Annotated in this window: 33 protein-coding genes (1 of these 33 running past the window's edge); 21 read left to right on the top strand and 12 right to left on the bottom strand. The window is 44.1% G+C overall.

Translation table 11 applies throughout. The annotated features are described in order from the left end of the window. The 3 genes from AB6735_RS25585 to AB6735_RS25575 form a co-directional block, all read right to left on the bottom strand. Positions 1–275, bottom strand: partial view of a hypothetical protein gene (locus AB6735_RS25585; protein ID WP_370999037.1) — the 5' portion only. The gene continues 37 nt to the left of window position 1, outside the view; only the first 275 of its 312 coding nucleotides appear in the window; its start codon is at positions 273–275; its stop codon lies beyond the left edge, outside the window. Between the two features lie 117 nt (positions 276–392). Further along, positions 393–1,109, bottom strand: a complete 717-nt coding sequence (locus tag AB6735_RS25580) for a pirin family protein (protein WP_370999036.1) — start codon at positions 1,107–1,109, stop codon at positions 393–395. Between the two features lie 177 nt (positions 1,110–1,286). Next, positions 1,287–1,862 (bottom strand): Crp/Fnr family transcriptional regulator, encoded by a 576-nt coding sequence (locus AB6735_RS25575; protein ID WP_370999035.1) that lies wholly within the window; start codon positions 1,860–1,862, stop codon positions 1,287–1,289. 239 nt (positions 1,863–2,101) lie between these two features. Between AB6735_RS25575 and AB6735_RS25570 the strand changes: the two genes are divergently transcribed. The 5 genes from AB6735_RS25570 to AB6735_RS25550 are packed head-to-tail and all read left to right on the top strand — an operon-like array spanning position 2,102 to position 7,516. Then, positions 2,102–3,274 carry a glycoside hydrolase family 172 protein gene (locus AB6735_RS25570; protein WP_370999034.1) on the top strand — a complete coding sequence of 391 codons (1,173 nt, stop codon included), beginning with the start codon at positions 2,102–2,104 and terminating at the stop codon, positions 3,272–3,274. A 22-nt stretch (positions 3,275–3,296) separates the two neighbouring features. Beyond that, on the top strand, positions 3,297–4,154 hold the full coding sequence (locus AB6735_RS25565; RefSeq protein WP_370999033.1) for a fumarylacetoacetate hydrolase family protein: 858 nt from the start codon (positions 3,297–3,299) through the stop codon (positions 4,152–4,154). A gap of 7 nt (positions 4,155–4,161) precedes the next feature. Beyond that, on the top strand, positions 4,162–5,373 hold the full coding sequence (locus tag AB6735_RS25560) for a DUF6786 family protein (protein WP_370999032.1): 1,212 nt from the start codon (positions 4,162–4,164) through the stop codon (positions 5,371–5,373). A 44-nt stretch (positions 5,374–5,417) separates the two neighbouring features. Beyond that, on the top strand, positions 5,418–6,695 hold the full coding sequence (gene fucP, locus AB6735_RS25555; RefSeq protein ID WP_370999031.1) for an L-fucose:H+ symporter permease: 1,278 nt from the start codon (positions 5,418–5,420) through the stop codon (positions 6,693–6,695). A gap of 29 nt (positions 6,696–6,724) precedes the next feature. After that, complete coding sequence (locus AB6735_RS25550; RefSeq protein ID WP_370999030.1) at positions 6,725–7,516, top strand: SDR family oxidoreductase; 792 nt, start codon at positions 6,725–6,727, stop codon at positions 7,514–7,516. Positions 7,517–7,636: 120 nt separating this feature from the next. Here AB6735_RS25550 and AB6735_RS25545 read toward each other — a convergent pair whose 3' ends face one another. Together AB6735_RS25545 and AB6735_RS25540 are read right to left on the bottom strand one after the other, a co-directional pair. Further along, on the bottom strand, positions 7,637–8,413 hold the full coding sequence (locus AB6735_RS25545) for a GLPGLI family protein (protein WP_370999029.1): 777 nt from the start codon (positions 8,411–8,413) through the stop codon (positions 7,637–7,639). A gap of 4 nt (positions 8,414–8,417) precedes the next feature. Beyond that, on the bottom strand, positions 8,418–11,243 hold the full coding sequence (locus AB6735_RS25540; RefSeq protein ID WP_370999028.1) for an outer membrane beta-barrel family protein: 2,826 nt from the start codon (positions 11,241–11,243) through the stop codon (positions 8,418–8,420). A gap of 434 nt (positions 11,244–11,677) precedes the next feature. Between AB6735_RS25540 and AB6735_RS25535 the strand changes: the two genes are divergently transcribed. From AB6735_RS25535 to AB6735_RS25505, 7 genes are all read left to right on the top strand, one after another. Next, positions 11,678–14,263: a kelch repeat-containing protein gene (locus tag AB6735_RS25535; protein WP_370999027.1), complete on the top strand. Its 2,586-nt coding sequence runs from the start codon at positions 11,678–11,680 to the stop codon at positions 14,261–14,263. Positions 14,264–15,194: 931 nt separating this feature from the next. Beyond that, a complete protein-coding gene (locus AB6735_RS25530; RefSeq protein WP_370999026.1) occupies positions 15,195–18,365 on the top strand; it encodes a SusC/RagA family TonB-linked outer membrane protein in 3,171 nt (1,056 codons plus the stop codon). Between the two features lie 12 nt (positions 18,366–18,377). Continuing rightward, positions 18,378–20,285: a RagB/SusD family nutrient uptake outer membrane protein gene (locus AB6735_RS25525; RefSeq protein WP_370999025.1), complete on the top strand. Its 1,908-nt coding sequence runs from the start codon at positions 18,378–18,380 to the stop codon at positions 20,283–20,285. A 10-nt stretch (positions 20,286–20,295) separates the two neighbouring features. Continuing rightward, positions 20,296–21,045 carry a DUF3823 domain-containing protein gene (locus tag AB6735_RS25520; protein WP_370999024.1) on the top strand — a complete coding sequence of 250 codons (750 nt, stop codon included), beginning with the start codon at positions 20,296–20,298 and terminating at the stop codon, positions 21,043–21,045. Positions 21,046–21,154: 109 nt separating this feature from the next. Beyond that, on the top strand, positions 21,155–23,320 hold the full coding sequence (locus AB6735_RS25515) for a hypothetical protein (RefSeq protein WP_370999023.1): 2,166 nt from the start codon (positions 21,155–21,157) through the stop codon (positions 23,318–23,320). Between the two features lie 43 nt (positions 23,321–23,363). Beyond that, the gene (locus tag AB6735_RS25510; RefSeq protein ID WP_370999022.1) at positions 23,364–24,386 is read left to right on the top strand and encodes a hypothetical protein; all 1,023 of its coding nucleotides are present in this window, start codon (positions 23,364–23,366) and stop codon (positions 24,384–24,386) included. A 232-nt stretch (positions 24,387–24,618) separates the two neighbouring features. Continuing rightward, complete coding sequence (locus AB6735_RS25505; protein ID WP_370999021.1) at positions 24,619–26,898, top strand: GH92 family glycosyl hydrolase; 2,280 nt, start codon at positions 24,619–24,621, stop codon at positions 26,896–26,898. Positions 26,899–27,062: 164 nt separating this feature from the next. On the opposite strand, the gene AB6735_RS25500 is transcribed toward AB6735_RS25505, so the two are convergent. Continuing rightward, positions 27,063–28,379 carry an amino acid permease gene (locus AB6735_RS25500; protein ID WP_370999020.1) on the bottom strand — a complete coding sequence of 439 codons (1,317 nt, stop codon included), beginning with the start codon at positions 28,377–28,379 and terminating at the stop codon, positions 27,063–27,065. 201 nt (positions 28,380–28,580) lie between these two features. On the opposite strand from AB6735_RS25500, the gene AB6735_RS25495 reads away from it, so the two are divergent. After that, a complete protein-coding gene (locus tag AB6735_RS25495; RefSeq protein WP_370999019.1) occupies positions 28,581–30,329 on the top strand; it encodes a c-type cytochrome in 1,749 nt (582 codons plus the stop codon). A gap of 20 nt (positions 30,330–30,349) precedes the next feature. On the opposite strand, the gene AB6735_RS25490 is transcribed toward AB6735_RS25495, so the two are convergent. Further along, the gene (locus AB6735_RS25490) at positions 30,350–32,884 is read right to left on the bottom strand and encodes a hypothetical protein (RefSeq protein WP_370999018.1); all 2,535 of its coding nucleotides are present in this window, start codon (positions 32,882–32,884) and stop codon (positions 30,350–30,352) included. Positions 32,885–33,274: 390 nt separating this feature from the next. Between AB6735_RS25490 and AB6735_RS25485 the strand changes: the two genes are divergently transcribed. The 4 genes from AB6735_RS25485 to AB6735_RS25470 all read left to right on the top strand — a co-directional run bounded on the left by AB6735_RS25485 (position 33,275) and on the right by AB6735_RS25470 (position 48,763). After that, a complete protein-coding gene (locus tag AB6735_RS25485; protein WP_370999017.1) occupies positions 33,275–45,268 on the top strand; it encodes a gliding motility-associated C-terminal domain-containing protein in 11,994 nt (3,997 codons plus the stop codon). A gap of 77 nt (positions 45,269–45,345) precedes the next feature. Continuing rightward, on the top strand, positions 45,346–46,347 hold the full coding sequence (locus AB6735_RS25480; protein WP_370999016.1) for a PorP/SprF family type IX secretion system membrane protein: 1,002 nt from the start codon (positions 45,346–45,348) through the stop codon (positions 46,345–46,347). An 11-nt stretch (positions 46,348–46,358) separates the two neighbouring features. Continuing rightward, a complete protein-coding gene (locus tag AB6735_RS25475; RefSeq protein WP_370999015.1) occupies positions 46,359–48,359 on the top strand; it encodes an OmpA family protein in 2,001 nt (666 codons plus the stop codon). A 71-nt stretch (positions 48,360–48,430) separates the two neighbouring features. Further along, positions 48,431–48,763, top strand: a complete 333-nt coding sequence (locus AB6735_RS25470) for a hypothetical protein (protein WP_370999014.1) — start codon at positions 48,431–48,433, stop codon at positions 48,761–48,763. Between the two features lie 91 nt (positions 48,764–48,854). On the opposite strand, the gene AB6735_RS25465 is transcribed toward AB6735_RS25470, so the two are convergent. Next, complete coding sequence (locus AB6735_RS25465) at positions 48,855–49,718, bottom strand: NAD(P)H-binding protein (protein WP_370999013.1); 864 nt, start codon at positions 49,716–49,718, stop codon at positions 48,855–48,857. A 138-nt stretch (positions 49,719–49,856) separates the two neighbouring features. On the opposite strand from AB6735_RS25465, the gene AB6735_RS25460 reads away from it, so the two are divergent. Further along, positions 49,857–50,429 carry a Crp/Fnr family transcriptional regulator gene (locus AB6735_RS25460; protein ID WP_370999012.1) on the top strand — a complete coding sequence of 191 codons (573 nt, stop codon included), beginning with the start codon at positions 49,857–49,859 and terminating at the stop codon, positions 50,427–50,429. A 15-nt stretch (positions 50,430–50,444) separates the two neighbouring features. Here AB6735_RS25460 and AB6735_RS25455 read toward each other — a convergent pair whose 3' ends face one another. Together AB6735_RS25455 and AB6735_RS25450 are read right to left on the bottom strand one after the other, a co-directional pair. Further along, on the bottom strand, positions 50,445–50,930 hold the full coding sequence (locus tag AB6735_RS25455) for an N-acetyltransferase family protein (RefSeq protein WP_370999011.1): 486 nt from the start codon (positions 50,928–50,930) through the stop codon (positions 50,445–50,447). A gap of 141 nt (positions 50,931–51,071) precedes the next feature. Further along, positions 51,072–51,812, bottom strand: coding sequence for an SDR family oxidoreductase (locus AB6735_RS25450; RefSeq protein ID WP_370999010.1), 741 nt, complete (start codon positions 51,810–51,812; stop codon positions 51,072–51,074). A gap of 164 nt (positions 51,813–51,976) precedes the next feature. Between AB6735_RS25450 and fabF the strand changes: the two genes are divergently transcribed. The 3 genes from fabF to chrA all read left to right on the top strand — a co-directional run bounded on the left by fabF (position 51,977) and on the right by chrA (position 55,519). Beyond that, positions 51,977–53,221: a beta-ketoacyl-ACP synthase II gene (gene fabF, locus AB6735_RS25445; protein WP_370999009.1), complete on the top strand. Its 1,245-nt coding sequence runs from the start codon at positions 51,977–51,979 to the stop codon at positions 53,219–53,221. 447 nt (positions 53,222–53,668) lie between these two features. Next, a complete protein-coding gene (locus AB6735_RS25440) occupies positions 53,669–54,124 on the top strand; it encodes a DoxX family protein (RefSeq protein ID WP_370999008.1) in 456 nt (151 codons plus the stop codon). 66 nt (positions 54,125–54,190) lie between these two features. Next, positions 54,191–55,519 carry a chromate efflux transporter gene (chrA, locus tag AB6735_RS25435; RefSeq protein ID WP_370999007.1) on the top strand — a complete coding sequence of 443 codons (1,329 nt, stop codon included), beginning with the start codon at positions 54,191–54,193 and terminating at the stop codon, positions 55,517–55,519. A 195-nt stretch (positions 55,520–55,714) separates the two neighbouring features. Here the strand turns inward: chrA and AB6735_RS25430 are convergent, their stop codons facing one another. Together AB6735_RS25430 and AB6735_RS25425 are read right to left on the bottom strand one after the other, a co-directional pair. Then, positions 55,715–56,569 carry an NAD(P)-dependent oxidoreductase gene (locus AB6735_RS25430; protein WP_370999006.1) on the bottom strand — a complete coding sequence of 285 codons (855 nt, stop codon included), beginning with the start codon at positions 56,567–56,569 and terminating at the stop codon, positions 55,715–55,717. A gap of 109 nt (positions 56,570–56,678) precedes the next feature. Then, positions 56,679–57,455, bottom strand: coding sequence for an SDR family NAD(P)-dependent oxidoreductase (locus tag AB6735_RS25425; protein WP_370999005.1), 777 nt, complete (start codon positions 57,453–57,455; stop codon positions 56,679–56,681). Positions 57,456–57,671: the final 216 nt, after the last annotated feature.

Here is a 57,671-nt window from a genome sequence, read left to right as displayed (position 1 = left end):
GCACTCAATAACCCACTTCCACCACCATAATGCTGCGTTATCTTAATATCAGGTTTATTGGCCCTAAAGTAGGCGCAAAGGTCTTGCTCAGATTGTTCTTCGATACCACCACCCAGTAATACCAGGGCAAAGTCCTGCGTTTTAAAAGCACTGATAGCTTCCTGGTCAGTTATGCAGCCTGTAGCATTCCATGCCGGGTTATTGTTTACCAGGCGTATCACCGTTTGCAAGATCTCCGGGTGTCTTCCTATTACTAATATTTCTACTTGATCCATTGTTTTAACTCTTATCAATAGTGAAATGATTAGTGATCACCTTGCCCGGCACCCCTCTTTCCGCCAAAGGCAAAAAAGAGGGAGCGAACAACGCTCTATCAATCATCATTCAAAAACTCAAAATGTCATAGGAACGTCTATCAGCAAAAATTCGGCATCTGTAAGTGCTGTTATTTTAAACTGATCAGTGTCCCAAATGCCTAAGGCATCTCGGGTATTCAATAGCTGTCCGTCTATTTCAACTTGCCCGCTCAATACAAAAGCATAAACGCCGTTGCCTTGTTTTTTGATAGCATAATCAGTATCGATGCCTTTATCAAATTTGCCCAAATGAAACCAGGCATCCTGGTGTATCCATACACCGGCATCATCGGGGTTGGGTGATAATACCTGTTGTAGCTTGTTGTGCCTGTCGGCCAGGTTTAAGGTAAGCTGATCATACCGGGGCTCTACATTTCTTTTATTGGGATATATCCAGATCTGTAAAAACTTTACCTGGCTTGCCCTGTCGTTATTGTATTCGCTGTGATAAATACCTGTACCGGCACTCATGGCCTGTATATCGCCATTTTTGATTACCGCCACATTGTTCATGCTATCTTTGTGTTCCAGGTCGCCTTCCAGCGGTATAGAAATAATCTCCATATTATCATGCGGATGCTTGCCAAAGCCCATACCTGCATCTACGGTATCGTCATTCAATACGCGTAACGCGCCAAACTGCATCCGGTCGGGATTATAATAACCCGCAAAACTAAATGATTGATAGCTGCTTAACCAACCGTGGTTAGCGTGACCGCGGGTTTCTGCTTTATGTAAAATGGTTTGTGCCATGATGTTTACCTTTTTGTTTATATAACAAATTTAAGGCAATGGCAACGATGCACACTTGATGTAGATTAAGAAAAACAGGCACGAATTACACGAATTATTTCGAATTACACGAATTAGCCTAAATCATAACTTTAATTAGTGCTTATTCATTCGTATAATTCGTTCCCATTCGTGTAATTAGTGTCTTTTATTTCGCATGCGGCTAAAAAATTCGGGGGTAACACCAATGTACGATGCTATCTGTTTTAGCGGCAAATGATCTATCAATGTTGGATAGCGTTTGCAAAAATTATTGTAACGTTCTTCGGCGGTCAGGCTTAGGCCATCAATCAGCCTTTGCTGACTGGCGACTAAGGAGTTTTCGGTCAGTATCCTGAAAAAATGCTCAAACTTGGGTATTTGCTGATAGAGTTTCTCCTGATTAGCTTTGGATAGTAGCAGTACTTCCGTGTCTTCCAGTGCTTCGATATTCAGGATGCCGGGCTTTTGCGAAAGCAGGCTGTACATATCGGCTATCCACCAATCTGGCGGGGCAAAGCTCAGTACGTGTTCAATGCCTCCCTTGTCAACGGTATAGCCTCGTAGGCAGCCCGAAATAACAAAGGTTGAATATTTACATATATCGCCGTCGGTAAGCAAAAATTGTTTCCGCTTTATTTTTTTGGTTTGTAAATAGGCAATAAAAATATCCTGTTCATCGGGTGTTAGATGAATATGTTTGGCAAGATTATCCAGTATAAGCTGAAATGACATACGCAAAAATGAATTTAATTTTTATAAAATGTAAATTAGCTTTCATTAATCAATGATTTAGCCCGGTCCCTCATGCCAAAATAAAGGTATGTTATGCTGATAAGCCGCATTTATAAATTGAAAATTATTGATAAGATTGTGAATACCTTGAGATATTATGCCCCGAGGTAAATTGCAAGCAATGTAAACCGATGTGCATTTCCAATTAGTGCATGCAGCAATTGTTAATAAATAGCCTTATGATGAAGAATTATGCTTTAGTAGTCTGGATGTTTGTTCTTGTTACATCATCTGCATTTGGTCAGCAAAAATTTAATGGCCTAGATGTAAACCTCGGAAACATTTACCGTTTGTCTGATGCCAAAACCCGGTCGATAAGTCCGGAGAATTTTAATGGTGAAAAAGGTAAAGGCGGAATGGCCACTACGGGAACAGGCGCCAATGCTTCCCGGGATCTGGGGCAAACCTGGAAAGTGAGCCCAAGCGTTATTATCAAAAAAGGAACTACCTATACCATTGCCAATATTGATGGCCCGGGCGCTATCCAGCATATCTGGATGACACCCACCGGGAACTGGCGCTATTCTATACTCCGTTTTTATTGGGATGATGAAACTACGCCTTCTGTGGAAGTACCGGTTGGTGATTTTTTTTGTATGGGCTGGGGTAAATACGCGCCATTGCAATCACTGGCTGTAGCTGTTAATCCGGGCAGTGCTCTTAACTGCTACTGGCCAATGCCTTTCCGTAAAAAATGCCGTATCACTATGGAAAATATTGACGACCGCGATATGGTGCTCTATTATCAGGTAGATTACACATTGACACAAGTACCCGAAGATGCCGCCTACTTTCATGCGCAGTTTCGGAGGGTAAATCCATTACCATATAAAAAAGATTATGTTTTAGTTGATAGCATCCAAGGCAAAGGCCAATATGTGGGCACTTACCTGGCCTATGGCTCCAACAAGAATGGGTGGTGGGGCGAAGGTGAGATCAAGTTTTTTATGGATGGCGATACCAAATTCCCTACGATAAACGGTACCGGAACCGAAGATTATTTCTGTGGATCATATGATTTTGATACCCATCATAAAGATGCTAAGGGCAAAGAAGAAGATAAAACTGAATACACCGAATTTTGCAGCCCGTACAGCGGCCTGCACCAGGTGATCCGGGGTGATGGTCATTATAATATAGCGCAGCGCTTTGGCCTGTATCGCTGGCACATTGCTGATCCAATACGGTTTGAGAAAAGCTTAAAAGTTACCATACAGGCACTGGGCTGGCGGCACGATGGGCGATACATGCCTTTACAAGATGATATCGCTTCTACCGTTTTCTGGTATCAGAGCGGGCCGCATGGCCCTTTCCCCAAGTTCCCCTCACGGGATGAATTAGAAGTTAATTAATGTTGATGTATAGATTTACCTCATGAAATTATATAAAATAACAAAAGGCATCCTACTGGAACATAACAACTCCGCTTACATTATTGATGATGAATGGGACAGCCTTATCAATCGTGATGACCTGGCCGGATACCTTCAACTGATATCAACTGATACCACTCCCATCAATGCCGAAGTAAAGAACGAACACTTAAATGGGAAAATATTACCCCCCATTGGCAGTCAGGAAGTTTGGGCCGCAGGTGTTACCTATCTTAAAAGCAGGGACGCCCGCATGGAAGAATCGGAAAGCTCTGGCGGAGCGAGTTTATATGATAAGGTTTATGATGCCCCACGCCCCGAATTGTTTTTTAAAGCCATTGCGCAACGGGTTTCGGGAACCGGTGCCGAGGTTTATATCCGTAAGGACTCCGAATGGAATGTGCCTGAGCCAGAACTCACCTTATTTATCAACTCCAAAGGAAACATACAAGGTTATACCATTGGTAATGATATGAGCTCACGAAGTATTGAAGGCGAAAACGCTTTGTATCTGCCGCAGGCAAAAATATATGAAAAGAGTGCTGCGCTTGGCCCATGTTTACTGGTAGCAACAGAACCCATTGCCGGGGAATCGGCTATTAAGATGCTTATTAAACGTAATGGAGAGATAGCTTACCAGGATGCCACCACCGTATCCCGGATGAAACGATCGTTGACCGAATTAACCAGCTATTTATACAGCGAATGTGATTTCCCCGTAGGTGCATTTTTAATGACAGGAACCTGTCTGGTGCCACCACCTACTTTTACCCTGCAACCGGGTGATGTGGTTGAAATTACCATCGACAGCATAGGTACACTCGTGAATACCATCGCATTAAATCCAAAACATAAATGATCATCGTATGAGAGTCGTTAAAATTGTATTCTTTGCTTTATGTATAGCTGGTTTAAGCGCATGCACTATGCAAGTGCCCCAACATGCAAAAGGCACTTTTGGTTACGATCTGGAGTTTTTAAAAGCAAAGGATAATGTTGTTGTTTTGAATAGTGATGATGGCAGGGGACGGGTTATTATTTCGCCCAAATACCAGGGAAAGATATTTACTTCAACGGCCGATGGATCAGATGGTAAAAGCTTTGGCTGGATAAAATACGAAACTTTTAATGCCAAACAATTGGATGCCCATATGAATGCCTATGGCGGTGAAGACCGCTTGTGGCTTGGCCCCGAAGGCGGTCGGTTTTCCCTGTTTTTTAAGCCGGGCACCAAAATGGAGTTCGATAACTGGCATACCCCACCGGCTATCGATAATGAAAGCTGGGACCTGGTTTCATCAACCGGTAAAAAAGCCAGCCTTACAAAAAACACCAGCATACAAAATTACACGGGCACAACATTATCCATTAAGCTACAGCGTGATGTTGAAATATTAGAGCCTGCGGCTATTAAGCAAATGCTGGGGATCGATGATTTGGATAGTACGGTAAAATCAGTGGGCTTTACTACGGTAAACACCATTACCAACAGCGGTACTACCACCTGGAATAAAACTGCTGGTGCGCCCTGTTTGTGGAGCCTGGATATGTTTACCCCTTCGCCACAAACAGTAATTATTGTGCCTTACAAAGAAGATGTTACAGGTAAAGTTGCCACCACTAACTATTTTGGTGAGATCCCTAAAGACAGGATTGTGTACAACAATGGAACCTTGTTGTTTAAGGCTGATGGCAAATCACGCGGTAAATTGGGTATCCCGCCCAATCGAGCTAAAAACATGATCGGCAGCTACGATGGCGCAAATGATATTTTAACTATTGTATTTTTTGATCTGGACGATAAAGGCGATTATTTAAACCAGGAATGGAAGCCAGACACCGCACCTTTTACCGGCGATGCCGTTAATGCTTATAACGACGGTCCCCTTGCAAATGGCAGCCAGATGGGGCCATTTTACGAATTGGAAAGCGTATCACCCGCGGCATTTTTAAAACCGGGCGAAAAATTATCACACAAGCATAGTGTATTTCATTTTATGGGCGATATAAATGCCCTGAATAAGATAGCTTGGAAAACGCTTGGTTTTTCGCTTCATGATAAAACCCACAACATTTAAATAAACATTCAAAACCTAATTATTAAACCCATTACAACCACCCAATGACCAAGAACAACAATCTGTTTGCCGTAGCCCTCATCACCTCTCTGTTTTTTATATGGGGCTTCGCGTTAAATCTTAATCCTATCCTTATTCCGCATTTGAAAAAGGCCTGCCAGTTGAGCGACCTGCAATCGTCATTGGTTGATTCTGCTTCTTATATTGCCTATTTCTTATTACCTATACCCGCTGCCCAATTCATGAAACGCTACGGTTATAAAGGCGGTATATTATTAGGGTTGATCTTGTTTTCGGTCGGGGCATTTTTATTCTATCCGGCTTCTATCGTTCGTAATTACGCGTTTTTCCTGGGCGCATTATTCATCATATTTTCGGGGGCAGCTTTTTTAGAGACAGCCGCGAATCCCTATATTACTGCCCTCGGCGACCCGGAAGGGGCTACACAGCGTATCAATTTTGCACAATCATTTAATGGTTTGGCGGCAGTTCTGGCTCCACTTGTTGGGGGGATGGTTATTTTATCGGGCAAAACTTTAACAGCCGCACAAGAAAAAGCCATGTCGGCGGGGCAGTTAAATGATTATTTAAATAAAGAAGCCTCATCTGTACAAACACCTTTTATCATCATTGGTGTAGGCGTACTCATTGTAGCTGTACTTTTATACAGAACGCATTTACCCCAGATAGTTGAAGAAGGCGAGGGAATGGAACACCACGAAAGCTTGTCGCTTTTTCAAAGGATGAGTTCGCTCTTTAAAGAAAAGAATTTACGGTTTGGCGTTATTGCACAATTCTTTTACGTCGGTGCGCAAGCCTGCGTGGGTAGTTTTTTCATCCGTTTTTCTGAACGGGTGGCAGGGATGGATGAAAAATCGGCAGCCTATTATTTAACAGCAGGAATGTTCGCGTTTTTGGCCGGCAGGGCTATCGGTACATTTTTAATGACGTTTATTAATCCGGTAAAACTATTGGCCATTTTTGGTATCACCAATGTAATACTGATTGTGGCATCTGTTTTTCTGCATGGCAAGTTCCCGGTGTTCGCCTTAATTGCCGTTGATTTTTTTATGTCGATTATGTTTCCTACCATTTTTTCTTTAAGCATCCGGGGATTGGGTGCCAAAACAAAGGAAGGCTCGTCGTTAGTGATCATGGCTATTGTGGGTGGAGCTGTTTTTCCTCCTATCATGGGGCGCTTGTCCGACTTAACCAACATACAAATAGCCTACCTGGTACCGGCAGCCTGCTTTTTGTTTGTGTTTTATTTTGCCATAAAAAACCTGAAAGTAAAAGAGGTGAAACTTTCTGTTTCCCATTGATCAATATTAGATAATTATAATATATAAAGATGAATTTAGAACTCACAGATAAGGTAATTATAGTAACCGGTGGTGCAAAGGGCATTGGCGAAGGGATTGTAAAAGTGTTGGCCAGCGAAGGCGCCATACCAGTCATAGTAGGCCGGGTAGAGGCGGATAATCTGAAAACTGTACAAGCGGTAGAGGCAGCAGGGGGGAGAGCTTTTCAGGTAGTTGCTGAATTGACGAATCCCGTAGCAAGCGAAAACGCCGTTAAAGCTGTGGTTGCGCAATTCGGCCGTATTGATGGCCTGGTGAATAATGCCGGTGTAAATGATGGTGTAGGTTTAGAGAGTGGTGATTACGAAGGCTTTATGGCTTCCTTGCATAAAAACGTGGTGCATTATTATTTGATGGCGCATTATGCTTTACCTGAACTGAAAAAATCAAAAGGAGCGATATTGAATATCACCTCCAAAACGGCAGATACCGGTCAGGGGCATACTTCCGGGTATGCGGCATCAAACGGCGGGCGCAATGCCTTAACCCGTGAATGGGCGGTTGAATTGTTGAAATACGGCATCCGCGTTAATGCTATAGTGGTAGCCGAATGCTGGACGCCGTTATATGCCAATTGGATAAAAACACTACCAGATCCGGATGGTAAATTGCGCGAGATCGAATCCAAAATACCACTGGGTAACCGCATGACCACCGCCGAAGAAATTGCCAGCACCACGGCGTTTTTATTATCACCACGCTCAAGCCATACCACCGGGCAACTTATTTATGTAGATGGCGGTTACGTACACCTGGATAGGGCCTTAGCCAACGCCGAATAGCATCAGGTTAAAGGTTTTAAAATTAAAAAGCCATACGTGATTTACGTATGGCTTTATTTGTTTACAGCAATTTGCGGTAAGCTATTGTATAATGTTTAGGTTGATTGCGTTTTAGTTATGCTACAGCATGAAAGCCTTTAAATAAATCTGAGCGTACTCGCCCCAGTTTTTCATTACTGACGACAGCGTGGTATACAATGATTTGTTATTAACCGCTTTACCTTTTTTTGGTGGTGCCAAAGCTTTCTCGTCAATCGGTACATCCGTTACCTTGGTGGCAAACCAGGTAACGTTTTCATGGGGCAGGGCCACACCTAATATCATCCCCGGTAGGCCGTTAAATAATTCGGGACCGCCCGATACGGGTATTTCATCCGTATAAAAAGCCACGGCATAAATAGAATCAAGCACCAGGGCATTAGCCCGGCGACAGGTATAACCGGCAATTTCGCGGGTTTCGCTGGTGATCTTCCAGTTTATTTTGCGGGTACTGTCTTTCACCAGGAAAGTTTCTTCGAATACTTTTTTTTGATTGATAACACTACCGGCAGAAAGATCAGTAAAAACAGTATTTACTTGACCGGCCATCGGGCTATCGCTAAAAAAGCCTCCGGTAACAGTTTCGGGTTCAATAGGCGTATATAGCGTTTTGTTATTGCCAAAAGTCATAGTGCTTTTGAGTACTTTGAATTGCTTTTGCGTTTTCTTATAGGAGTCAAATGCCGGTCGCAGAAAGCTTTCATTATCCTTGGTGATCTGTTTTTCGAAAATGGCATACATATTTATCGTTTTTTCGAATGTAATGGTGCCGTTTTCGGTAAAGTGTTTGTTTTGGGCAAACAGCCTGTTGCTGCCAAGCACAAACAATATGGTGATGGTTAGTATGATGTATTTCATATGATTATTTTTTAGGTGTGCCACCGCCCATGTGATTAAAATCCCAAACCAGCGAAAGCATAAAGTATCTTTTTATAGAGGTATACCGTTCCTGGGTAAGCAGATTGCCCGATCCCGTACGATTATAACCGACGTTCTGATTCAGAAGGTCATTACCGGATATGGATAGTTTAAGGCTTTCGTCCTTCATAAATGATTTGGTGATACTGGCATTCAGCGTAGTACGCCTGAAATCCTCCCTAACGGATTGTGTAGCCGCGTTATATTGATAATTAGCGTCGGTACCTATCTGGAACTTGGCTGGCAGATAAACGTTAAAGCCCGCGTAGCCATTAAACCCGCTTCCGTTGTTATTGATCAGCGGTTGTAAGGATTGGGAGTTTACCGTATAGGTTGGGCCAGCACCGGCCCAAAAATCATATTTCTTTTGCTTGTATTTTGACAGCCTGAAGCTGGCAGAGTAGGTGTATACTTTGGTTTCGTTGAGCTGATTTTTAGCCAATTGATTACTTGCAAGGTTAAAATAATTACTGCCGTTCATGTTTAAACCAATGCCCGCGTTAATTTCAACCTTGGGTATTTTTTGATCAAAGTAGGCATTAAAGTACATATTGGAGGTTTGATGCCCTTTAAGGTTTGATGATTGATACGTACTTACCCCGGTTGCATCGTCGGTTGTTACATTGCTTACAATAGGGTTAATGGTACGCGAGTAAGAACCGCTCAACCAGATGGATTGTCCGCTGATAACCTTGTAAGAGTTGTAACTGGCACTGATGCGGTTGGTAAACGATGGTTTAAGATCGGGATTGCCCAGTGTTACGTTTAGTGGATCAGTATTTACCCTTACCGGCTGTATCTGCTCAATAGAAGGTTGTGAAGTATTACCGTTATAATTTATCCGGAATGATTGCTGTTGCGAAAATTTGTACTGGAAACTGGCTTGCGGGTACCAGTTCACAAAGTTGCGGGTAAGCGTATTATTGGTAAACTCGTCTATTTGTTTAAAGTTTACTGTAGATACTTTGGAGCCGAAATTAATGATCACTTTTTTCTTTTTATAATTGAATATGGCCCCAAGCTGGTTTGATAGCTGATTTAGTTTAAAATTATTGCTTAGCGTGTCGTCCAGTATAGTATAATTTCCCGAGGCATCCTTGTCAAATGAGCGCCTGTCTGACCGCCCGTTGTTAATATTGATGCCATAGTTTAGTACCAGCGCGAGCGCTTTGGTAAAGGGTTCTGAATAGGTAAAATTGGTATTGATAATATTGCTTTCGCTCAGGCCGGTTTTATACTGATCTATTTTTTGAGTGCCAGCCTGTTTGCCAAAAAAATCTGTTTCTGATTTCAAAAAGCCATTTGTTTTATTTTGATTATACGCCTCGGTGATATTTACTGAAAAGCTGCGGCCTACTTTTTTGAATTTCTTATTATAAAATACATTGGCATTGAATATTTTTTGATCACCATTATTGATCACGTCCCTGGTATTCTTATTCAGCAAGGTGTCGTTACGAAAGCTTGTGCTATTGTAATGGTTATTGGTAATGGAGCTTTTGGTGGTACCATCAACGGATACTTTGAGGTTTGATGAAGTATCTATCTTTAATTGATAAGTAGCATCCAGTTTTTGCCTGAACATATGATTGTGGAAAGTTTGGTCACTATTGCTGTTCAAAGCAATTCCTGGTTGATCGTTAACTCCCGGCAAATTGTTTTGCGTTTGCGTATTACGGGTACCGTCAACGTTTAAGGATCCTATTTTATAATTGGTATTGATAGATTCTTTATCGCTATTCCATTTGGTATCATAATGAGCGCCACCTGAGCGTGCCAGTGGAATACCCTGACCGTTGTATTGCCCACTGAATGAATCCAATCCATCATCGCCACCGCCGCCATAAAAATATATTTCGCCGCCATCTCCAAATTCCAAGCCATTGCTTGAGTTGCCATATTTGGAGTTATCTTCCCAGCCCAGGCCTGTTTTACCGGTATTGCCAATAGTACCGTAAACCGAAAACTTTTGTTTGCCTTTAAAGCGGTTAAACATCAACTGTTCCTGGTAGTATTTATCGGTGCCCCCTTCGGCGTCTATCTTGCCAAAGTAGCCATTCTTCTTGTCCTCCTTGAGTTTGATGTTCAGGGTTTTGTTTTTTACGCCATCATCAATACCAGTAAATGTAGCCTGGTCGCTCTTTTTATCATACAATTGCACCTTATCAACCATATCGGCACGCAAGTTTTTGGTAACCAGTGTAGGGTCGTCACCAAAAAACTCTTCACCATCAACCAATACTTTGTTTACGGTTTGTCCCTGGGCTGTAATTTTACCGTCCTTATCTACCTGTATGCCGGGTAGCTCTTTGAGCAGATCCTCCACCTTGGCATTGGGCTGTACGGTAAACGCCGCGGCGTTAAATTCGGTGGTATCTCCTTTTATTTTAACTGCAGCTGCTTTAGCCTTAATGATCACTTCAGCAAGCAGCTGGGTTTTCAAGATCATTTTAATGCGACCAAAATCATGCGTGGTATGTGCCGAATCCAGGGTGAAGCGATCTACATAGTCGGCATAGCCAGGATAAGTTACCAGCAATATCAATTTCCCTTTTTTCAGATTATTGATCTCAAAGTTCCCATCCTTTACCCTGGTGAATTTTTGGAGAATGGAGTCCTTGGCATTTAATACGCTGACGGTGGCATTGGTTAATTTGGAACTGGTGGCGGTATCGGCAACTGACCCCTTAACAGAATAAGTATTTTGCGCGAATACAGAAACCGTACATAAACAAAGTATTATTATTAGTGCAGGTATTGTGATTTTCATAAGGTTCTTTATGAAAACCAAGGTATAACTAAAACCTTAGTATTCAAAAGATTTTAGTAAATTAACATGTGAATTTAACATTTATTAACATTTGGCTTATAAGTAGCTGATGGTTAGTAATGTTGAAAGCCAGAAGTCACCATATATAAATATACCAAACGTTAAAAATGTTTAAGGTAATACTCCCAATAAGCTCCGATCTTTGTAATAATTATATTGCTTTTGTCTTTAGTGAATTATTTTTTCCTGTAACGAAATTTATGAAAACGCCCTGTAATCAACAAAGAAGAGTGTAATTTTAATACTGAAGTTAATGTAAAAAAGGCAGGCAACACCACAGTCTTTTGGCCGTCTGTTACTTAAAAAAAGTATATTTTAGCATTGTTATTTAAGCTAACCACCCAGGTTGGTTTTTTGTAAACGGATTCCCTGCAATGATAAAAAAAGGTAAAGTTTTAATACTTGGTTTAAAGGTATATAAGATCATATTTCTTTTTATTTTACTCGCACCAACGCTTGAAAGCCAGGCTCAAGGGTTAATGTTTAATTCAAACGACAGCCTGATGGGCGAACGCACTTCTTACACAGTGTTCAGCTCGGATGTGCCGACTTTTTATAACCATCTGCGGATGGACTTCGATCTGTCGTTATGGGACAATGAACATTTGGGCTATGTTTTTAATATTATCGACGGTCATAAAAACTCTTATAGTCTAACTTACATTTTTAATCTTGATGGGTCACCCGCGCTTAATTTTAATATCGACAGCAAAAGCAACAAGATCAAGATCCCGCTTCGGTTGTCGCAATTGAATAAACGGACATGGATAAATGTTAAAGTGGATATCAACCTAAAAGCCAATACCGTTGGTTTCTATGTAAACGGGCAGTGGTACAGGGCCGCTGATTTTGGCTTTGATAATAAAATAATACCGATCATCACTTTTGGGAAAAACCCGCATTACTCGGATGTGCCCAAAATGGCCATTAAGAATTTAACTGTTAGCGATGATAGTAAAACTTATACTTTCCCCCTCAATGAGTGGTCAGGCAGTGACGTGCATGATAGTTCCGGCGAAATTCGCGGGCATGTTGATAATCCGGTTTGGCTCATTAACGGCTCTTATTTTTGGGAAAAAAGAGCGGCTTTTAGCTTTCGCGAAGTAGCGGGTGCCAATTTTAACCCGAAGGATCAATCCTTACTTATTTTTAAAAGCGATTCGCTGATCCGTTATGATATGAAAAACGGTAGCATATCAGTTCAGGCTTTTCAAAATAAAGTGCCTGTACCTTTATTCCTGGGTAAAAGTATTATCAATACACGTGAGAATAAGCTGTACGCTTACGAAGTGCTTCGGGCTCCTAAACCTGGCCCTTGCATAGCATCTCTTGATCTGGTCGCGCTGAAATGGGACGTAGTGGGTAATGCTAATATCAAAGAGCAAAGACACCACCACAATATTTTTTATGATAAAGATCAAAACGATCTTTATCTGTTTGGCGGTTATGGTTCATTTGCCTATCATAACGACTTTTTTAGACTTAATAAGCAAACCGATAGCTGGGATAAGATAGTATTCACCGGCGACAGGATCACCCCGCGCTTTTTTTCGGCTAGCAGCCAGGCCAATGAAAACAATGAGGTGTACATATTCGGAGGTTATGGTAACCAGTCGGGTAACCAGATAGTGGGCGGCAGGCATTTTTATGATCTGTACCGGGTCAATCTTACTAATCATACCATCAGAAAATGCTGGGAAATAAAACCCAACGAAGAGGATTTTGTACCCACCAATAACCTCATCATTTCTAAAGACGGCCGATACTTTTATGCTTTGTGTTATCCGCACGAACATCCAAAAACTCAGCTTCGCTTATATAAATTCTCTATCAAAGACGGTTCGTACCAGGTAGTAAGCGGAACCATCCCGGTTACGTCTGAACGGATCGAGAGTGATATCAACCTGTTTTTTAACTCCCTGCAAGATGAATTCTTTTGCGCCATACAGGAGTTTACAGATCCAAACCGATCAACCATACGCATCCTGGCGCTGGAATTTCCGCCTGTGAGCCGGCAGGATTATGAACGGTCTCAAAAAGCCATTGCACCAGCCAGCCCGGTTTTTAAGTATGTTCTATTTGGCGGAGCGGCTATCCTGATAATCGGTATAACACTTCTAATCATCAAAAAGCGGTGGGTAAAAGGAGGCTTGCAGGAACCTCTTGAAGAAGAAGATATTAGTATAACCGTTATCAATAAAAAGAACGATGAGAAGCGCGCCAATGCCATTTACCTGCTGGGTGAGTTTACCGTTTACGATAAGAACAGCCGGGATATTACCTATCTGTTCAGCCCTAAAATAAAGCAGCTGTTCATCCTGCTTCTGCTTAACAGCCGGAATGCTACCGGTGTGGTATCCAAAAAAATATCCACCATTTTATGGCCTGATAAGGACGTAGTAAAAACAAAGAACATTAAAGGTGTTACCATTAACCACTTACGTAACATTATTGCCGATATAACAGGTATCGAACTTACCTTTTTGAACGATACCTATTGCTTTAAGCTTGACGATAACCTTTTTTGCGACTACTTTACCGTAACCAGCGCCCTGGAGCATATAAACGGCCCCGAAAAGACCACTGAAGCCACTATCCTGCAGTACTTTGACCTTATTGCCCGTGGTGGACTGCTGCAACATATCCCCGAAACCTGGCTGGATGATATTAAGCTGGGTTATGAAGAAGCCCTGATGCCCGTAATATTACCCGAGGTAAAAAAAGTATATGAAAGCGGCGATTTCCGCAGGGCGCTGGATATTGCCCGGGTTGTTTTAAATATCGATCCGTTTAGTGATATCGCTTTGAAATACAAGCTCAAGGCACTCCGCCGTATTAAGGGAATCGAGTATGCCCGCAAGGTGTATGACGAGTTTATCGCCGAGTATGAAAAATCCCTGGGGATTAGTTACCAGGTTCCCTTTGATAAGATCTGTTCCAACAAAACGGAGCCGCGATAAATAATTCCAGGTATTGAAAATATCGCACCCCATCAATTTAACATTTCCCGCTCAGAAAACTTTTTAAACCTTGAATTTTAACATTTTTCTGCCCGCAAAGGGGTTAAAAACGCTCAAAAATTGACTCAAAACCATCGATTTTAACACTTTTTAACAAATTTTAACACGGTTTTGAGCAGTTTTTAAAACTTTAAAAAGTATTAATTTATTGATTATCAAATAACTATGTGAAAAACGGTCGATTTTTGGCCTTGTTTTGCCCTTAACAAACCAGCCCGGTTGTCTCCTGGAGAGACAAGCGGGCTGGTATTGATATAAATATACGAAAAATTAAGGGCAATAACAAACCGGCCGGAGGCCGGGTAATAGTGGTCACTCCGCTGGAGCCGAGCGACGGCGGAGGTATTAGTGTATTAATTTTTTCCCCGTCAGCAGATAAGCTTCGGGCGAAAGCGGGCAGAACAATGGTGGATTGTGCGGATGTAGGGCATAGCGAACCTTACCTGAAGCGGGGGATAATGAGCGAACGAAGTGGAGGTAAGGTTTAGCAGCCCAGGTTCTGTCTGGTTTGCAGGGCGAAGGCTATGTGCGGCAAAGAAGCATTTCTGGTGACAAGGCCTTTGGTTACTTTGTAGCTACAAAGTAACTGGCCCTCCCGCGGCCAAGAGCGGGTATGCGATATGCATATCGAAGAAGATCCTTCGCTTCGCTCAGGATGACAAGGCGCGCCCCTAATTAATCCGCCTAATTCCCTATGGTTAATGAAATTTTAGCCGTGTTAATCCATTTATTAACCCATCTTTTAATACCGCCGGGTCTATAATTGTTGCGTCAAATGGGTGTGTAGTGCCAATGTGCAGGTTTAACCAGCCTGCTTAATTATAACACTCATTTGGGCAAATTATTATAAACCATTTTAATCAACTTATTTATGAAGGAAATTTTTACCTATTATGGTGGGTGCCATGGTATCCATTATCCGGCAAAATTTAAAGGGCTGGTACGGCATGGTATCATGGCTCTTTTTCTTTTGCTTGTGTGCTCTGTGGCTATGGCCCAAAGCAACCGTACCGGTACAGTTGTTGACGAAACCGGGCAGGGGCTGCCCGGCGTAAGCGTCAAGATCAAGGGTACAACCATTGGTACGGTTACTAATGTAGAGGGCAAGTTCAGCATCAGCGCCTCAAACGAGCAAACTTTGGTATTTACGTTTGTTGGCTACACCACGCAGGAGATTCCTGTCGGCAGCCAAACCAGTATTAAAGTATCATTGGCATCCAACGCCACCAATGTGAACGAGGTAGTGGTGGTAGGTTACGGTACACAGAAAAAGGCCACCGTTACCGGGTCTATCGCATCGGTTACCAACAAAGAGATCGTGACCACTAAAAACGAGAACGTACTGAACATGCTTACCGGTAAAGTGGCCGGTGTGCGCATTGTACAAAACTCGGCCGAACCCGGATCATTTGATAACGCTTTTGATATTCGGGGCTTTGGTAACCCGCTGGTGGTTATTGACGGGATCCCCCGCGATAACATCACCCGTTTAGATCCCAATGATATTGAAAGCATATCGGTACTGAAGGATGCCTCGGCCGCCATTTATGGTGTGCGCGCGGCAAACGGTGTGGTTATCGTGACCACCAAAAAAGGCAAAAAGGGTACGGTGGATCTGAATTACTCGGGCACTTATGGCTGGCAGATACCGGCGTATATGCCAAAACCGGTGGGCGCTTTGGATTACATGACGCTGGTTAACGAGCAATTGCTGCATAACGTAAACGGCGGACAGGTAAAATATACCGATGCCGATTTTGCCGCTTACCGCAATGGTACCAAAACCAGCACCGACTGGTATGGTAATGTTTTTGCCAACAGTGCCCCTCAACAGCAGCATAACCTCAATGCCAGCGGCGGTACCGACAATAGCAGCTATTTTGTGAGTATGGGTATTACCGATCAGAATGGCTTTTTCAAGAGCGGCGATCTGAACTATAAAAGATATAACCTGCGCTCGAACCTCACCACCAGGATCAATAAAAACCTTACCGTCGATGTAAATCTGAGCGGAACGCTGGAGCAAAAGAACCAACCATACCAGGATGCCTGGTGGATCATCCGCTCGTTTTGGCGGCAGGTGCCCACACAAAGCATTTATGCCAACAATAACCCAAAATACCTGAACAACGGCGAGGTGGACGGATCAAACCCGGTTGCCATGTCTGATGCTGATATTGACGGTTATAAGCAGATCAATAACAAATGGCTGCAATCATCAGTTTCGGCAACCTATAATGTACCGTTTGTACCGGGGCTGAGCGCCAAAGGTTTGTATAACTATGATTATTACATGTCCAGCAATAAGTTATACCAAAAACCCTACAACCAGTATACTTATGATGCCAACTCCAATGTTTATACCCCGATAGCCAATCAAACGCCAGGCTCATTAACCCGGCAATTTTATGAGAAGCCAACCAGTTTAATGCAATTATCATTAAACTATAACCGCGCTATTAAAGGCGGGCACAATATTACAGCTTTAGCCCTTTATGAAGAGAGTGAGCGAAAAGGTGATAATTTTAACGCGCAGCGCCAGTTATCATTACCGGTAGACCAGTTAAAAGCGGGTAATGCCTTAAACCAAACGGCTACTGTAGATGATGATTATCCGTTTGATGTTGTAACCAAATCATTTGTTGGCAGAATAAATTATGATTACAAAGGGAAGTACCTGGCCGAGTTTAGTTTCAGGGACGATGCCAGTTCCCAAAACTCCCCGCTTAAAAGATGGGGCTTTTTTCCGGGCGCATCGGTAGGATGGCGGGTATCACAGGAAGGTTTCTTTAAAAACTCATCGTCGCTATCGTTTGTAGATGATCTCAAGATCCGCCTGTCATACGCTAAACTGGGTGATGATGCCAAGTTAAACGCCTATCAGTATCTGAGTGGGTATAACTATCCCTCAGATGGCGATAATAATCAAACGCCTCCGGGTTCGGTATTTGACGGCACCTTTGTAAACGGCGCGCAAAGCAGGGGCATCCCCAATCCCAATATCTTTTGGTTTGTGGCCCAAACCTATAACGCAGGTATCGATCTGCAGGCCTGGCATGGTTTGCTGGGTTTAACAGTTGATGCTTTCAGGCGCGACAGGAGTGGTTTGCTGGATACCCGTGCCGATAATTTACCAGGTGTGGTAGGCGCTGGCTTACCGCAGGAAAATCTGAACAGCGACCGCGCGCAGGGTTTTGATATTGAGGTAAATCACCGCAATCATATTGGCAGCTTTAACTATTTTGTAAAAGGAACTTTTGGCTATACCCGTACACAATGGATCAGCAAGGTGCATTCAGATTATGGCAATTCCCAGCTTAACTGGCATAATAATAATGATAACCGCTACGCCAATATCTTTTGGGGATATGGCTCAAACGGACAATTCCAAAATTACCAGCAAATCCTGAACAGCCCGCAGTTTGTATCACGTAACGCGGTAGTGGGCGATTATATTTTGCAGGACTGGAACGGCGACGGCGTGATCAATGACCAGGACGTACATCCTATAGCCCAAAACGTAAGTAACAACAACTACAGCGTGCCATCAACCACATTTGGGTTAACGCTGGGCGGTTCATACAAAGGGTTTGATATCAGCACCGTATGGCAGGGAGCTGCAGGCATTAATGTGTCTTACATCGAACAGCTTAACATACCGTTATGGGGCGGGGGCAGTGCGCTGGGCATGTTTCTGGACAGGTATCACCCAACAGATCCCAAGGCAGATCCTTATAACCCGAACACCGTATGGACGCCGGGCACTTTTGCTCTTACCGGTACCACAGCCGATGTGAACTCGCTATCCAATATCCACAGCGCGGCGTATATCAGGCTTAAATCTGCCGAGATAGGTTACAGCATTACCGACGCGGTTGCTAAAAAGATAGGTATTAAAGGCGCCAGGATATTTGTAAATGGTTATAACGTATTAACCATCACCAGTTTAAAATACCTTGATCCGGAACACCCATCGGCCACTTACGGATATTTATACCCATTAGATAAAATATTTTCAGTTGGTGTAAATGTTAAATTATAATCCATACAGATCATGAAAAAATACACATATATCATATTTGCCATTTTGCTTTGCTGGACATCGGCATGCAAAAAGCTCGATACGCTGCCACCAAGTATCGTTAAAGACGATGACGTTTTTACAAGCAGCGCCGGTATACAAGCCTATATGGCCCGCATGTACGCCGAGCTGCCTATCGAAGATTTCAGGTATTCGCCGACCCGGGGGCTGAATTTCTTCTGGATCATCAGTCCGTTCAGCTGTATCAGCGGCGAGGGTCTGAGCCGCGACCAGAACAGCGCCACACAGGAAACTTTTGGTTACTGGGGCGGGGCCTATACCCTGATCAGGGATGCCAACTATTTTGCAGAAACGCTGCCTAAGTATTCATCGAACTTTACCCCTGCGCAGATCAGTGCCTGGTTAGGCGAAGCCCGCTTTTTGCGCGCCGCTACCTATTTTGCCTTAGTAAAACGCTATGGCGGTGTACCCATTGTTGATAAAGTATTGCAGTATCCGCAACAAAGTATCGATGAATTAAAAATTCCGCGTTCGTCAGAAGAAAAGGTTTATGATTTTATAGCCACCGATCTGGATTATGCCTATGCTAATTTAGGTGAGAGCAGCCAGGTAGGCCGGGCCAACAAATATGTGGCGGCAGGTTTTAAATCGCGCGCCATGTTGTATGCAGGCTCCATCGCCAAATACAATAGTATTAACCTTACCGATGCCAGTGGCAACAGGCTTTGCGGCATCCCGGCTGCTAAAGCAGTTACCTATTTTAAAGCTGCTTATGATGCAGCCGTGTTACTCGACGGTAAATACAGTCTGTATAAAAAAGCATGGGCAGCCGGGGATAAAACGGCGCAGTATCAAAACTATGTAAACCTGTTTTTTGATGCCAGCAGTCCGGAGAATGTTTTTGTACGCCAATATCACTACCCCGAATCGGTACATGGATATGATGCCTATAACGTACCACGCCAGCTGATGGGGGCTAACGGATATTCTTCGGAAATTAATCCTACGCTGAATTTTGTAGAAATGTTTGATGGCATCCCTAAAAATGCCGATGGTACCATTAAAACAACAACCGGTGGTAAGTATGACCTGTATACCAATACCATGGATCTGTTTGCCAATGCCGAACCAAGGCTGCGGGCTACGGTTATTTTACCCGGCGATGTATTTAAAGGTGTGAGCATCGAGATCCGCCGTGGTATTTATACGGGCAGTTCAACGGGAGGTATCAGTCCGCTTTTACCAGCCGGTTCAACAGCGCATTATCCTACCGATCATATGGTGGAATCATCAAACGCGAGCCAAAAACCCTACACCCTGCCAAACGGAACAACCATGAACCCAGCCGGTTTAAGTGGTTATTTTACCGGCGATGGAACCTGCTCGGTATCTGGCTTTTCGATCCGCAAAAACCTGGTGCCAGATAAACCAACATCAGAAGTGCTGGAAAACCGGTCTGACCAAACCTGGATAGAGCTGCGTTACGCCGAGGTATTGTTAAATCGTGCCGAAGCTGCAGTGGAGCTGAATGCTTTAGGTCAGAATGATAAAAGCTATCTGCAGGACGCGTTTACCGCCATTAACCAGATCCGGGAAAGGGCCGGTGCCAACCTGTTGCTGAGCCCAACCGACCTGAGCAATATTAATGTAGTACGTACCGAACGGAAAAAAGAACTGGGCTTTGAAAACAAAACCTGGTGGGACCTACGCCGCTGGAGGGTGATAGATAAAGAACAAAACAGTACCATTTACCGTACGCTGATGCCATTTTACTCTGCTAATGACGGTAAGTACTTTTTTGATGCCCGTTTAGATGAGCGCAATAGCCGCTATACTTTTGATGTGCGCTGGTACTATGAGCAAATTCCGCAGGGCGAAATACAGAAGAGTCAGAATTTAATTCAAAACCCGGGTTATTAATTTAAGAGAGATGAAAACTATATTTTATAGCATAGCATTAAGTGTACTGGTTGCGGCAGGCAGCTCGTGCAAAAAGGTTGATAATTATGCCGCACCCGATGTAACTTTAAAAGGTGTGGTAACTGATGCCGTTACCGGTAAAAGTGTACAAACCGAGCAGGGCTCGGGCACCAGGATCAAACTGATGGAAATAAGCTGGAGCAGCAACCCTACGCCTTTTTATATATCCTCGTTTCAGGATGGAACCTATAATAATACCAAACTGTTCGCCGGTAAAAACGTGATCTCGGCCGAAGGTCCTTTTGTACCGTTAGTGCAGGTGGATAATAACGGCAAAACTATTGTAGATAAAAGCCAGACAGTTGATGTGAAGGACGTAACTACAGTAAACTTTTCGGTAGAACCATTTTTAAGGATTGATTGGGTTGGCGACCCGGTTGTTAACGCCGATGGCACCATAACCATCAGCTTTAAAATTACCCGCGGCACCACTGATCCAAACTTTCAGCAGGATATAAGTGATATAGCGGTATTTGTTAATTCAAACAAATACGTGGGCAACAATAACTATGATAATCGTTATACCCCAAAGCTCAGCAGCTCAGATGCCAGTACTTCGGTAGGGAAAACTTTAAGTGTTACTACTATTGGTGGTCCGCTACCGGGAAAACGCGAATACTTTATACGGGTAGGCGCAAGGATCTCATACGGGTTAAATTATTATAATTATACCGATGTTAAAACGGTTACTGTTCCTTAAATTAAACACATAATATAGGGAGACACATGTAATGTGTCTCTACAAAAAATGGCGTAGAGACGCATCACATGCGTCTCCTCCCTATATTACAAATGCAAATAATATACCAATGAAAAACATTCTACTTTCCTGTTGCCTGATGGCATTATCATTCACGGGCTATGCACAAAAACTGTCGGAGAAAACGGCTTTCCAGACGAGCAGTCCCTGGATCCCCGAGATCGATGTACGGTCGGATATTGCCATTGTTTATGGTGCTAATGACCGTCCAGGTTTAACCTTTGAGCAGCGCGTGCAATCATGGCGCGACCATGGCTACCAGGTAAATTTTATGACCGGCATAGCCTGGGGCGACTATAAAGATTATTTTTTAGGAAAGTGGGATGGAAAAAATCACCTCGGCGTAGGCCAGGTAACCATGAAAGGCGATACCATCTTCCATGGAAGGGACATGCCTTATGTAGTGCCCGACGCCTCATTCATTGAGTATATGAAAACCGCGGTGGTAAAAAAAGTGATCAACGCGGGTATCACCAATATCTTTTTAGAGGAGCCCGAGTTTTGGGCACGTGCGGGTTATAGCACGGGTTTTAAAGAACAATGGCAAAAATATTATGGCTTCCCCTGGAAACCGCAGGATGCTTCGGCCGAGAATACTTACCTGTCGAGCAAGTTGAAATACCACCTGTATTTTGAAACCATCAAAGAGGTATCCAACTATGCCAAGGCCTATGGTAAAAGCAAAGGGTTAAATATTAAAGTATTTATCGCTACCCACTCGCTGGTGAATTATTCATCATGGCAAATTGTAAGTCCGGAGGCCAGCCTGGCTTCGCTGCCGGGTATCGATGGTTATATCGCACAGGTATGGACAGGCACTGCCCGTGAACCAACTTTTTTTAATGGCCTGCGTAAAGAACGGGTGTTCGAGAACGCTTTCCTGGAATACGGTTCGGTGGTTTCCATGACCGCGCCAACCGGTCGCAAGGTATTTTTTCTGACAGACCCCATTGAAGACTGGCCTCGCGACTGGAGTGATTACAAACGCAATTATCAGGCTACCTTCACCGCCAAACTATTATACCCCATGGTAGCCGATTACGAGGTGATGCCATGGCCCGAGCGTATCTACACCCATCCGTACAAAGTTGCTGGTACCGACCAAAAGACATTGATCCCGCAGTTTTATTCTACCCAGATGCAGATCATGGTGAACGCTTTAAACAGTATGCCGGCATCTACCAACAAAGTATCGGGTGTAAATGGTATTGGTGTGCTGATGAGTAATACGTTAATGTTCCAGCGTTTCCCAACGCATAATGGTTTTGAAGATCCGCAGTTCTCTAACTTTTACGGGCAAACCCTGCCCTTATTAAAACGGGGCGTACCGGTACAAACCGTGCACATGGAAAACCTGGAATATCCGGCATCGCTAAAAGAGATCAAAGTGTTGGTGATGAGTTATTCCAACATGAAGCCGGTGTCGCCAGCGGTGCATACTTACCTGGCTAACTGGGTGAAGCAAGGTGGGGTTTTGATTTATTGCGGCAGAGATGATGATCCATACCAAACAGTAATGGAATGGTGGGATACCAAAGGGAACAAATTTACCGCTCCATCGCAGCATCTGTTTAAACTGTTGGGTGTTAATCCGACAAAGGATGAGCAAAAGTTTAAAGTAGGCAAAGGCGCGGTTTATGTGTTGAGGCAAAATCCTAAAGAGTACGTGCTGGAAGCCGGAAAAGATGATAACTACATCAGTACCGTAAAACAAGCCTATGAGCAAAAAGCCAAAGCCGGGGAGCTGACATTTAAGAACAGCCTGTACCTGGAACGTGGTCCGTATGATGTAGTATCGGTAATGGATGAAAATGCCGACGGCAAACCCTACACCATCAAAGGCCCGGTGATCGATCTGTTCGATCCGCAATTGCCGGTACTGGCTGAGAAGGTGGTGAACCCCGGCGAGCAGTCCTTATTATATGTGGTTGATCGTGTGCCTGATAAAAAATTGCCGCAGGTACTGGCTTCTGCATCAAGAATTTATAATGAGAACAGGCAGGGCAACATTTATTCGTTTGTAGCTAAAAGTCCGGCCAAAACATTAAACAGTGTACGTGTGCTGTTACCTGCACAACCCAAAGAAACCAAGGTAACCGATAGCACAGGCCAGAATATCAGCGATGTAAAAACATCATGGGATGCATCGTCAAATACCCTTTACCTTGGTTTTGGCAATAGTCCGGATGGTATTAAGGTTGATTTAAAATGGTAAGAAAATAATTAACCAATTATCTATAAACCTCAATTACACACCTATGAAGAAGAACGCCATGATGATCAAAAGCATGCTTATCCTGCTGGTATTTGCGTCTTGCCAAAAGAACAATAATACCTCGGCCGACAAACAACAAAAAGACAGCGTACAAAAAGTAGCTGCCGCCCCTCCATCGGATGCGCCGAGGGCCGCCCTGCGCAGTATTATCGAAAACGTAACTACAGCCGATGGTAAAATTTACGGCGCCAAGGATAATACAGGCAAAACCATGGATTGCCTCAAGATCATTGCCAACCCATCGGGTGGGTATATCGGTGTTTATCATACCATGATCAACGGTACATTCAAAACCAATGTGGCCTCATCAACCGATCTGCTGCACTGGACCTGGATCCGCGAACTTGCCGGTAGTAACACTGGCGGAGCGTCGCAGCCTGCCATTGCCGCTACCTCAACCGGTGGTTTTGTAATGGTATGGGAGCAGGAACCCAACAATCACTTAAAATTCAGCTATTTTAACAGCTGGGCCGACCTGCAGAACGGCGCTGTAGCCAAGTCATTTGAAGCGCCGCATACTTTATCAACCTGTGCAGAGGGTACACCTAATATTTACTCGGCCAGCAGTACTTCTGTTGATGTGGGTTTTCATTACTGGTCCAATTGCGATGTTGACCGCCAGGCACGTGGTACCACCACCTGGACATCGTGGAGCGCCAGTGCCCAACCACAAATTGATAATGCCATTTTGTACTGGGGTGTGCATGGTAATATCGGTGACCGCGACGGCTACCTGAAATTTCAGAACTTTAACTTTGGTTTGATCGAAGGACAAGGCACTAAAGGTGATTTTGGTACCTGGCGCTGTTACCTGTATGATTACCAAACCGGCAATGCCGATCAGCTGAACATCCATACGGATGGTGGCAGTCAGGCATTTGCCAATCCAACCATTACGGCCTTAACTGTTGGTGGGCAAGCCGCGTTGGTTATTACCCAGTTTATCCCGTCGGAGCTGTCTGCAAGCGGCGAAGCCGGGGAATTGATCTATTACAAGAAATTGTAAGCCGCTGATTTTTAATAGTTATGATATCATTTTTACACAGCGCCCAACTTAGCGGGCGTTGTGTATTCATATTTTACCCGCATAAATACATAGTATATTGTTACATATAATCCGCCCGGCTCTATCAAAAAATATCATCGTACAACTATAAAATATTGAATTCTGCCCGTATATTGCATGGCCCGATTAATCGATTTAGCGATGTTGATATAAGCCCATCTAAAAATTAATAATGAAAAAATTATTCTTATTGGCGTTTGCCTTTTTTCCAGTAGCAGCTATTGCGCAGCAAACTACCCCGCCTGTTACTCCTGTTGATTATATAAACCCTTTAATGGGGACCTCATCAAACCCGGCGCTTTCCAATGGGAATACCTACCCAGCAGTAGCGTTGCCTTGGGGTATGAATTTCTGGACCCCGCAAACCGGTAAAATGGGCGACGGCTGGCAGTATACCTATGATGCTACCAAAATACGGGGCTTTAAACAAACACACCAACCATCGCCATGGATGAACGATTATGGTATGTTTTCCATATTCCCGGAAACCGGCAAACTTAAACTAAGCGATATGCAGCGTGGCAGCTGGTTCTCGCACAAAGCCGAGATCACCAAGCCTTATTATTATAGCGTATACCTGGCCGACTATGATGTAACTACCGAACTTACACCCACAGAACGCGCGGCTAATTTCCGGTTCACTTTTCCAAAAAGCGACAGTTCGCATATCGTGATCGACGCTTTTGATAAAGGATCGTACGTGAAAATTATCCCCGGCGAACAAAAGATCATCGGTTACAGCACTAAAAACAGTGGTGCCGTGCCGGCGAATTTTAAAAACTACTTTGTTATTTATATAGATAAGCCTTTTGAAGGGGCATCAACCTGGCACGATAACCAAAAAGATGGCTCGTTGGAATACACCGGCGATCATGCCGGCGCGGTGATCAGCTTTAAAACAAAAAAAAGCGAACAGGTACACCTTCGCGTGGCATCATCTTATATCAGCACAGAACAGGCCGAACTTAACCTGAAGCGCGAAATAGGTACCGACAGCTTTGATATTACCTGCCAAAAAGGGAAAGATGTATGGAACAAAACCCTCAGCCGCTTAACGCCTGAAGGTGGCACTATCGACCAAACCCGTACTTTTTACTCCAGTCTTTATCGCATGCTTTTCTTTCCTAACCGGATGTATGAGGTTGACGCTAAAGGGCAAACAATTCATTACAGTCCTATCAATGGCAAAGTATTGCCGGGGTACTATTTCGCGGGTACCGGTTTCTGGGATACTTTCCGAGCACTTTATCCATTCCTCAACCTGGTTTATCCGTCGATGAATAAAGAAATGCAGGAAGGTTTGGTCAATTCCTACAAAGAAGGCGGCTGGCTGCCCGAGTGGTCGAGCCCGGGTTATGCCGATTGTATGATCGGTAACAACTCCGCATCGGTAGTAGCCGAAGCCTATTTAAAAGGTTTGCGCGGATATGATATCAATTCCCTGTACGAGGCATTAAAACATGGCGCCAATAATGAAGGCCCGAATGCTACCGGTCGTAGGGGAGTGGAGTATTACAACACCCTGGGTTATGTGCCTTATGATGTAAAGATCAATGAAAACGCTGCCCGTACACTGGAATATGCTTATGATGATTTTGCTATATACAAGCTGGGTAAAGCCCTGGGCAAACCCGCATCGGAAACCGATATTTACAAAAAACGCAGCCAAAACTATCGCAACCTGTTTGATCCATCCACCAAACTAATGCGCGGTAAAAATAAGGATGGTTCGTTCGAAACCCCTTTTAATCCTTTTAAATGGGGCGATGCCTTTACCGAAGGTAACAGCTGGCATTATACCTGGGGCGTGTTTCATGATATACAAGGGCTGATCAACCTGGTTGGTGGTAAACAACAATTTGTGGCCAAACTGGATTCTGTATTTACGCTGCCTCCTGTTTTTGATGATAGTTATTACGGTACCGTGATCCACGAGATCCGTGAAATGCAGATCGCCAATATGGGCCAGTATGCACATGGTAACCAGCCTATACAGCATATGATATACTTATATAACTATGCGGGCGAGCCCTGGAAAACCCAATACTGGGCACGTGAAACTATGAACAAATTGTACAAAGCTACGCCCGATGGTTATTGCGGCGATGAGGATAACGGACAAACATCGGCCTGGTATGTGTTTTCGGCTATGGGTTTTTACCCGGTAACCCCTGCCAGTGATCAGTATGTTTTAGGCGCACCATTGTTTAAAAAACTTACCGTAAAGCTGGAGAATGGCAAAACCATCACCATCAACGCCCCAAAAAACAATGCTGATAATAAATACGTGAACAGCTTAATCGTAAACGGCAAACCTTATGATTTAAACTGGCTAAGCCATAAAGCTCTGTTAGGCGGAGCCGAGCTGAACTTTGATATGTCGGCCACACCAAATAAACAACGAGGTATTAAAGCCGAAGATGTACCTTACTCTATGTCGAACGAGAAGTAGGGGAGGGGGTATAAGTAATAATCCAACGCGTCATTGCGAGGTACGAAGCAATCCCCGATTAGCAGAGCCACTCTGTATAGTATAGAGATTGCTTCGTACCTCGCAATGACGTGTGTTTTTTTATATATCAGAAGATTACCAACTGCCCACCGCAAACCGCCCACTCAATCACCACTATTCTTTTGATAAGCCAGCCACACATAAAACGGTATGCCGCCCATCAGCAATAAAAAACCATAATAAACGGCTTCTTTACCCGTGCCGGCGATGGTCCAAAGTGCGTAGCCAAAGGCTAAAATGGCCAGTATTATGGCACCTGTTAAGCCATCAACCTGTTTTTGCTTTACCCGGATAATTAAATATGAGGCTGCCGAAAGCAGGTAAGGGATCAGGATAGATAATAAAGACAACAGCAATAAAAAACGAAATTGCTCTACCAGTCCTTTGGTATAATTCATGCTCATAAAAAGTGATACCATTACACTGCTCACCAAAATGCCTACATAAGGCACTCCCTTTTTATTCTTACGGGCAAAAGCGGCGGGGAATAGTTTGTCGCTGGCAATGGCAAAGGGCATCTGGCCCTGTAATAATGTCCAGCCGTTCAATGAGCCAAAGGCGGCAATGGCTATACCGGCGCTCACCCAGTAACGGGCATTGCTGCCATATATCACTACTGCGGCATCGGCAAAGGGGGTAACCGAATGTTTTAAAGCTTCTGCGGGGATAATACCGATCACACTAAAACTGCTCAGCACATAAACCAATGTGGCGATCATTAAGCCCAGCAAAGTAGCCCGGGGAATGGTTTTCTCAGGGTTGGCCACGCTGCCGGCGGGTACTGTAGCGCTTTCAATACCAATAAAGGCAAACATGGTCATGGTGGCTGTAGCTGTTAAAGCCCCGTAAACAGAAGTGCCACTGCCGTTAAATGGCGAAAAATTTTTGCCCTGTATAAAAAATAAGCCGCCAATAGCCACCAGTATCAACGGTGTTACTTTTAATATAGTAGTCACCAGCTGAACCTTGCCGCCGGTTACCACGCCGCGGGTATTAATATACGTAAGCAGCCATATAGTACATAAACCGGTAGCTACGGCAGTAATGGCACTGGAAGCAAGCACCGGGAAAAAAGTACTCAGCGCGCTTACAAAGGATATGGTGATCGCCGCGTTGGCGCAAGCTACAGCCAGGTAATATCCCCAGGCCACCAGAAAACCGGCAAAATCGCCCAGTCCGTTGCGGGTATAAGCATATGGGCCACCCGTAGCATGCGGTAATAGCTTACTTAGGTTACTGAAAACTTTGGCCAAAAAGTAAGAACCCACCGCCGAAAATACCCAGCCCAATAAACCGATACTACCGTATGAGGCCATAGCGGCGGGCATTAAAAATACGCCCGCGCCAATCATATTGCCAACCACCAGGGAGGTGCTGGTCCATAAACCCAATTTATTTTTTTCGGAGGATGATGCAGGCATAGTTGTCAATAATTTTTTGCGAAGATAAGATAGCATATTTATGGGATACCGGAAATCGCTTTTTAAAATCCTTCAGTCAATAGGCTTCTTTTATTTTTTTAAAAAGATATGCATGTTTATAAAAATAAGATTAAATTAAACATTTCAAGCCTAATATCCTTTTAACAGGATACATCTATTATACATCAACCTTTGCCGTACATGAAAAACCGTTTTGTTTTATTCATAGTAGCTATTGCCGCGTTTTTTATCATCAGTTTTACCATTACAGGAAATAAGGACACATTACCCATCGCCGATAAAAACAATGGGGGCTTGTTTTTACCCGGCCATTTTAAGGCGGTAGTGGTGGTGGATAGCCTGGCCGGGCGTGCCCGTCATTTGGCGGTTAATGACAATGGCGATGTATATGTAAAACTCCGTTTTCCTGACTCCATTGGGGGCAACGTAGCCATGCGGGATACCAACTATGATGGTAAGGCCGATATCATCAAAAAATTCGCGGATTATGAAGATAAGGGGAGTTATGGCACAGCGATGCGTGTACATAAAGGATATCTTTATTTCAGTTCGGAGATCAATGTATACCGGATGAAGCTCGACCCTAATACATTGGTGCCCAATGGAAAGCCGGAATTGATCGTACATGATATACACCCGCCGCAGGAGCATGACGCCAAACCACTTGCTTTTGATAACAAAGGACATATGTATGTTGCTTTTGGCGCACCATCCAATGCCTGCCAGGAGCAAAATCGCGTGCCCGGCTCCATGGGTATTAAAGGCTGCCCGCTGCTGAAAGAGTACGGCGGTATTTGGCGCTTTGATGAAGACAAACCCAATCAGTTACAGGCCGAAGGCACGCGCTATGCTACCGGACTGCGCAGTGTAGTGGCTATGGACTGGAATACGGCTGATAACTGTTTATATGTAGTAGCGCATGGTCGCGATGATCTCCGTTTGCAGTTTCCTAAATTGTTTACTCCCTGGCAAAGCGCGGTACTGCCTGCCGAAGAGTTTTTGAAAATTAAGGAAGGCACAGATGTGGGTTGGCCATATTATTATTACGATCCTATTAAAAAGAAGAAACTCTTAAACCCCGAATATGGCGGCGATGGCAAAAAAGCGGGTGATGGCGCCAAATATGCCCAGCCTATTATGGCTTTCGCGGCGCACTGGGCGCCAAACGATCTGTTGTTTTATACAGGTAACCAGTTCCCTGCAAGGTATAAAAACGGGGCATTCATCGCTTTTCATGGCTCAACCAACAGATCACCCTATCCACAGGCGGGTTTCTTTATTGGCTTTGTGCCTTTTAAAGGGGGAAAGCCGGCTGGTTCATGGGAGATTTTTGCCGATGGATTTGCCGGGCGTACGACCATAGCAAGCGTAAGTGATGCCGTTTATCGGCCTATGGGTATCTCACAGGGGCCCGATGGCTCTTTATATATCAGCGATACCGAGAAGGGTAGGGTATGGCGTATATTTTACCAGGGCGACAAAACCAAATTCACAACGGCTCAACTGGCAAAAATGGAATTGCGGAAAAAACTACCGAGCTTTAAAACCCCCGACGTAACGCGTAATAACCTGATGAGCGGGATGTTAACCGGCGGGGCCAAGCTGTACGCTACTTATTGCACCAATTGCCATCAGAAAAACGGTAAAGGGGATGGCAATCTTTTTCCGCCACTGAGCGGATCGGAATGGGTTACCGGGGGCAAATACATGGAAAAGGAAACGGCTATCCGGGTGCTGCTTAATGGGCTTGAAGGTCCTGTGAAGGTTAAAAATGTACCTTATAATAGTGTGATGCCCAAACATGATTTTCTGACCGATGATCAGATAGCCCAGGTGCTGACCTATATCCGCAACAATTTTGGAAACACCAGCAGTTTGGTCACCGCGTTAGAAGTAAAAAAAGTACGTGCAAGTTTAAAAGTAAAATGATTGCTTCAAATACGATGGGTTTAGTTGTTAACCTTTACTTTTAATGCCAGTACTTCGTTTTTGGGCTTTATAAAAACATCAACACTTAAACCACATTCGCGTAATAAGCGGGTATGATTGTATGATACCTGTTTATATAATTGCGGATCAAGATTCAGCAGTGCCTCGTTGTTTAAGATACTGGTATATATAAGCAGCTTTGACAATTTGTTCCCCGACTCGTCCGACACCTGGTTCAGGCAATTCAAATAGCCATTAATTGTTGAATAATCGTTATTAGCAATAGTGTTTTTAATTTTAAGCCCATAAAACAATGATTTCATGAAGGGCGTAAATAGATATTCTTCCCGTTTATAGGAAACCGAAATCTCATTGTTATTTTCCAGTAGGGTGGTTTGGTCCTCCAATAAATAATAAGCATCGGATTCAGCGATCTTTAAAAAGAAATTATAAGAGAACGATGCTTCGCCGCTGGTTTTGTCAATGGTATATAGGGTATTAACAAACCTTAATGTTTTATAAGGCTTACGGCAAATAAAAGTGGAGTAAGCAGCTAACAAGAAAATAAGATCATTCGCCTTTCTGTTATGTATAGTTTCGATTTGTTTGGGCGGATTGAAATAGAAACGGGTGATCTCGGCGAAAAAGTCTTTCCTGATCATGCCATATTTCAGGTACTGATAAATAGCATTAAGGCAATGCAGCGGGTTGATAGCGAATTGATGAAAATCATGCTGCGGGAAACTCTTTAATTTCGCCAGGTGATCTTCCAGTTGCTTCAAATCCAGCTGAAGTATGGCTATGGTAGCCAAAGCCGTGTAAGTAAGTACCTTTTTATGATCAGAAAGCTCAAATTTTAATAAGGTTAGCAGCGCTTTTTTATAATCGGTATTAATCAGCTCCAGTCCAAAAAAGTAGTAAAAAAGCCCATCGCTGCAATCCTGCTTAAAATAATTGGCTGTAGCTTCAGCGTTGGTGGACCCAAAGCAGACTCGCTGGAGCAAATCGCCTAAAAAAATGATCAGTTCCGATTTTTCTTTTGGGTTAAGGTTGGTTTGCGCCAAAAGCTCAAAGCTTTCCTGTTGCCCGTTTTTAACAGCATGTATCACACACCATTTAATAACAGGCAGCTTATGCTCACTATCATTAAACGCGTTATTGATCAGTTTGATCAGTTGCAGGTCGAACCGCTGATTGTTGTCTAAAAGCAGCTTGCGGGCTATGGTAAATTCCAGGAAATTATTGTTCCCGAACTGAACCATGGTTTTAAACTGAAAATCGCTGCTGGAGTTTATTTCCCGTAAAAAACCAATACTTAATAATTCGTTATAAGCATGGTTGTATTGTTTAAGCAAATCGTTGCATTTAAACTTATCCAGTTCATATACTCCAGCCTGAAAATCCATCTCATCAACCAGTGCTTTTAACAGCAGGATCTTTTCTGTGGCGTAATGGCCCAGATAAACCTTGTTGAGTATAAATATGGAAATGAGCTCATAAATACAAATGTGGTCAATATTGTTGAGCGAAAAGTTGTTCTTATTCTGTTTATAGTAGAATTGAAAATATAGGGGATGGTTGAAGCTATTAGCTACATCAATGGCAATCAGGTTCTGAACATCAGGGTTTATTTTGCGGCTCAGTTCTTTGATCTCCTGGATATTGAACAAAGGCACATTAGTGGTAAGGTCATGATCCGTTATAAAACCGGTGAACCAGTTTTTAAGACCAAATTCCATGTTGTGTTTGTTATTGATCCAATTGGCCGACCGCATGGTTAAAACCAGCTTAAACCATTCGTGCGATTGATAGAAGGAGAAAATATCCATCAGTTGGGTCAGCACCAGTTCAAACTGATCGTTCTTGAACATGTGTTCATCAAAGCCATCAATAATCAGGTAAAATTTGCCGTCGTTGCGTTTATTGATATCAAACAGCGCCTCAATATCTTCTTCATGTGAGTAGCCTAATAGAGCCAGCAGCCAGTCGTTCAGATCCCGTCCGCTTAAAAAAACGTTCATTAAGGCACTGCTGCTAAAAAACAGGATGATATCGTTACTGTCTGATTCTAATTTTTCATCTATCCAATGGCAAAGACCGATAGTTTTTCCATAGCCAGAGGGTGCAGCAAATACGGTTGCAGTGTAATCGCCCCTTAAAAATTCATCAAAATGATCATCGATAAATTTGCGGCGAATAGTTTGGCCGAAAGGGATACCTGAGCGGTTTTTTAAAGCCTGAAGCGTAAAGTGAGTGATCTTAGCGGCATTTTGGCTGAGGGTTTTCCAGTCAACATGTTCATTTAACGATTTTTCAGAAGGCACGCTTTCACGTTCGCAAAAATCATCCCAGCCCTCGTAGTCACAAAACTTTGCTAAAACATCAATAGTGAACAATGATGGTTTGAATTTGCTGTATGCAAAACCATATACCCTTTTCAATGTGGTTTCGCTTACGGTTAATTTTGTTTTTGAATATATTTGAAATGCAAGCGCCTTGCAATCTCCCGGAGTAATGCTTCTGATATTAGCGTTAGCAAGTACTCGGGATTTCAACGTTTCAAATTGAATTGGTGAAAAGGATATCATAGGCTCAAGCAATTAGGTTATCAGGTTTGTATTTTATATTACGCAATTAATCTGAATAGGTTGCTGTTATTTAAACAATTAATGTTCTTTCTATTATTATACGGGGGTAATATCAAATAATGTTGCAGTCATATTTTACCCAAATCATGGGTTTTTGACGTATTTGGCTGTGTTTACGAGAAATGTAGAGCTGTAGGTTTTAAAATGGTATTTAATGAACAAAATGAACAGTCCGTTGTCCTGTGAACAGTATTTTGATTGGTCTGGATAAGTGAATAAGATGTATTAATAATTATCCTCGGGGGCTATGTAGTTTTGAAAGGTGTAACTATTTGCACCTATCTTAACTTCATTTGCATGAGAACCTTTACCTTTTATAGCAGGTACATAATAGTGTTATGCCTGTTATTGTTCGCTACAAGTCAAATATTCGGACAACGCCATTTTGCAACTACTCAGCAAAGCGGCGCTACTGGTTTACTTTGCTTGGGCTGCGTGGTTAACAATCAAGGCAATGCCATTGATGCGAATCTGCAAACGTATTCCACTTTAAACGTGCCGGTTGGCCTTTTAGCATCAACGTACCAGGAATTAATTTTTCCTGCTACCGTTCCGGCTAATACGCAACTGACCATTAAACTGGGAACGGGCGATAACCTGCTCGATGTAACGCTTCTTGGAGGGGTTACGATTACTCCGTATAACGGAAATGTGGCTGGAACCCCGGTTACCGCGCCTACTTTGGCAAGCGTTGCCAGTAACAACAATCAATTGGAGTTAATTTACGCTCCAACGCAAGCTTATGACAGGGTAAGGGTAACACTCAGCGGCGGTTTGTTAGGGGCATTAAGCAGCATATATCTGTATGACGCATTTTACACCACCCCTGGCCCTCCGATCTGTAATACAACTTATGATGAATTGCACGGCATATCATCAGCGTTACTTGGTCTTGGTTTAAACGTAGGGGGGGTAGTAAATCCTCAAAACGCTATCGACGGTAATCCAAATACAGCATCCACCCTTAACGCGGGTGTTGGCGCGTTAGGTGCATTTGCACAACAAACACTCATTTTCCAATCGGCCTCTACACTTGGCGATTCTGTACGGCTTACCTTAACTTTACCAAAAGCCTTGCTTGATGTTGGCCTTCTTTCCGGCACAACCGTATCAACTTTTAACGGTAATACAGATAATAATGATACACAGGTTATAAATGGACCATTATTGCGTTTACGTTTGCTTGACTTGTCAAATAACAGGCAACGGCTAACGATTACCTTCGTACCAACCAAGGTATTCGATCGTGTTCAGCTCAGGCTTGGCGGGATAGCCAGCGTGTTATCAACTCTTGATCTGAATGAGGCCGAGATACTAATACCACAACCAATCATAAAAGTGAATAATGTAGCGGTAACTACGGCTCAGCTATGTGCCGGCAGTACCGTTACGCTAAATGCTACTGCCAACCTGGCGGGTACAACCTTTAACTGGTACACCCAGCCAACAGGCGGTATTGCTGCATTTACTGGTGCAACTTTTACTACACCAGCCTTAACTAACAATATTACTTATTATGTATCGGCAACCCGCCCAGGTTGCGCTACGGCATCTACCCGGGCTCCGGTAACTATTAATGTTAACCAAATTCCGGCAGCGCCTGTTGTTGCCAATGCTAATGTTGCCGTATGCCCTAATTCAACTGCGGTATTTGCGGCCACACCGGTTACCGGTGTTACTATCAATTGGTATGCAGCTGCAACCGGTGGCACGCCGTTGTTTACAGGAAATACTTTTACCAGCCCTGCTTTATCTGCTACTACAAGCTATTATGCCGAAGCAGTAAGCGGAGGTACCTGCGTAAGTACTACACGTACCAAGGTAACCGCTACTATAAGCCCGCTGCCTGCAGCGCCAACATTGACAACACCAAACGTAACAATTTGCGATGGTGATGTAGCCGTACTGGCTATTGCTTCGCCTGTTGCCGGACAAACTTACAACTGGTATGCTGCCGCAACCGGTGGCACGCCATTGTTTACCGGAACTAATTTTACAAGCCCTGCTTTAAGCGCCAACACTATTTATTATGTTGAAGCGGTTAACGCTGCGGGTTGTGCAAGCGGTACACGTGCTGCTGCCAATGTAACTGTAACGCCTAAACCGGCAGCTCCGACGCTGGCGGTAAATAATGCGACTATTGTGGCAGGCCAAACAGCCACTATCAACGTAAGTAACGCGCAAACAGGTATTACCTATAAATGGTACTCCTCGGCTGCGGCTGCTACACCAATATTTACAGGCAATCCATTTATAACACCGGCACTTTTCAGCACTACTACATATTATGTAGCTGCTGCTAATGCTGCAGGTTGCGAATCGGCTACACGTACACCGATAACCATTACAGTAGCCATCAATAATAATTCGCCTTGTACATTTGCTAATCAGCAAAGCTCGGCCATTAATGGTTTGTGTTTATTATGTTCTATCAATAACGACGTCCTTGCAGCTGACGCCGACACAACTACGGCATCAACTATAACCGTACCTGTTGGACTTTTAGGCGGATCAGCTTCACAAACATTGATATTCCCGAACCCTGGTTTTGCGGGTGATACTATTAAGCTTGCTTTACAAACACCAGGCGGTTTAGCCGATGTAAGTGTGCTTGGCGGAGTGACCGTTGCTGTTTATAATGGAGCTACATTGGTAGGCAGCTATCCGCTTAATAATTCATTGCTGACTTTAAGGTTACTAAGCGGAACCGGTAAGTATGCTGCATTTATACCCGCTGTTGGGAATTATGACCGCATCGTGGTAACTCTTAATTCAGGTGTTGCTACCTTGCTTACTTCATTGCAGATCTATTACGCGGTACAGCAATATCCTACACCTAAATTTAATCCGGCCGCCCCTGAAATTTGCAAAGGCAGCCCGGCTACATTGACCATTACATCACCAACGCCAGCTAACGGAACCTTTGCCTGGTTCACTACGCCAACCGGTGGTACTGCTGTTCATACCGGAACGTCTTATACCACCCCTGCCTTAACAGCTAATACTACTTATTATGTGGAGTATAGCCGTAACGGAAGTTGTGTAAGCCCAACACGTGCACCAGTACAGGTAATAGTTGACGATACACCGGTGAAACCAGTGGTAACGCCATCAAGCGCTACCATACTGGCCGGACAAACAGCTACTTTCAAAGCGACTGTTGTAAACGGAGCCACTATAAAATGGTACACCACTGCAACCGGCGGTACACCAGTATTTACAGGCAGTACTTTCACTACTCCGGTATTGAATGCCAATACTACTTACTACGCCGAAGCTTCATTAGGCAGCTGCGTATCACCAGACAGAACTGCTGTACCTGTAACCGTTACCCCGATAGTAATACCGGATGTATCTGTTAATCCGCCAACACAATCAGTTAACATAGGAACAACCGGTACCATAACCGCAAGTTCAACCACTCCCGGAACCGTATTTAACTGGTACACTACACCAACCGGTGGTACCCCGATATTTACAGGGCCAACTTTTGTAACTCCACCGGTATTTGCCAATACTACTTATTATGCCGAAGCTGTAGTAACAGCAACCGGTGCAAAATCTGCCACCCGTGCACCTGCAGTAGTTAACATTATTCCTGTTGGTACTGATCCGGTAGCCTGTGCCGCCGCAACAGCACAAACCAATTCTGTTAATGGTTTATGTTTATTATGCGGTATTACCAACGCTGGCGGAGCAATTGATAACGATCGTAATACATTCTCACAAATACACGTACCTATAGGTTTATTAGGTGCTTCGGGACAACAAACATTACAATTTGCTCATGCAGGTATTGTTGGAGATAGTGTTATTGTTGAATTAGGTATCCCCGGTTCACTGGCCGACGTAGGTGTGTTATCACAAATTCAGATAGGCACTTATAATGGGGCTACTTTCAATAACGATTTCTTTACCGTAAACGGATCTTTATTAAATGTTACTTTATTGAATGGTACAAGCCGTTTCAGAGTAGCCTTTAAAGCAGGCGCGGCATTTGACCGTGTCGAAGTTCAATTTAACTCAGGCGTTGCCGGCTTACTGAATACTGTAAATGTTTATGACGCTTACCAATCAGTGGCTGTGCCGATTATCAACACAGCTAACGTAAGCACCTGTCAAGGAACAACTGCCACGCTGACGGCCAACAACGTACCGGCCAACGTAACTATAAAATGGTATACTGCCGCTACAGGCGGTACTGCGGTATTTACAGGTGCAACCTTTGTTACACCAGTACTGAATGCCACTACTACTTATTATGCCGAAGCCAGCCGCACTGTTGATGGTTGCGCTCAAACTAAACGCACACCGGCAACAGTTACCATTGTTCCGGCACCAGCCGCACCGGTGGCTAACGCTACAACGGTAGCCGTATGTTCTGGTCAACCGGCCATATTTACGGTACAAGCTGTTAGTGGTGTTACCTTTACCTGGTACGCTACGGCAACAGGCGGCACTTCATTATTTACCGGAACACAATTTACCAGCCCTGCATTAACTGCAAATACTTCGTATTATGTTCAGGCAAATGCCGGTTCATGCGGAAGCTCTGCCCGTACACAGGTAACGGCTAATGTAATTACAACGCCTACAGTACCAAACGTAGTTACACCGGTACAAATATGTTCCGGCTCCTCAGCTGTATTAGCTGCTTCATCAACCCAGGCTGGTGTTACCTTTAACTGGTATACTACTGCTACCGGTGGCACACCTGTAGCTTCTGGCGCTCAATTTACTACCCCGGCATTAACTGCCAATACATCATATTACGTTGAAGCTGCGTCAACAGGGGGCTGCACCAGCTCAACAAGGGCAAAAGCGGATGTGTCGGTTAATCCGACACCCGTTGCGCCTACTATCACTGCCCCCGGCCAGGTGACATCAGGTCAGACCGTTAATTTATCAGTTACCTCACCTGCAGCGGGTGTTACCTATAAATGGTATGCTTCTGCCACAGGCGGTACACCTATATTTACAGGTACTTCATTTACTACCCCGCCTTTAACTTCAAATACCACTTATTATGTAGAGGCAAGTACTGCTGCTGGTTGTACAAGTGCAACACGTACTTCGGTATCAATTATAGTTAACCCTATATTTTCTACCAATTGCGATTTCGCGTCGACACAAACATTTGATGTGAACGGCGGTCTGCTTTGCGTTGGTTGCGCCGTAAACTTTCCAAACAATTCTGTTGATCAGGATACCACTAACTTTAGTCAGTTAAGTGTTCCGATTGGCCTTGTTGGATCAAACGTATCGCAAAAACTAATCTTCAGCGATGCTGGTGTTGTTGGTGATACCGTAACAGTTAAAATAGCGGTTCCGGCGAGCTTAGCTACCGTGGGTGTATTGAACCAATTACAAATAGCCTCTTATAATGGTGCTACTTATAATAATGACCGTATTACCTTAAGCAGTAACCTGCTGAAGATTACATTGCTGAACGGTAACCAGACCGCTTTAATAAAATTTGCTCCAAAATCGGCATTTGACCGGGTTGAGATCAGGTTTAACGGCGCTTTGGCATCATTATTTAATACACTGAACATCTATTATGCTACCAAGCAGGTAGAAGCGCCAACATTGGCTGCTAAAGCTGTAAGTATATGCTCTGGTAGCACGGCTACCTTTACCGTGAATAATCCTCGTGCCGGTATAACTTATAAATGGTATACTTCGGCAACCGGCGGTACACTGGTACATACCGGTGCAACTTTTACTACGGCCGCATTAAATGCAACCACTACTTATTATGTAGAAAGCAGCCGTGCTTCAAGCGGTTGTGCTAACCCTAACAGAGCGTCGGCCACCGCCAACGTTACTCCGGCACCGGTTAACCCGGTTCTGGCTCAGGCATCCGTACCTGTATGTTCAAATTCATCTGCAGTGTTAACCGTTTCGCCTACACAAGCCGGTGTAGTATATAACTGGTATGCGGCTGCAACTGGTGGAACGCCTTTAGCAACCGGAGCTCAATTTACAACTCCAATACTTACTGCCAATACATCTTATTATGTAGAAGCATCGGCAAACGGCTGCGTTAGTCCGGCCCGTACCAAGGCAGATGTGACAGTTAACCCGGTACCGGTTGCTCCAACAGTAGCTGTTAGTCCGGCCGGTGGTCAGGTTACTACCGGAAGCTCTGCTACGCTGACTGCCAGTTCAACCACTGTTGGTGCCATATTTAAATGGTATACTGCAGCAACCGGCGGAACACCAGTGTTTACAGGTTCGGTATTTGTTACCCCGCCTTTAACCGCTACTACAACTTATTATGCAGAAAGCTCGCTGGCTTCTGGTTGCGTAAGCGCACAACGTACTCCGGTGATCCTGACCGTTAACCAGCCTATCATTATACCTGATGTGGCCGTTAATCCGCCAACACAAACCGTTAACGCGGGTACTTCAGGCAGCTTAACAGCGACATCAACCACACCAGGTGCAGTATTTAACTGGTTTACTACGCCAACAGGAGGTACCAGCATATTTACAGGACCAAACTTTGTAAGCCCTGGCATATTTGCACAGACTACTTATTATGCTGAATCAAGTATTCCCGCTACGGGAGCTGTATCAGCTACTCGGGCATCTGGTGTAATTAATGTAAACCCGATAGGGCCTAACCCAGTTCCTTGCGACGCGGCAATTGATCAAACAAGTTCAGTTAACGGTATATGTTTACTGTGCGGTGTGAGCAATGCAGGCGGTTCTGTTGATAACAACAGCGAGACCTTCTCACAAATACACGTACCTGTAGGTTTATTGGGCGGTTCGGCACAACAAACGCTGCGCTTTGCCAATACAGGTATTGTGGGTGATAGTGTTACTGTTGATCTGGGTATACCAGGTTCATTAGCCGACGTAGGTTTGCTGTCACAGATCCAGGTGGCAACCTATAATGGTTCAACCTATAACGGCGACCGTGTTACCGTTGACGGATCATTATTAAAAATTACTTTATTGAACGGCACTACCCGTTTCAAATATAAATTTAAAGCCGCGCATACATTTGACCGTGTTGAGATCACCTTTAATTCAGGTGTTGCCGGTCTGCTTGCCGCTGTGAATGTTTATGATGCTTATCAATCAGTAGCGTCACCAACCATCAGCACGCCAAATGTTACTATTTGCTCAGGCTTGCAAGCTACTTTAACGGCTACCGTACCGGCTAACGTTACCGTAAGATGGTACGATGCAAAAACTGGCGGAACATTGTTATTTACTGGTGCAACCTTCTTAACACCAGCATTAACTGCCACTACTACTTATTATGCCGAAGCCAGCCGCACCGCTGATGGTTGCGCCCAGGCTATACGAACACCAGCTACAGTAACGGTAACACCAGCTCCGGCTAAACCAGTTGTAACCGCACCAAACTTAACTGTATGTTCTGGTCAGCCTGCAATATTTACAGCACAGGCAGTTGCCAATGTTACCTTTAACTGGTATACTGCACCAACCGGCGGTACACCAGTATTTACGGGTCCTACATTCACAACACCAGCATTAACAGCAACAACATCTTATTATGTTGAAGCTACAAGCGCTGCATCATGCGGTAGTTCAACCCGTACACAGGTAACCGCAAATGTAACTACCACACCACTGGTACCAATTGTATCACAAACACCGGTATCAACCTGCTCTGGTTCATCAGCTGTATTATCGGCTACATCAACCCAATCGGGAGTTACGTTTAACTGGTATACTACTCCAACAGGTGGAACGCCAATATTTACCGGGAATCAATATACCACCCCAGCTTTAACCGCCAACACTTCATATTATGTTGAAGCGGCAGCAGGTGGTTGCACAAGCTCAACAAGAGCCAAAGCAGATGTGATTGTTAACCCTACACCTGTAGCGCCGGTTATTACTTCAAACGCTCCGGGCGGACAAATTACATCCGGCCAAACAGCTACATTAACCGCTACATCAACCACCGCGGGTGCTATCTTTAAGTGGTATACATCAGCAACCGGTGGTACAGCAATATTTACCGGAGCTTCATTTACTACGCCGCCTTTAACATCAAATACTACTTATTATGTTGAAGCAACATTGGCAAGCTCGGGCTGTACCAGTGTAACACGCACAGCGGTTACCGTAAAAGTTAATCCGATATTCTCAACCAGTTGCGATTTCGCATCAACCCAAACATTTGATGTGAATGGCGGCCTGGTTTGTATTGCCTGCGGTGTAACTGATGAAAATAACTCGGTTGACCAGGATACGACTAACTTTAGCCAATTGCACCTGCCAATCAGTGTATTGGGTTCATATGTATCACAAAAACTCATATTTGCAGATCCGGGGCTTGTTGGTGACACCGTTACCTTGAAAATAAGCGTTCCGGCAAGCCTGGCTGATATCAACGTATTAGGCTCTATACAATTAGCCTCATATAACGGCGCTACTTTTAACAACGATCGTATTACATTAAGCAGTAACTTAATAAAAATAGCTATCCTGCCTGGCGGACAAACAGCTATCATCAAATTCGCGCCAAAAGCAGTGTTTGACAGGGTAGAGGTTCGCTTGAACTCAGGTATAGCGACATTGTTAACTACAACTAATATCTATTACGCAAGCAAACAGGTTGAAGCGCCAAGGCTGGCTACCAATACACAAAATATTTGCGCGGGCGGTACTGCTACGTTTACCGTGAGCAACCCACGTGCAGGTGTAACTTACAGATGGTACAGCGCGGCAGTAGGTGGTACACTGTTACATACAGGTACAAGCTATAGCCCAACCAATATATTGGCAACTACTACTTATTATGTAGAGAGCAGTCATACTGCAACCTTATGTCCTAATCCGAACAGGGTAGCGGCAACAGCTAACGTTACACCAGCACCAGTGAACCCTGTACTGAGCAGCTTCCCTGCTGAGATTTGTGCAGGCCAACAGGTAACTCTTGCAGTAACGAACGCTAATGGGGCTACTATTAATTGGTATACATCACCGACCGGAGGCACACCTGTATTTACGGGCACAAGCTTTAACGTAACACCGGTATCAACTATCACTTATTATGTTGAGGCTGTAAACGGTACTTGTACAAGTCCGGCACGTACAACAGCAACCATAAAAGTTAACCAATTGCCATCAAAACCAGGTGTAGCATCACCAAATGTGGCAGTTTGCGCAGGCAGCCCTGCTTCGTTGGCTGTTACTTCGCCAGAGGCTGGTGTTACCTATAACTGGTACACTGCAGCTACCGGCGGTACATTGGCACATACCGGACCTACATTTACAACTCCGGCAATTACACAAGCTATTACTTACTATATTGAAGCCACCAACGCTACCACCAGCTGCTTGAATGGCGGTGGCCGGACTACGGTTACTGTTACACCAAACAGTTTACCGGTTGCTCCTGTATTGAGTGATACATCAACCCCGGTTTGTAATGGCGGTAGCCTTACTGTTAGTGTGCGCAACCCTGTTGCAGGAGTTACCTATAATTGGTACTCCGCGGCTACAGGCGGTACACCTGTATTTACCGGAACGTCAGTTCCTCTTAACAATTTAACAGCAAGTGTTACTTACTATGTTGAGGCAGTTAATACAGCCAGTTCAACCAACTGTAGCAGTGCCACACGTACAAAAGTAGATGTAACGGTATTGCCGATACCTCCAACTCCTGTAATACAGATCCCAACTGGCGGTCTTACTGCTTGTTCAGGCTCATCAGTTACCATCAATATATCCAACCCGCAACCAGGTCTGGTTTACAGGTGGTATGATGCGCCAACTAATGGCACGTTATTATTTACAGGTGTACAGTTTATTAGCCCGGCTTTAACTGCCAATACAACTTATTATGTTGAGGCAGCAACAGCAGGTAACTGTAATGCATCGGCACGTGCGCAGGCACCGGTAACAGTTACTCCATTACCGGCAGATCCGACATTGACCTTAGCTAACGTACAGGTATGTTTAGGCAGCCCTGCTACATTATCAATCAAAACACCACAGGCTGGCATTACCTATAAATGGTATACCGATGCTACTAAAGCTCACCTACTGTTTACCGGTAACCCATATGTAACCGGACCGATAACCGTGACTACAGATGTTTATGTAGAAGCAGTAAACAGCACTGGTTGCAGCAGCAATGGCTTAGCCTTTGCCCAAATTACCCCGGTAACAGCACCTGGAGCACCGGTAATAGCAGGTGGCAATACACAGCCAACTTGTTCTGGTTCTGATGCTACGTTGGCAGTCCTTAACCCAAGTGTATTGCTTACCTACAAATGGTATAGCTCGGCCACAGGTGGTGTAGCACTGGCCAGTGGGGTAACCTTTAAAACCCCGGTATTAACGGCTAATACTACCTATTATGTAGAAGCATCAAACAGTGCTGGTTGTACATCTGCTACCCGTACAAAAGTTGATGTGGTTGTTAACACATTACCAAATGGGCCAACTGTAACTACTCAGGCGGGTTCGTCTACACCAACGGTTTGTTCAGGTGGTTCGGCGGTATTAGTTGCAAAAAGCACTACGCCTAATGTAACATTCAAATGGTACAATGTGGCAACAGGCGGTACACCGATATTTACCGGCGCTACGTTTACTACTCCGGTAATTGCAGCTGCTACTACTTACTATGTAGAGGCTGTAAGCAATGCTACAGGTTGTACCTCAAGTTCACCACGTACTTCGGTAACTATTAATATAGATAACACCAAAGCGCCAGACCCAACAGTTGACGCTACCAGCTTGACTACTTGTCAGAATAGTGCGGCTACTATCAAAATAACCAACCCTGTTGCCGGCACAACGTATACCTGGTATACATCAGCTACAGGCGGAACGTCTGTATTTACAGGTTCAACGTTTACAACACCTGTGTTAACAGCCAATGTAACCTATTATGTTGAGGCTACAAATGCACAAGCTTGTAGCGCCTCAACAAGAATAGCCGCGCCGGTGAAAGTAACGGCTCAGCCACCAACACCAACGGTTTCGGGTCCGAATCCACTACAGGTTTGTTTGGGTAGCACAGCAACGCTTTCTGTAAATTCACCGCAGGCAGGTATTACTTACAACTGGTATACCGATGCCGGAAGAACTAACCTGGTATTTACAGGATCAAGCTTCCCGCTTGGAGCCGTTAACGCAAACGCTACTTATTATGTGGAAGCAGCAAGCGGAACCTGCTCAAGCTCAGGTCTGGCAACTGTACAGGTAACCGCCGTTCCTGCACCTGGAGCACCGGTAGTAGCTGGCGGTAATTCTGTAAATAATTGCGCTGGAGGTTCGGTAACATTAACTATCGATAATCCGCAGGCAAACTTTACCTATAACTGGTATAGTACCGCAAGCGGAGGCACGCCACTGTATACCGGTACAAGCTTTGTTACACCTACGCTTACTACCAATACCATATACTTTGCCGAGGCGGTAAATAATACAGGTTGCCCATCTGCTTCACGTACAAGTGTTACCGTTACAGTAACATCCGCGCCAATAGCGCCGCAGGCAAGCACCCAGGGTACGTCTATATGCCCTGGAACAAGTACCACCATATCAGCTACCAGCGCAACACCTGGTGCTGTTATAAAATGGTATGCTGCTAATACAGGTGGTGCGGCATTGTTTACCGGTACAGACTTTAAAACACCGGTATTATCGGCCAACACTACTTATTATGCCGAAGCCGAAGTAACAGGCGGTTGCGTGTCAACCACCAGAACACCGGTAACCGTTACCATGCTTACTCCGCTGGCTGCTCCGGTTGTTAGCGTGGGTTCAACTACTTCAGAGAGCATCACCTTTACCTGGGCTGCTGTTACAGGTGCCACCGGTTACCAGGTAAGCTTAGATAACGGACAGCACTTTGTTGCGCCAAGTACAGGTGCCGCAGGCTTAAGCCACACCGTAAGCGGATTACAGCCTGGTGCATCGGCTACTATTATTGTACGTGCAACCGGAAGTTCTGATTGCCAGCTGAGCGCCAATTCAGCAGCGGTTACCGGAACCACAAGCAATCCTTTAGGTAACGGATTATTTATACCGAATGCGTTTACTCCTAACGGGGATGGAAATAACGACATATTGTACGTTTATGGAACTACCATCCAGGCCTTAACATTATCAATTTACGATCAATGGGGTGAGCTGCAATTTAAATCAACTAATAAAGCAAGCGGATGGGACGGTACTTATAAGGGTACCAAGCAACCGGTTGGTGTATACGTTTATTATGTTGAAGCTACCTTGAACGATGGTCAGGTAATTAAGAGAAAAGGTACAGTTACGCTATTAAGATAAGGCTTATTTATGTACGGTATCATGTATCATAGCGTGATACCGTACTTTATGACCGCATCACAATTAATAAAACCACTATGAAAAAAAGAGTTATAGTTATCATGGCAATACTGCTTCAGATTGGAGCAATAAGTCAATTAAAGGCGCAGATCGATCCGCATTTTTCGCAATATTATGCCTATCCTTTGTATCTGAACCCGGCCTTAACCGGTGTGATCAATGGCGATGTGCGTGTCAATGCGAATTTTAAAAATCAATACGCAACTATCAACAACGCGTATCAAACGGGTGCCCTGTCTGTTGATTTCAGGCCAACTGATAAAGTGGGGGTAGGTTTTAATGTGATCAACCAGGCTGCAGGCGATGTTGGATATAACTATTTTGCGGCTTACGGCTCTTTTGGTTATGCCATTTCCGTATCAAATGATGGGTACAAAAAAGTAAGTTTCGGCGTACAGGCCGGTATCATTAACCGCAGTTTCGATCCGACAAAAGCCCAGTTTGGCAGCCAGTTTAATCCAAGCAGTGGTTTTGACCCAACGCTGCCAAGTAATGAAAATTTTTTAAATACAAATGCTACCATCTTTGATGCTGGGGCCGGTGTGTTTTATTATGATGGTGATCCCATGCATAATGCCAACCTTTTTGGTGGTGTAAGTGTATCTCACCTTGCCCGGTCAAAGGATCCCTTTGCGGTTGATGGTTCCAGTCTTAAGCTGCCTATACGTTATACCGTACATGCGGGTGTGCGCATAAAAGCTTCGGATTATTTTGACATAATCCCGCATGCCATTTATATCAGGCAACAAAAAGCCGAGGAAAAAGCCGTAGGTGCTTATTCAGAATTAAAACTACAGGATGATAAAGGTTTAATATTGGGCGGTATGTATCGTTTTAAGGATGCGGCTATTGCTAACATAGGTTACCATGTTAACAGCCTGATCATAGGCGCAAGTTATGATTTTAATACATCATCGCTTACCCGTGCTACATCTGGCAACGGAGGTATCGAATTATCGGTAAGTTATGTATTTCGCAAACGCATTCAGGAACCAGAAGCGATTTGTCCAAGGCTTTAAACTTTATCAACATGAAGAAAATAATTTTTACATTACTCATACTGCTTGTGTTTAAGGGGGTTAACGCCCAGTATAGCAAGGACAATCCGAGGGTTTATGGCGACAAGGCCTTTAACAATAAGGATTACTATGAGGCTGCTTTCTACTATAAAAGAGCGGCTGAAGGTTTAAGTCTTACCTTACTACAAGCGATACCTTATCATGCAGGCGAAAAAACCAGCAAGAAACCTACTAAACAGGGTGACCAGGCGTATATATCTTATCAGTTAGCTGAGTCATACCGTTTATATGAGAACTATATTGAAGCCGAGGGCTGGTATTATAAAGTGATCAGCGCCAATTATGAAAAGGAATATCCTTTGGCCAGACTTTGGTATGGCGTATGTTTAAGGGCGACCCAGCACTTTGATGATGCTATAAAGCAACTTGAGCAATTCAAAACCAATTACAGCGGCGAAAATAAATACCAGGATATAGCAACCAAAGAAATCAAAAACTGTCATTTTGCAAAGGATCAGTATCAATATCCATTGTTGATGGAAGTAACCAAGCTTAAAGAACCTTATGCTTCTGATGGTTCGGATTATTCCCTGGTTCAACGGGAAGGCAATAGTTATTTTACATCTTCAAGATTTATTAAGGATGATAAAAAGCACCTTAACCGGATATACCTGCTCGATAAATCAAAGCCTGGTGTACCTACGGTGATCAATTTAAAAGATCCTGATACTAAAGGTAAAAAAGAATTAGAGTACGGAACCCCTTCATTTAATGAGACCGGAAAGCGGATGTATTTTACCCGCTGGTATAAAGAAGGGGCCAAAACCATACACGCCATTTATTATACAGAATTGGTTGAGAACGATTGGTCCGCACCAAAGAAAATGAACAGCAATGTAAACGTAGATGGGTTTAACTCTATACAGCCATTTGTTACCTCTGATGGTTTGCGTATGTTTTTTGCTTCTAATAAACCAGGCGGCCAGGGTGGCGATGATATTTGGGTAGCTTACCTGAATTTTAATGGTGATGCTGTAAGCTCAACCAACCTGGGCAGTGTGATCAATACGGCGTTTGACGAAGAAGCCCCTTATTACGATCTGCCAAATAAAAGATTGGTATATAGTTCAAAAGGGTTTATAGGTTTGGGCGGTTTTGACTTTTTTGAAAGCCAGAGCACGCTTGATAAATGGAGCGAGCCTAAGAACCTGGGTTATCCCGTTAATTCGGCCAAAGACGATCTGTATTATCTGCCCGATCATGATGATGCCACCAAGTTTTATATTAGCTCCGATCGTGAATCAGACTGTTGTCTGGCTATCTTTTCGGCTACAAGTAAAAAATATGTATTATCAGGTATTATAACGGATTGCGATACCCATTTGCCATTAGAAGGCGTTAAAGTAAGCTTTATCGATTCGCTGTCAAAAGATACTATTAAACAAATGGTGTCTAATAAAACCGGGCGGTATGCATTTGATGTGACTGATAAACGCCCGCATAGTCTCCGGTTGGAGAAAGGCTGTTACTTTGCAAAAAATCTTCCTGCACCTGCCACAGGTACTATGCGTAATGATACCTTGTATAGTCCCGACATTTGTTTACAGGCCTTTACACCGGAGAAACCTATCGTTATAAAAAATGTATTGTACGACTTTAACAAAGCTACATTGAGGCCGGAATCAAAAGTTGTTTTGGATACATTGATCGGTGTACTGAAGGATAACCCTACTATAAAGGTTGAATTAAGTGCACATACCGACTCCATTGGCTCAAATAAGTATAACGATAAGTTATCACAGGCCAGGGCTCAATCATGCGTTACCTATATCATATCAAAAGGTATCGACGCTGCACGTGTATTTGCAAAAGGCTATGGTAAAAGAAAGCCAATTGCACCTAACTCGCTTCCTAACGGAAAAGATAACCCGGCCGGACGTCAGTTAAACAGGCGTACCGAGTTTAAAGTACTTAAAGATCCGAATAATAAAAGCTCAAATCCGTGTAAGTAAAGCACTGGTTGAAGCACGATTGAAATTATTGAGTTTGAAAAAATAAAGTAGAGATTTTAACATCAGGGTTTATGATTAAGCAGGATAGATTATCAGTAAGCAGGCCATTACTCAAAACCAAAGGATTTTCAACTTTACATTTACAGATATTTGAATATATACTGATTGGGAAAACCAACCGGGAGATAAACCGGATCTTGGGATATACCGAAAGATCACACGCGGTTGTTGATCATTCGCGCAAGGTGATGTACAAATTGTTGGCCATGGAAGATCTTCATAAAGCCGATTTTAAAGACCGGGTGGTATATCCTCGTAAATTTCAGTTCTGGTGGAAAAAACTATTAAATAAGCATAAAACCGATCTGCTATCCATGGCTATAGCACCCAAGTTTTACAAATAAAATTTAACGCTCAGGGCGTATAACTGATCTGGTAAGGAGCAATGAAACATGATTTATCATGCAGCATTGCTCCTTTTGTATTAGATGAAATTTAGTTTAGCGCACTGTTAATATATTCTTGCAGCGTGGTTTTTCCTTTTAAGGCTATAGTGCCCTCGTTTTCGGCATGCACCCGGCCGGATATAACCGCGTCGGTCATTTCGATAAAGTTTTTGATCGCATCTTCTGAGAATCCTATTTTTTTAAGGGTCGACGGCCACTGATCACGGGGGATCTGTTTCGCCTGCACTTCTTGATGCAAAGCCTTTGAAAATGCCTCCGCTACGCCGGCCGAGCTGATTGATTCCGGACCGGATACCTCATAAATCTTATTTCCGGAATCATCACTGGTAATGATATCAACAGCAAATTTGGCCACATCTATGGGTGATATCATTGGGATAGACAGGTTGACAGGAAAGAAAGTGGGCAAAATACCACTCTCCTTTACTACAGGCAAATAGGCCATCCAATTACTGTAATAATAGGCAGGCCGGATATAGGACTGCTCAATATCCAGATCTTTAAAAGCGTTTTCTAAAAAATAGGACATGAGCAGGTTGCCTGTACCCTCATCATATTGCGCGCCAATTGACGACAGACCAACCACTTTTTTTACAGGTGATTTTTCAATCGCTTTCCGGATATTTTGGAGACTCTTTTTGGTATCGCCTAATACATCGTCGCCTTTCCCGGTTTCCGGAGTGATGACAAATAATGTTGATCCATTTTCCAGGGCCTTGGTTATGGCTTGCTGGTCAAACACATCTGCAATAGCGCTGTCAGCGCCTTTCTTTTTAAGTTGTTCTGCTTTTTCCTTACTTCTTACGATACCCCTTACAGGCTCTCCTTTTTTTACAAGATCAGTCACAATAGCCGACCCAACTTGTCCTGATGCTCCCTGAATAATATTCATAATATTAAGTATTACATTAACTTTAATAATAATGAAGAAACAAATACCAAACCAAAAGGGATTTATTTAAAAACATTAATTTGAGCTGAAAACAGAAATCACTAATATATTTGCCTCATCATTAGCCATTAAATGCTCATGCCCAACCCGCTTATCAGTTATTTTCAACAGTTCAGGCACATTTCCGACGAAGATGCTCAGCTGATCCTTAAAGCTTTTGAATTTAAAAGCTTTAAAGAAGGAGAGTATTTGTTTAAGGGCCACCGGATCTGCTCTGAAATGTATTTTGTTTGCAAGGGCGTGGTGCGTATAACAACCCATAATGAACGGGGTGTAGATATCACTCATTTTTTCTACCGGGAAAGTCACCTGTGCACCATTCTGCAAAGTTTTAATGAAAGAATTATCACCCCAACGGCTATACAGGCCTGTTGCAATGCGGAAATTATGGCGATAACCAAAACCAGGCTAATGGCCCTGTATGCACAGCTGCCTTACCTGCGGGATGTGATCGAAAATATTAATCAGCAGCACTTGATACATAAGGTAAACGTGCGAAACCGCTACCTTGGTGAAACCGCCGAAGACCAGTACCGACTGTTTGTGGAGCAAAACCCGGATATCGCCCCGCGTGTGCCTTTAAAAGATATTGCCAGCTATTTAGGTATCACCCCGCAATCCCTCAGCCGTATCCGTAAAAATATACGCTGATAAAACATTGACGAGCTAACGGATCTCCTGAAACATGATATAGGCATCTACATAACCCAACTGTTGATGGTTAAAACCTTTGGGGATGGTACCTATAATACTGAAACCCAGTTTTTGCCAGAGTTTTACAGCAGTGGTATTAGTGCTTACCACAAAATTAAACTGGATGCCTTTATACCCGCTTTCTTTGGCCATCAGCAACGAATGCTCGCCAAGTTGCTGACCTAAACCTTTGCCGCGCGTATCGGGATGCACCATGTAACCACAGTTTGCTACATGCTTGCCGAGGCCAACCTGGTTTGGTTTAATATAGTAGGTGCCCAGTATTTTATTATTCTCTTCGGCAACATAAACTGTTGCAGTAGGTGCAAACCAAAGCTTAGGCAAATCGTCTTTTGTACTGTCAGGAGCATAGGCGTAAGTATCACCTCCTTTAACAACATGTTCAAAAATTTCCCAAATGCCGTCAAGGTCATTTAGGGAGGCTTCTCTGATGATCATAACTATAAATATAAAACGGTCCGTTTCTGAGACCTGGGGCAATATTACACAGATAATGTCAGTTTACTATCTCCTGAAATGCAGACTTACAAAGTTTTTAAACTTTGTAAGTCTTAATCTTTCTGAACTGGCAGTAAGCTATTAAACCAGCACAGTGCCGCCATCGGTGATGAGTATCTGCCCGGTGGTAAACTGTTGTTTCATGAGATAGGTAAATGCCTGTGCAATGTCATCGGCTTCACCAACGCGTTTTACCAGCAGCGCGTCGCCAATGGTCTTGTAATAAGCTTCGCGATCAGCTTCCGGGATGCTGTTCCAGAGATTAGTTTTCACAACACCTGCCGAAACCGCGTTTACACGTACAGGTGCCAGTTCAACAGCCATAGCGCGGGTTAAACCCTCTATGGCGCCGCAGATACTTGCCCCCAGCAACCAGCCCGATCCCGGGCGGGGATTAGCAATACCGCTCATTAGGGAAATAGAACCGCCCTTATTGATGTGCGGAGCCGCGTATTTTACCGATGCCAGCGCGCCCCAGTAACGCAGGTTAAAATAGTTGCGCGCTTTTTCCAGGTCCAATTCGTTTACATAAATTAAGCTGATGTTTTCGGCGGCGGTATATACCAGGTGGTCAAAATTGCCTATGCCATCAAAAAAATCTTTAATGTTTTGTTCCTTGCTCAGATCAATCGCATAGCCTTTGGTGCTTACGGGCAGTTCGGCCAGGGCACTGTCTACGCGTTGCTGGCTGCTGGATACTATTACTACATTAGCTCCTTCTGCTGATGCTGCTTTAGCGGTGGCTAAACCGATGCCTGATGTACCACCCATTAATATGATTCGTTTATCTTGTAGCTTACTGTTTTGATTTTGTGCGTTCATGATATAAATTATTTAATACTACAAAGGTCCGCAGATTACAGGCGCATCCACTTACCATTTGGTAAAAACGCTTAACCAGTCAACAAAAAATATTTACATTATCAATATACCATCCGGTATTTTTATAATTACTTTTGCCAAATTTTTATTTAAAGTTTACAACCATGTTAAAACGAGTAGTGGTAACCGGCCTGGGGGCGTTAACCCCTATGGGCAACCAAGTAAAAGATTTTTGGAAAAACGTAGTGGCGGGCAAAAGCGCTGCTGCACGCATCACCCATTTTGATCCCACTTTGTTCCGCACGCAGTTTGCCTGCGAGCTGAAAGATTTTAACGCGGCCGATTTCCTGGACAGGGCCGATCTTAAGCGTACAGATCCTTTTACCCAATACGCGCTGGTAGCATCAGACGAGGCCATCAAAGATTCCGGTTTTGACCTGAACAAGATGGATCCTTTCGATGTTGGTGTGATCTGGGGATCAGGTCAGGGCGGTATGGAAACCTTTGAAGAGCAGGTTCGTGAGTACACCTTGGGCGATGGTCATCCCCGTTTTAGCCCGTTTTTTGTACCCAAACTCATTACTAATATGGCCTCCGGCATGATCTCTATCCGTCATGGTTATATGGGCATTAACTATACCACCGTATCGGCCTGTGCTACGTCAAATACAGCCATTATGGACGCTTTTAACTACATTAGGCTAGGGAAGGCCAAGGTGATTATTACCGGCGGTTCTGAGGCTCCTATTACGCCCGCGTCATTTGGCGGTTTTAGCTCGATGAAGGCCATGTCCACAAGGAACGATGACCCGGAGGGTGCTTCCCGGCCGTTTGATACGCACCGCGATGGTTTTATCATGGGCGAAGGCGCCGGTGCACTGGTTCTGGAAGAATATGAACATGCCGTAAAGCGGGGCGCCCATATTTATGGCGAAGTGCGAGGCGCCGCCATGACCGCCGATGCCTACCATATGACGGCTACCCACCCCGAAGGACTTGGCGCAGCCAAAGGGATGCAGCTGGCCCTGGAAGAAGCAGGTGTTTCCGTTTTCGATGTAGATTACGTGAACATGCATGCTACCTCAACACCGGTAGGCGACCTGTCTGAACTGAAAGCGATACAGGTACTAACCAAAAATGAAAAGAACAATATACAGATCAGCGCTACCAAATCCATGACCGGTCATTTGCTGGGTGCGGCAGGAGCCATTGAGGCTATTATCTGCCTGTTGGCCATGCGCGACAGCCTGATACCACCCACCATCAATACTACCGAGCTCGACTCCGCCGTACCCAACAGCATGAACATTGTTTTAGGGGAGCCAATTAGTCATTCGGTAAATTTAACTATGAGCAATACCTTTGGTTTCGGCGGGCACAACGGCATTGTGGTATTTGGTAAAGTGTAAAGGATGAAACTTTTTAAAGCTTGAATTTTAACAATTTTTCGATTGAAATTGGCTTAAAATGGCTCGAAAATCAGCTAAAAAGCCCCCATTTTAATGCTTTTAACAAATTTTAATACAGTTTTGAGCAGTTTTTGAAACTTTAAAAAGTATTAATTTATTGACTGTTAAATTAACATGCCAAACGGTCGGTTTTTGGCCTTGTGTTGATCATAACTAAACAGCCCGGTTATCTGCAAAAAAGATAACCGGGCTGTTAGTTTTAATACAATGGATAAAAATTCGGCTGAAATATATGAGCCCTTTATAGATTCTTATGGGATGCTGAAACAATCAGGATGACTTTTCTTTTTCCTGCTGTAGGTTATACTGCACTAATAGCGGGGTGAGTAAAAAAAATCAAATCAATTGTAAGGATTTCGGTTATTATATGACTAAGGTTATATGAATATGAAATATCAACAATACGCTCCTTTAATTTTAAGATTAGTGATGGGTTTTGGTTTTATCGCGCATGGCTGGGTAAAATTAAGTCGCGGTCCCGCTGGTTTCGAAAAGCTGATCACGCAGGCAGGTGTTCCCTTTCCGCATTTTACCTCATGGCTGGTGCCTTTAACAGAGGTTGGGGGAGGGTTGGCCCTGATGATAGGGAGCTTTACCACCTTGGTGGCTATCCCGCTCATGATCACTATGCTGGTAGCCATGATCACCGTACAGCTCAAATTTGGTTTCAGTTCGGTGAATACCATTGGCTTAACACCCGAAGGACCGAAGTTTGGTCCACCGGGTTATGAAATAAATTTGCTTTACATTGCGGGCTTGGTATCGCTCATGATCACAGGGGCAGGTGCATTTTCTGTAGATGGCTTGTTAACCCGATCAAAGGCAAAAAAAGCACGCAAATAAGTATAAAAATGAGCTTTTAAAGGCCCTGATAATTTGACCGTGGAGGGATTTTTCGTATTTTTAAAGATGCCGGATAAGCGATCTGCAGGGCGGCCCGAATTTAAAGAAGCCCTGAAATTTTGGTTTAAATTAGGCTGGATCAGCTTCGGCGGTACAGCCGGTCACATTGCCATCATGCACGATTTTTTGGTTGATAAAAAAAAGTGGATCAGTAACAGCCGTTTCTTTCATGCCCTAAGTATCTGCATGTTATTGCCCGGTCCCGAAGCACAGCAGCTGGCTATTTATATAGGCAAACAATTGCATGGCCGTAAAGGTGGATTGGTAGCCGGTGCCCTGTTTGTGCTGCCCTCCATGTTCATTTTACTTGGGCTGAGTATTATTTATGTATCCTATGGCAACCTGCCCTGGATATATGCTATGTTCAACGGACTTAAACCTGCTGTGATCGCTATTATTATAGGCGCCTTGTTTAAGGTAGGGCAAAAATCTTTGCAGAGCGCTCTGCATTATGTGGCAGCGGGCATAGCATTTGTTTGCATCTTCTTTTTCAATATATCCTTGCTCACCATCATTATGGCTACTATTTTGCTGGCCATTGGCATCCGCTATGTTTTCCCACGGGTGTTAAAAGCTGATGCGGAGCAGGATGAGCAGCTATCAGTTAACGAGCAGGAGTATTTTATCAATAAGTTTTCTGTAGCCGAAAATCATCAGTTTGAATTAAAGCAGCTGTTACTGCAATTGCTGGTGTTCCTGCTTTTATGGCTGTTGCCTTTTACTTTTTTTTACCTGTTTTGCCCCGATTTTTTCTTCTGGAAAACATTGATCTTGTTTTTTACTCAGACCGCTTTTTTCACTATCGGCGGTTCCTATACGGTATTGCCCTATGTGGCACAATTCGCAGTGAGTAAACTAAACTGGCTGTCTAAATTGCAAATGGTTGATGGTTTTGCCCTTGCCGAAACTACACCCGGACCGCTGATTATTGTGGTTGGTTTTGTTGGTTTTATGGCAGGCTTTAATCATTTCCATGCTTCTATAGCCATGGGTAGCATCGCGCTGTTCGCTACCATATTCTATACCTTTTTACCTTGTTTTTTATACGTATTCGCCGGAGGTCCGCTGATCGAAAAATCACACGGCAGCGAGGTAGTGAGCCAGATCCTGAAACTGGTTACGGCCGCCGTAGTAGGCGTGATCCTGAACCTGACGCTGTTTTTAGGTAAAGATGTTGTTTTTCCCGGAGGGTTGTCATGGGAACATCTCGATGTTTTGTCGCTGATATGGATAGTAATATCCCTTGTTTTAATGCAGCGGTTTAAGCTCAATGTGGTATACCTGATTGTGTTGAGTTTGGGGCTGGGATTGGTTCGTTTTGTGTTGAAGGTGTAGGGGAACGACACAAAAACCAGCGTCATTGCGAGGTACGAAGCAATCTCTATGCTATACAGAGCGAACTTTTATGGTTGACCTGCTTGTGTAGAAGATTGCTTCGTACCTCGCAATGACGCGTGTGGAGGAAAGGCTTTCGGCGAAGCCGAAAGATAGGTCGAGCGCAGCGATGACTGGGTGGCTCGTCCCCCTAAATTATTTCCCCACCTGTTTGATCACCGCGATGATATCCTCTTCGCCATGTAGGGCTTCGGCTTCCTGGAAGGTTTGGTATGCTATTTTAGCCAGTGGCGAATTCAGGCCTTCGGCTTTGGCCAGGCGCAGGTCCTTGGCAATATGCTTCAGCGCGAAGGCTGCTTTATAATTATCGTTCAAAATAGCATCGCCTTTTATTTTAGCAAAAACGTTGCCCAGGGCGCTGTTATTAATAATGGTGAGCATATCCTCGGTTTTGATATCGTTTTGCTGCGCGAACAGCACTGTTTCGGCCAAACCCTGGGCATGGAAGCTTAATAAGGTATTGATGGCCAGCTTGGCGCTGTTGCCCGTCCCGGTTTCGCCCACCAGCAAAACCATTTTGCCCAATTTTTCCAGTATGGGTTTAGTTTTTTCAAATGTGGCCAATGTACCACCCGCCATGATCACCAGCGTGCCATCCTGGGCCTGTTTTACACTGCCCGATACGGGTGCATCCAGGTAGTCGCTGCCTTGTTCGCGGCACAAAGCGGCCATTTCTTTGCTGATAGCAGGCGATACCGTGCTCATGTTGATGATGATCCTGCCTTTAACTTTGGCGCTTAGTAAGCCATCCTTGCCGTTAAATATATCACTGATGGCTTCATCGTTGGATACCATGATGAAAACCACCTCATTTTGCTGTATCAATTCATTGGGTGTTGATGCTACAGCCGCCCCCATTGCTTTCAATGCTGCCTCTTTTACTTTACTGCGATTATAAACAGTTACCGGATAACCGGCATTGATTAGTTGCTGCGACATGGGGATACCCATATTGCCCAGACCTATCCATCCTATTTTTGTTGTATTCATGGGTATATGTTGATTTAAATATGGTGCAAAGTTTCGTAAACAAAACTGATAGAATGCTTAACAAAACGGTAAAATCTTCTTTACGTATTGTCATTTTTTTAACGGGCAATCATGGTGCCGGGAATTGAATGCCTGATATGCGGGCACATTCAGCTATAAATTTTTCCTGCACCGCTGGGTCAGCAGCAGCCTGCAGAAACTGGCGGGGCTGCATATGGTAAAAATATTCGCCTGATACCATAGCCCGCGCTTCATTACTGGTGGCCAGCCATACTTGTGTTTTAGGCGCATCGGCTAAACTATCAGTCGCACCGGGACCGCCCATTTTGGTGGCTACCCAACCAGGTTCCAAAGCGTTTGAAAATACGCTGGGCCACTTGCGGGCCGCGGCAAAGGCCAGTATCACATTATGCAATTTGGAATCGGCATAGGCGCTAAAGCCGTTCCATCGGCGATCTGTCCAGTTGAGGTCGCGCAAGGAGGCATCCCCACTACGGTGCAGGCCCGAGCTGAGGTATATCAACCGTTTGGGCCGATGGATCAATGCGGTTAATAGGTAAGGCGCCAAACTGTTCACCGCGAAAACATGGGACAGGCCGTCAACCGTTTCTATGCGTCGGGGTTCGGTATAACCTACGGCAGCGTTATGGATAACGGCGTCGAACAAGCCCAGATTGTTTGCCTTTCCGGCCAGGGCAATGGTTTCTTTGATGCTGGAGAGGTCGCCGCTTAGCGCGGTTTCTGCACCCGGCACAGCAGCCAAAGCCTCCCGGGCCCTCTGTTCGTTACGGGCATGCAATATTACCGAATGCCCGGCTTTAACCAGCAATTGAGCGGCCATTTGCCCCAGCCCATCCGCCGATCCTGTTATGAATATCCTTGACATTTTTTTCTTCCGTTTTTGTTATAACAAATTTCGGGTAGAAAAGGTGAGGGGAAATTACCAAATGGTAAAAAGGAAGTGGGGTAGACGCATGTAATGCGTCTACTACATGCCGCAGTCTCAACCTTGCGCTCGTTTGCAACCACAGGTGTTGGGAAGAGTTACCAGAAAGGGGTATGATGGCCGTTCGGAGGCGGTTTGTCAGGGTCTCCACCATAA

Origin of the sequence: Mucilaginibacter sp. RCC_168 (assembly GCF_041355315.1) — a bacterium.
Taxonomy (GTDB): domain Bacteria; phylum Bacteroidota; class Bacteroidia; order Sphingobacteriales; family Sphingobacteriaceae; genus Mucilaginibacter.
This window is presented reverse-complemented; position numbering and strand designations above follow the sequence as displayed.

Bases quoted from the DNA above. Each gene is read 5' to 3' on its own strand.
- AB6735_RS25580 (WP_370999036.1), bottom strand. From the start codon at position 1,109: ATGGCACAAACCATTTTACATAAAGCAGAAACCCGCGGTCACGCTAAC.
- AB6735_RS25575 (WP_370999035.1), bottom strand. From the start codon at position 1,862: ATGTCATTTCAGCTTATACTGGATAATCTTGCCAAACATATTCATCTA.
- AB6735_RS25570 (WP_370999034.1), top strand. From the start codon at position 2,102: ATGATGAAGAATTATGCTTTAGTAGTCTGGATGTTTGTTCTTGTTACA.
- AB6735_RS25565 (WP_370999033.1), top strand. From the start codon at position 3,297: ATGAAATTATATAAAATAACAAAAGGCATCCTACTGGAACATAACAAC.
- AB6735_RS25560 (WP_370999032.1), top strand. From the start codon at position 4,162: ATGAGAGTCGTTAAAATTGTATTCTTTGCTTTATGTATAGCTGGTTTA.
- fucP (WP_370999031.1), top strand. From the start codon at position 5,418: ATGACCAAGAACAACAATCTGTTTGCCGTAGCCCTCATCACCTCTCTG.
- AB6735_RS25550 (WP_370999030.1), top strand. From the start codon at position 6,725: ATGAATTTAGAACTCACAGATAAGGTAATTATAGTAACCGGTGGTGCA.
- AB6735_RS25545 (WP_370999029.1), bottom strand. From the start codon at position 8,413: ATGAAATACATCATACTAACCATCACCATATTGTTTGTGCTTGGCAGC.
- AB6735_RS25540 (WP_370999028.1), bottom strand. From the start codon at position 11,243: ATGAAAATCACAATACCTGCACTAATAATAATACTTTGTTTATGTACG.
- AB6735_RS25535 (WP_370999027.1), top strand. From the start codon at position 11,678: ATGATAAAAAAAGGTAAAGTTTTAATACTTGGTTTAAAGGTATATAAG.
- AB6735_RS25530 (WP_370999026.1), top strand. From the start codon at position 15,195: ATGAAGGAAATTTTTACCTATTATGGTGGGTGCCATGGTATCCATTAT.
- AB6735_RS25525 (WP_370999025.1), top strand. From the start codon at position 18,378: ATGAAAAAATACACATATATCATATTTGCCATTTTGCTTTGCTGGACA.
- AB6735_RS25520 (WP_370999024.1), top strand. From the start codon at position 20,296: ATGAAAACTATATTTTATAGCATAGCATTAAGTGTACTGGTTGCGGCA.
- AB6735_RS25515 (WP_370999023.1), top strand. From the start codon at position 21,155: ATGAAAAACATTCTACTTTCCTGTTGCCTGATGGCATTATCATTCACG.
- AB6735_RS25510 (WP_370999022.1), top strand. From the start codon at position 23,364: ATGAAGAAGAACGCCATGATGATCAAAAGCATGCTTATCCTGCTGGTA.
- AB6735_RS25505 (WP_370999021.1), top strand. From the start codon at position 24,619: ATGAAAAAATTATTCTTATTGGCGTTTGCCTTTTTTCCAGTAGCAGCT.
- AB6735_RS25500 (WP_370999020.1), bottom strand. From the start codon at position 28,379: ATGCCTGCATCATCCTCCGAAAAAAATAAATTGGGTTTATGGACCAGC.
- AB6735_RS25495 (WP_370999019.1), top strand. From the start codon at position 28,581: ATGAAAAACCGTTTTGTTTTATTCATAGTAGCTATTGCCGCGTTTTTT.
- AB6735_RS25485 (WP_370999017.1), top strand. From the start codon at position 33,275: ATGAGAACCTTTACCTTTTATAGCAGGTACATAATAGTGTTATGCCTG.
- AB6735_RS25480 (WP_370999016.1), top strand. From the start codon at position 45,346: ATGAAAAAAAGAGTTATAGTTATCATGGCAATACTGCTTCAGATTGGA.
- AB6735_RS25475 (WP_370999015.1), top strand. From the start codon at position 46,359: ATGAAGAAAATAATTTTTACATTACTCATACTGCTTGTGTTTAAGGGG.
- AB6735_RS25470 (WP_370999014.1), top strand. From the start codon at position 48,431: ATGATTAAGCAGGATAGATTATCAGTAAGCAGGCCATTACTCAAAACC.
- AB6735_RS25465 (WP_370999013.1), bottom strand. From the start codon at position 49,718: ATGAATATTATTCAGGGAGCATCAGGACAAGTTGGGTCGGCTATTGTG.
- AB6735_RS25460 (WP_370999012.1), top strand. From the start codon at position 49,857: ATGCCCAACCCGCTTATCAGTTATTTTCAACAGTTCAGGCACATTTCC.
- AB6735_RS25455 (WP_370999011.1), bottom strand. From the start codon at position 50,930: ATGATCATCAGAGAAGCCTCCCTAAATGACCTTGACGGCATTTGGGAA.
- AB6735_RS25450 (WP_370999010.1), bottom strand. From the start codon at position 51,812: ATGAACGCACAAAATCAAAACAGTAAGCTACAAGATAAACGAATCATA.
- fabF (WP_370999009.1), top strand. From the start codon at position 51,977: ATGTTAAAACGAGTAGTGGTAACCGGCCTGGGGGCGTTAACCCCTATG.
- AB6735_RS25440 (WP_370999008.1), top strand. From the start codon at position 53,669: ATGAAATATCAACAATACGCTCCTTTAATTTTAAGATTAGTGATGGGT.
- chrA (WP_370999007.1), top strand. From the start codon at position 54,191: ATGCCGGATAAGCGATCTGCAGGGCGGCCCGAATTTAAAGAAGCCCTG.
- AB6735_RS25430 (WP_370999006.1), bottom strand. From the start codon at position 56,569: ATGAATACAACAAAAATAGGATGGATAGGTCTGGGCAATATGGGTATC.
- AB6735_RS25425 (WP_370999005.1), bottom strand. From the start codon at position 57,455: ATGTCAAGGATATTCATAACAGGATCGGCGGATGGGCTGGGGCAAATG.